The sequence below is a fragment of the Nocardia sputi genome (assembly GCF_023501985.1).
In genome coordinates this window covers 229,170-286,840 of record NZ_JAMFLC010000010.1, presented here as the reverse complement: position 1 = coordinate 286,840, position 57,671 = coordinate 229,170, and the positions used below count along the sequence as shown (strand labels likewise).

At 67.5% G+C, this 57,671-nt stretch carries 48 protein-coding genes and 1 tRNA gene (2 of these 49 cut by a window edge); 22 read left to right on the top strand and 27 right to left on the bottom strand.

What is annotated here, in order from left to right; genetic code table 11:
- The 3 genes from M8859_RS16965 to M8859_RS16955 all read right to left on the bottom strand — a co-directional run.
- Positions 1-903 carry the 5' portion of a tyrosine-type recombinase/integrase gene (locus M8859_RS16965; protein WP_249644504.1) on the bottom strand. It extends 399 nt beyond the left edge of the window, so the window shows 903 of its 1,302 coding nt (coding positions 1-903); it begins with the start codon at positions 901-903; its stop codon lies beyond the left edge, outside the window.
- A 119-nt stretch (positions 904-1,022) separates the two neighbouring features.
- Positions 1,023-1,096: transfer RNA gene (locus tag M8859_RS16960), tRNA-Ile, on the bottom strand.
- A 225-nt stretch (positions 1,097-1,321) separates the two neighbouring features.
- Complete coding sequence (locus M8859_RS16955) at positions 1,322-2,230, bottom strand: DUF3566 domain-containing protein (protein ID WP_159922196.1); 909 nt, start codon at positions 2,228-2,230, stop codon at positions 1,322-1,324.
- A 21-nt stretch (positions 2,231-2,251) separates the two neighbouring features.
- Here M8859_RS16955 and M8859_RS37275 point away from each other — a divergent pair, with 21 nt between their 5' ends.
- Complete coding sequence (locus tag M8859_RS37275; protein WP_159922194.1) at positions 2,252-2,533, top strand: hypothetical protein; 282 nt, start codon at positions 2,252-2,254, stop codon at positions 2,531-2,533.
- A gap of 108 nt (positions 2,534-2,641) precedes the next feature.
- Here M8859_RS37275 and gyrA read toward each other — a convergent pair whose 3' ends face one another.
- The 7 genes from gyrA to dnaA all read right to left on the bottom strand — a co-directional run bounded on the left by gyrA (position 2,642) and on the right by dnaA (position 15,102).
- On the bottom strand, positions 2,642-5,155 hold the full coding sequence (gene gyrA, locus M8859_RS16950; RefSeq protein WP_159922192.1) for a DNA gyrase subunit A: 2,514 nt from the start codon (positions 5,153-5,155) through the stop codon (positions 2,642-2,644).
- A gap of 109 nt (positions 5,156-5,264) precedes the next feature.
- Positions 5,265-7,310, bottom strand: a complete 2,046-nt coding sequence (gene gyrB, locus M8859_RS16945) for a DNA topoisomerase (ATP-hydrolyzing) subunit B (RefSeq protein WP_159922190.1) — start codon at positions 7,308-7,310, stop codon at positions 5,265-5,267.
- Between the two features lie 313 nt (positions 7,311-7,623).
- On the bottom strand, positions 7,624-8,535 hold the full coding sequence (locus tag M8859_RS16940) for an alpha/beta fold hydrolase (protein ID WP_195069884.1): 912 nt from the start codon (positions 8,533-8,535) through the stop codon (positions 7,624-7,626).
- A 133-nt stretch (positions 8,536-8,668) separates the two neighbouring features.
- Entirely contained in the window at positions 8,669-9,229 is a 561-nt protein-coding gene (locus M8859_RS16935; RefSeq protein ID WP_195069885.1) for a DUF721 family protein, read from the bottom strand.
- A 354-nt stretch (positions 9,230-9,583) separates the two neighbouring features.
- Positions 9,584-10,864 carry a DNA replication/repair protein RecF gene (recF, locus tag M8859_RS16930; protein WP_249644503.1) on the bottom strand — a complete coding sequence of 427 codons (1,281 nt, stop codon included), beginning with the start codon at positions 10,862-10,864 and terminating at the stop codon, positions 9,584-9,586.
- Between the two features lie 243 nt (positions 10,865-11,107).
- Complete coding sequence (dnaN, locus tag M8859_RS16925; RefSeq protein WP_159922182.1) at positions 11,108-12,283, bottom strand: DNA polymerase III subunit beta; 1,176 nt, start codon at positions 12,281-12,283, stop codon at positions 11,108-11,110.
- Positions 12,284-13,164: 881 nt separating this feature from the next.
- A complete protein-coding gene (gene dnaA / locus M8859_RS16920) occupies positions 13,165-15,102 on the bottom strand; it encodes a chromosomal replication initiator protein DnaA (protein WP_159922180.1) in 1,938 nt (645 codons plus the stop codon).
- 633 nt (positions 15,103-15,735) lie between these two features.
- Between dnaA and rpmH the strand changes: the two genes are divergently transcribed.
- The 9 genes from rpmH (at position 15,736) to M8859_RS16875 (ending at position 24,423) form a co-directional block, all read left to right on the top strand.
- Complete coding sequence (gene rpmH, locus M8859_RS16915; protein WP_006550910.1) at positions 15,736-15,879, top strand: 50S ribosomal protein L34; 144 nt, start codon at positions 15,736-15,738, stop codon at positions 15,877-15,879.
- A gap of 21 nt (positions 15,880-15,900) precedes the next feature.
- Entirely contained in the window at positions 15,901-16,332 is a 432-nt protein-coding gene (gene rnpA, locus M8859_RS16910; protein ID WP_159922178.1) for a ribonuclease P protein component, read from the top strand.
- Complete coding sequence (gene yidD / locus M8859_RS16905; RefSeq protein WP_195069887.1) at positions 16,329-16,727, top strand: membrane protein insertion efficiency factor YidD; 399 nt, start codon at positions 16,329-16,331, stop codon at positions 16,725-16,727. The genes rnpA and yidD overlap by 4 nt, the downstream gene beginning before the upstream one ends.
- A gap of 4 nt (positions 16,728-16,731) precedes the next feature.
- Positions 16,732-17,814, top strand: coding sequence for a membrane protein insertase YidC (gene yidC, locus M8859_RS16900; protein WP_159922174.1), 1,083 nt, complete (start codon positions 16,732-16,734; stop codon positions 17,812-17,814).
- Between the two features lie 160 nt (positions 17,815-17,974).
- Entirely contained in the window at positions 17,975-18,481 is a 507-nt protein-coding gene (locus M8859_RS16895) for a Jag family protein (protein WP_159922520.1), read from the top strand.
- A 139-nt stretch (positions 18,482-18,620) separates the two neighbouring features.
- Positions 18,621-19,418, top strand: coding sequence for a 16S rRNA (guanine(527)-N(7))-methyltransferase RsmG (rsmG, locus tag M8859_RS16890; protein WP_195139575.1), 798 nt, complete (start codon positions 18,621-18,623; stop codon positions 19,416-19,418).
- A gap of 1,989 nt (positions 19,419-21,407) precedes the next feature.
- Positions 21,408-22,364 (top strand): ParA family protein, encoded by a 957-nt coding sequence (locus M8859_RS16885; protein WP_223521673.1) that lies wholly within the window; start codon positions 21,408-21,410, stop codon positions 22,362-22,364.
- 67 nt (positions 22,365-22,431) lie between these two features.
- Positions 22,432-23,454, top strand: a complete 1,023-nt coding sequence (locus M8859_RS16880) for a ParB/RepB/Spo0J family partition protein (protein WP_249644502.1) — start codon at positions 22,432-22,434, stop codon at positions 23,452-23,454.
- Positions 23,455-23,697: 243 nt separating this feature from the next.
- Entirely contained in the window at positions 23,698-24,423 is a 726-nt protein-coding gene (locus M8859_RS16875) for a GNAT family N-acetyltransferase (RefSeq protein WP_159922518.1), read from the top strand.
- Between the two features lie 71 nt (positions 24,424-24,494).
- Here M8859_RS16875 and M8859_RS16870 read toward each other — a convergent pair whose 3' ends face one another.
- The 8 genes from M8859_RS16870 to M8859_RS16835 form a co-directional block, all read right to left on the bottom strand.
- A complete protein-coding gene (locus tag M8859_RS16870; RefSeq protein ID WP_159923574.1) occupies positions 24,495-25,688 on the bottom strand; it encodes an N-acetylmuramoyl-L-alanine amidase in 1,194 nt (397 codons plus the stop codon).
- 159 nt (positions 25,689-25,847) lie between these two features.
- Positions 25,848-26,180, bottom strand: a complete 333-nt coding sequence (gene trxA / locus M8859_RS16865; RefSeq protein ID WP_159923572.1) for a thioredoxin — start codon at positions 26,178-26,180, stop codon at positions 25,848-25,850.
- Between the two features lie 58 nt (positions 26,181-26,238).
- The gene (trxB, locus tag M8859_RS16860) at positions 26,239-27,255 is read right to left on the bottom strand and encodes a thioredoxin-disulfide reductase (RefSeq protein WP_159923570.1); all 1,017 of its coding nucleotides are present in this window, start codon (positions 27,253-27,255) and stop codon (positions 26,239-26,241) included.
- Positions 27,256-27,374: 119 nt separating this feature from the next.
- Complete coding sequence (locus M8859_RS16855; protein ID WP_159923568.1) at positions 27,375-28,163, bottom strand: RsmA family anti-sigma factor; 789 nt, start codon at positions 28,161-28,163, stop codon at positions 27,375-27,377.
- Between the two features lie 102 nt (positions 28,164-28,265).
- Positions 28,266-28,850 carry an RNA polymerase sigma factor SigM gene (gene sigM / locus M8859_RS16850; RefSeq protein ID WP_159923650.1) on the bottom strand — a complete coding sequence of 195 codons (585 nt, stop codon included), beginning with the start codon at positions 28,848-28,850 and terminating at the stop codon, positions 28,266-28,268.
- A gap of 296 nt (positions 28,851-29,146) precedes the next feature.
- Complete coding sequence (locus M8859_RS16845; RefSeq protein ID WP_249644501.1) at positions 29,147-33,595, bottom strand: lipid II flippase MurJ; 4,449 nt, start codon at positions 33,593-33,595, stop codon at positions 29,147-29,149.
- A gap of 226 nt (positions 33,596-33,821) precedes the next feature.
- A complete protein-coding gene (locus M8859_RS16840) occupies positions 33,822-36,410 on the bottom strand; it encodes a DUF6049 family protein (RefSeq protein WP_159923566.1) in 2,589 nt (862 codons plus the stop codon).
- Positions 36,407-36,943, bottom strand: a complete 537-nt coding sequence (locus M8859_RS16835) for an NUDIX hydrolase (RefSeq protein ID WP_159923564.1) — start codon at positions 36,941-36,943, stop codon at positions 36,407-36,409. Before M8859_RS16835 ends, M8859_RS16840 begins: the two co-directional genes overlap by 4 nt.
- Positions 36,944-37,170: 227 nt before the next feature.
- Between M8859_RS16835 and M8859_RS16830 the strand changes: the two genes are divergently transcribed.
- Positions 37,171-38,631, top strand: a complete 1,461-nt coding sequence (locus M8859_RS16830; protein WP_159923562.1) for a CCA tRNA nucleotidyltransferase — start codon at positions 37,171-37,173, stop codon at positions 38,629-38,631.
- Positions 38,632-38,636: 5 nt separating this feature from the next.
- Here the strand turns inward: M8859_RS16830 and M8859_RS16825 are convergent, their stop codons facing one another.
- Complete coding sequence (locus M8859_RS16825; protein ID WP_159923560.1) at positions 38,637-39,452, bottom strand: hypothetical protein; 816 nt, start codon at positions 39,450-39,452, stop codon at positions 38,637-38,639.
- A 142-nt stretch (positions 39,453-39,594) separates the two neighbouring features.
- On the opposite strand from M8859_RS16825, the gene M8859_RS16820 reads away from it, so the two are divergent.
- Genes M8859_RS16820 through M8859_RS16810 form a run of 3 tightly spaced genes read left to right on the top strand, consistent with a single transcriptional unit; the run spans position 39,595 to position 41,935 of the window.
- Positions 39,595-40,350, top strand: coding sequence for a LamB/YcsF family protein (locus M8859_RS16820; RefSeq protein ID WP_249644500.1), 756 nt, complete (start codon positions 39,595-39,597; stop codon positions 40,348-40,350).
- A 23-nt stretch (positions 40,351-40,373) separates the two neighbouring features.
- A complete protein-coding gene (locus M8859_RS16815; RefSeq protein WP_159923556.1) occupies positions 40,374-41,081 on the top strand; it encodes a 5-oxoprolinase subunit B family protein in 708 nt (235 codons plus the stop codon).
- A complete protein-coding gene (locus M8859_RS16810) occupies positions 41,078-41,935 on the top strand; it encodes a 5-oxoprolinase subunit C family protein (RefSeq protein ID WP_159923554.1) in 858 nt (285 codons plus the stop codon). Before M8859_RS16815 ends, M8859_RS16810 begins: the two co-directional genes overlap by 4 nt.
- On the opposite strand, the gene M8859_RS16805 is transcribed toward M8859_RS16810, so the two are convergent.
- The gene (locus M8859_RS16805) at positions 41,905-43,584 is read right to left on the bottom strand and encodes a glycoside hydrolase family 183 protein (protein ID WP_249644499.1); all 1,680 of its coding nucleotides are present in this window, start codon (positions 43,582-43,584) and stop codon (positions 41,905-41,907) included. The two genes, M8859_RS16810 and M8859_RS16805, sit on opposite strands and share 31 nt — an antisense overlap.
- Positions 43,585-43,826: 242 nt before the next feature.
- Between M8859_RS16805 and M8859_RS16800 the strand changes: the two genes are divergently transcribed.
- Positions 43,827-44,312 (top strand): hypothetical protein, encoded by a 486-nt coding sequence (locus tag M8859_RS16800; RefSeq protein WP_159923550.1) that lies wholly within the window; start codon positions 43,827-43,829, stop codon positions 44,310-44,312.
- Here the strand turns inward: M8859_RS16800 and M8859_RS16795 are convergent.
- Both M8859_RS16795 and M8859_RS16790 read right to left on the bottom strand, forming a co-directional pair.
- Positions 44,305-45,654 (bottom strand): MFS transporter, encoded by a 1,350-nt coding sequence (locus M8859_RS16795; protein ID WP_321212409.1) that lies wholly within the window; start codon positions 45,652-45,654, stop codon positions 44,305-44,307. The two genes, M8859_RS16800 and M8859_RS16795, sit on opposite strands and share 8 nt — an antisense overlap.
- A 73-nt stretch (positions 45,655-45,727) precedes the next feature.
- A complete protein-coding gene (locus M8859_RS16790; RefSeq protein ID WP_236565416.1) occupies positions 45,728-46,192 on the bottom strand; it encodes an NUDIX hydrolase in 465 nt (154 codons plus the stop codon).
- Positions 46,193-46,427: 235 nt separating this feature from the next.
- On the opposite strand from M8859_RS16790, the gene M8859_RS16785 reads away from it, so the two are divergent.
- Together M8859_RS16785 and M8859_RS16780 are read left to right on the top strand one after the other, a co-directional pair.
- On the top strand, positions 46,428-47,213 hold the full coding sequence (locus M8859_RS16785) for a pirin family protein (RefSeq protein ID WP_159923644.1): 786 nt from the start codon (positions 46,428-46,430) through the stop codon (positions 47,211-47,213).
- A gap of 114 nt (positions 47,214-47,327) precedes the next feature.
- On the top strand, positions 47,328-47,831 hold the full coding sequence (locus tag M8859_RS16780) for a DUF4190 domain-containing protein (RefSeq protein ID WP_159923546.1): 504 nt from the start codon (positions 47,328-47,330) through the stop codon (positions 47,829-47,831).
- Here the strand turns inward: M8859_RS16780 and M8859_RS16775 are convergent.
- Positions 47,800-48,324 (bottom strand): hypothetical protein, encoded by a 525-nt coding sequence (locus tag M8859_RS16775; RefSeq protein ID WP_159923544.1) that lies wholly within the window; start codon positions 48,322-48,324, stop codon positions 47,800-47,802. The two genes, M8859_RS16780 and M8859_RS16775, sit on opposite strands and share 32 nt — an antisense overlap.
- 135 nt (positions 48,325-48,459) lie before the next feature.
- Here M8859_RS16775 and M8859_RS16770 point away from each other — a divergent pair, with 135 nt between their 5' ends.
- The 3 genes from M8859_RS16770 to M8859_RS16760 all read left to right on the top strand — a co-directional run bounded on the left by M8859_RS16770 (position 48,460) and on the right by M8859_RS16760 (position 51,788).
- Positions 48,460-49,311: a Scr1 family TA system antitoxin-like transcriptional regulator gene (locus M8859_RS16770; RefSeq protein WP_159923542.1), complete on the top strand. Its 852-nt coding sequence runs from the start codon at positions 48,460-48,462 to the stop codon at positions 49,309-49,311.
- Between the two features lie 10 nt (positions 49,312-49,321).
- Positions 49,322-49,696: a DUF397 domain-containing protein gene (locus M8859_RS16765; protein WP_249644498.1), complete on the top strand. Its 375-nt coding sequence runs from the start codon at positions 49,322-49,324 to the stop codon at positions 49,694-49,696.
- Positions 49,697-49,769: 73 nt separating this feature from the next.
- On the top strand, positions 49,770-51,788 hold the full coding sequence (locus tag M8859_RS16760) for a M13 family metallopeptidase (RefSeq protein WP_159923538.1): 2,019 nt from the start codon (positions 49,770-49,772) through the stop codon (positions 51,786-51,788).
- A 111-nt stretch (positions 51,789-51,899) separates the two neighbouring features.
- On the opposite strand, the gene M8859_RS16755 is transcribed toward M8859_RS16760, so the two are convergent.
- The 3 genes from M8859_RS16755 to M8859_RS16745 all read right to left on the bottom strand — a co-directional run bounded on the left by M8859_RS16755 (position 51,900) and on the right by M8859_RS16745 (position 55,103).
- Positions 51,900-52,799 (bottom strand): L,D-transpeptidase, encoded by a 900-nt coding sequence (locus tag M8859_RS16755; RefSeq protein WP_159923536.1) that lies wholly within the window; start codon positions 52,797-52,799, stop codon positions 51,900-51,902.
- 437 nt (positions 52,800-53,236) lie between these two features.
- Complete coding sequence (locus tag M8859_RS16750) at positions 53,237-54,523, bottom strand: serine hydrolase domain-containing protein (RefSeq protein WP_195069966.1); 1,287 nt, start codon at positions 54,521-54,523, stop codon at positions 53,237-53,239.
- A 64-nt stretch (positions 54,524-54,587) separates the two neighbouring features.
- Positions 54,588-55,103, bottom strand: coding sequence for a DUF6764 family protein (locus tag M8859_RS16745; RefSeq protein WP_159923532.1), 516 nt, complete (start codon positions 55,101-55,103; stop codon positions 54,588-54,590).
- Positions 55,104-55,292: 189 nt separating this feature from the next.
- Here M8859_RS16745 and lppU point away from each other — a divergent pair, with 189 nt between their 5' ends.
- Both lppU and M8859_RS16735 read left to right on the top strand, forming a co-directional pair.
- Entirely contained in the window at positions 55,293-55,919 is a 627-nt protein-coding gene (lppU, locus tag M8859_RS16740; RefSeq protein WP_195069890.1) for an LppU family putative lipoprotein, read from the top strand.
- A gap of 40 nt (positions 55,920-55,959) precedes the next feature.
- Positions 55,960-57,411, top strand: coding sequence for an MFS transporter (locus M8859_RS16735; protein ID WP_159923528.1), 1,452 nt, complete (start codon positions 55,960-55,962; stop codon positions 57,409-57,411).
- Between the two features lie 76 nt (positions 57,412-57,487).
- Here M8859_RS16735 and M8859_RS16730 read toward each other — a convergent pair whose 3' ends face one another.
- On the bottom strand, positions 57,488-57,671 hold the end of the coding sequence (locus tag M8859_RS16730; RefSeq protein WP_159923526.1) for a S1 family peptidase. 491 nt of this gene lie beyond the right edge of the window; the window shows 184 of its 675 coding nt (coding positions 492-675); its start codon lies off the right edge, out of view — the gene reads right to left on this strand; the stop codon is at positions 57,488-57,490.

The following is a 57,671-nucleotide window of genomic DNA, read 5'->3' as shown; positions in this document are numbered from 1 at the left end:
CCATGCCGCCTCGTAGAAGTATGCGGCCGTGATCGGAGTGTCGTTGATGGTGTGGAACAGCAGTTCGTCACCGTCGCGGGACAGATCGAGCCGTTCCAGGGTTTCCACCGGCACGTTCACCGTCCGGATACCCCGCTCGGTCTTCGGATCGCCGAGGGTGAGGCGGGAACCGCCGTCCTTCCACGCCTTGTTGATGCGTACCGCGCCGGTGACCGGGTTGACGTCGCGGACCAGCAGAGCCGCGATCTCACTCGGCCGTGCCATCGACACCAGACCGAATTCGGCTTGGGGACGCCACCGATCAGCTATGAGCTGCTCGAACAGTTCCCATTCGTCGTTGTCGAAGATGTCGATCTCGGCCTGGGTGTGGCGCGGCAGCCGCATACCCGCGCAGGGGTTGAACGGAAGAAGCGGGTTCGGGCGCTGCTGCACGGCCGCGCGCAGGCCGCCGGAGAGGAATCCGTGTTTGTTGGCGATGGTCTTGGGTTTGTTGCCTTTGTCCTGTTCGAGGTAGACGATCCAGGCGGCATCGGTGTCCTGGGTGACCGCATCGATCGTCGCGCGCTCGCCGAAGAACGGGGTGATGTCGTTGCGGATATAGCCGAGGTACTTGCGGTGAACCGGGCCGGAGATGCTGCGGATGCTCAGCAGCCGGTCGGCGTAGCGATTGAGCCAGTCGCCGAGCAAGACCGCGTCGGTGCCGGTGCCGCGCTTGGCTTCCAGGACCCGGAGCGCTTCGTCGGTGCCGACGCGTTCGACCAGTGCGGCCCACCATTCGGCTTCGTTGTAGTCGTCGAAGGTCTCCGAGGACTGCCGGCGCTTGCCGTCGGCGTCGTAGAAGTAGAAGTAGACCTGCCAGGCGACGGTGCCGTCTCTGCGGGGCCGCGGGCGGGGTGTGATCATGCGTTGCCTCCCGATGGTCGGAAGACGCGCCGCCTGAGAAACGGCAGTTGATGACCGCGGTGATGACGCGGGACCGGCTCAAGAGTACCGAAATGGTACCTGACCTGGTATTACCTGAGTGGGCCTAGGAGGACTTGAACCTCCGACCTCTTCGTTATCAGCGAAGCGCTCTAACCGCCTGAGCTATAGGCCCGTACCGATGTCGTCGCGTGAACAACAACGTGTAGAGACTACACAACACCTCTTCACTCAACCAAAACGGCTGGTAGAGGCCATGCTGCCCGTCGCTCGCGGCAGTCGGGGCAGCGTCGGTCGAGGCGCGCCCGGCGGCAGCGTCGGCCGCACTGGCCAGCACCAACGGAAACGGCCGGTACCCGCGCCGTGAGAGCGGGTACCGGCCGTCCAGAACGATCTGTGATCAGTCGGGGTCGGCCAAGGTGACCTGGATGCCGCCGACGAGATCGCAGCACTGGTTGTAGATGAAGGTGCCGACAGTGCCGAGCGCGGTGAACAGCACAACGTTGATCAGGCCGATCACGCCCGCGTAGCCGAAGACCGTGCCCGCGTCGATCAGCCCCACCGAGCCGCTGTCCTGGGACACCATGTCGGTGAACGTGTTGTTCAGGCGCTCCCATACGCCCATGCCCTCGAGCACGATGTACAGCAGGCCGACCGCCAGCATCCATACGAAGAACATCGCCACGCTGATGACCAGCGAGATCTTCAGTGTCGACCAGGGATCGATGCGGCGGATCTGCACCGTGGCCCGCAGGGGCTCGCCGGAGGCGACGGCGGCGACCGCGACCGGAACCGCGGGCGAAACCGGCCCGGACTGCGGACCGGGGGCTTCGCTCGGCGGCAGCGGATGCCGGATCTCGGACAGGTCGGGCATGTCCTTGATCAGCTCCGGCCGCGCGATGCTGCGGGTGGGCCCGTCGATGCCGACGGACTTCACCATCGCCGCTTCCTTGCGTGCCGCCTTGGCCGCCAGGTCGGCGGTGGTGCGGGCGTTGGACGCCCCGCCACCGAGACCGACCGATCCGCCGCCCGCCGAGTTCGGGCGTCCGGTTACCGGCGCCTGACCAGGGCGGTACAGGTTGGACTGCGGCTCCCGCTGCGGCAGCTGCGACCACCCGTCCTGGTACGGCGACTGCTGCCCGCCGTTCGCGGCACCGACCGGTTGCTTGTCCTCGCTCTCGGGCGCGGACTGCGGGGCTTGATTGTTGATCCGCGCCGTCTTCTGGTCGAAACGGTCCTGGCCGTCACCACCGGGCCCCTGGTCCGGCGCACCTTGCTGCGGCGCGAAATCGCCCTGCTGATCACGCATCTCGGGCGGCTGGGTGTTCGGTTGGTTGCCACCGGGCTGGTTGGCCGGCTGCCCACCCGGGTGCCCGCCGGGCTGCGGCCCACCCGGGTGCCCGCCGGACTGCGGCCCGTTCGGGTGCCCGCCGGACTGCGGCCCATTCGGCTGGCCCTGGAGCCCACCCGGCTGCGGGCCGCCCGGATGGCCGCCGGGCTGCCCGGCGCCAGGGTGCCCGCCAGGCTGACCGCCGCTTTGCGGGCCGCCGCCGGGCTGACCGTTCTCGGCCGAGGCGACCGGCCGTGGGATCGGCCGCGGCGGGATCGGTGACGGTGCGATCCGCTCGGTCACACCGTTCGTCTGGTGCCGCTCGTCATTCGGCTGATTCGGAGTGGTCAATGGGAATCCTTAGATCCGTTCGTTGCCGCCGCTGTTGGGTTACTTCTCGGAGGAGCCGGTGTCGCCGCCGCCGACGATTTGATCGGGATCGGGCTCATCGGCATTGCGCGCGATCGCAAGCAAGGTATCGCCCTCCGCGAGGTTCATCAATCGCACGCCCTTGGTCTGTCGTCCAGCCTTACGAACCTGCTTGGCCGCCGTCCGGATGACGCCGCCACCGGAGGTGATCGCGTACAACTCATCTTCGTCGTCGACGATGAGCGCCCCGACCAGGGTGCCACGTTTCGCGTCGAACTGGATGGTCAATACGCCTTTACCACCGCGGCCCTGCGGAGTGTATTCCTCGATGGCGGTCCGCTTGGCGTAACCGCCGGACGTGGCGACCAGCAGATATGTGCCGTCTCGAACCACATTGAGCGACAACAGTTCATCGCTGTCGTTGAACCGCATGCCCTGCACGCCGGAGGTGGCGCGCCCCATCGGACGCAGCGCTTCGTCGGTGGCCGAGAAGCGGATCGACTGGCCCAGCGCGGAAACCAGGAGCAGGTCCTCTTCGGCCGAGCAGAGCACGGCGCCGACCAATTCGTCCTCGTCGCGCAGGTTCACCGCGACGATGCCGCCGCTGCGGTTGGAGTCGAAATCGGTCAGCTTCGACTTCTTCACCAGGCCGTTCTTGGTGGCGAGCACCAGATACGGCGCGTCGTTGTAGGACTTGATCTGGATGATCTGGGCGATCTTCTCGTCCGGCTGGAAGGCCAGCAGGTTCGCCACGTGCTGGCCGCGGGCGGTGCGGTTGGCCTCGGGCAGCTCGTAGGCCTTGGCACGGTAGACCCGTCCCTTGTTCGTGAAGAACAGCAGCCAGTCGTGCGTCGAGGAGACGAAGAAGTGCTTGACGATGTCGTCCTGCTTGAGGCCGGCGCCCTGTACGCCCTTGCCGCCGCGCTTCTGGCTGCGGTAGAGATCGGTCTTGGTGCGCTTGGCGTAGCCGGTCTCGGTGATCGTGACGACCACGTCCTCGCGCGCGATCAGATCCTCGTCGGCCACGTCGCCGTCCGCCGCGATGATCTTCGTGCGCCGATCGTCGCCGTACTTGTCGACGATCTCCCGCAGCTCGTCGCGGACGATCGCGCGCTGGCGCTCCGGCTTGTCCAGAATGTCCTTGAGGTCGGCGATCTCGAGCTCGATCTTGGCGAGCTCGTCGACGATCTTCTGCCGCTCCAACGCCGAAAGGCGCCGCAGCTGCATGTCGAGGATCGCGGTCGCCTGGATCTCGTCGATGTCCAGCAACCGCATGAGGCCGGTGCGCGCGGTCTCGGTGTCGGCCGAACGGCGGATCAGCGCGATGACCTCGTCCAACGCGTCCAGCGCCTTGACCAGGCCGCGCAGGATGTGGGCCCGTTCCTCGGCCTTGCGCAGCAAGTAGCGGGTGCGCCGCACGATCACGTCGAGCTGGTGGTTGACGTAGTGCCGGATCATCTGGTCCAGCCGCAGGGTGCGCGGCACCCCGTCGACGATGGACAGCATGTTCGCACCGAAGCTGGTCTGCAGCTGGGTGTGCTTGTAGAGGTTGTTCAGCACCACCTTGGCCACGGCATCGCGCTTGACGGTGACCACGATGCGCAGACCGGCGCGGTCGGAGGACTCGTCGTGGATGTCGGAGATGCCCGCGATCTTGCCGTCGCGCACCTGCTCGGCGATCGAGGAGATGAGGTTGTCCGGGTTGACCTGGTAGGGCAGCTCGGTGATCACGATCGTGGTGCGGCCCTTGTTGTCCTCCTCGATCTCGACCACGCCGCGCATGCGGATCGAGCCGCGGCCGGTGGAGTAGGCGTCGTGGATGCCCTGGCTGCCCACGATCAAGCCGTCGGTCGGGAAGTCGGGGCCCTTGACCCGCTCCATACACGCGGCCAGCGTGGCTTCCTCGTCGGCGTCGTAATGCTCCAGCGCCCAGTAGATCGCCTCGGCGACTTCCCTGAGGTTGTGCGGCGGAATGTTGGTCGCCATGCCGACCGCGATACCGCCCGAGCCGTTGATCAGGAGGTTGGGCACCCGGGACGGCAGAACCACCGGTTCCTGCGAGCGGCCGTCGTAGTTCGGCACGAAATCGACCGTCTCGTGGTCGATCTCGCGCAACATCTCCATCGCGATGGGCGTGAGCCTGCACTCGGTGTACCGCATGGCCGCCGGGCCGTCGTTGCCACGAGAACCGAAGTTTCCCTGCGGATCCACCAGCGGGTAACGCAGCGACCACGGCTGCGCCATGCGCACCAGGGTGTCGTAGATCGGTACGTCGCCGTGCGGGTGGTAGTTACCCATGGTCTCGGCCACCGGGCGCGCGGACTTCACGTAACCGCGGTCGGGCCGGTACCCGTTGTCGTGCATCGCGTAGAGGATGCGCCGGTGCACCGGCTTCAGGCCGTCGCGCACATCGGGCAGCGCGCGGCCGACGATCACGCTCATCGCGTAATCGATGTAGCTGTTCTGCATCTCCTGCTGGATATCGACCGGCTCGATGCGCTCGCCGCCGGTCGGGGGCAGGGTGGTGTCGGTCATGAGGTCTCCTGTGTCTTGCGGCTGCTCGGGCGTCCGCCGGGCGTCATGAGCGCCGCAAGATGGTGTAGTGCGGGATCGTGGGTTCGCGCGTCACGAGACGTGCACGGGCTCACAGATCGAGGAAGCGGACATCCTTGGCGTTGCGGGTGATGAAGCTGCGCCGCGCCTCGACGTCCTCGCCCATCAGGACGCTGAACAGTTCGTCGGCCGCGGCCGCGTCGTCCAACGTCACTTGACGCAACAGCCGCACCGCCGGATCCATGGTGGTCTCCCACAGCTCCTTCGGGTTCATCTCGCCGAGACCCTTGTAGCGCTGCACACCGTCGTCCTTGTTGATCTTCTTGCCCGCCGCGAGCCCGGCTTCCAGCAGACCGTCGCGCTCGCGGTCGGAGTAGGCGAACTCCGGCTCGGTGCGCTGCCACTTCAGCTTGTACAGCGGCGGCTGCGCCAGGTAGACGTGACCGTGTTCGACCAGCGGGCGCATGAACCGGAACAGCAGCGTGAGCAGCAGCGTCGAGATGTGCTGACCGTCGACGTCGGCGTCGGCCATCAGCACGATCTTGTGATACCGCAGCTTGCTGATGTCGAACTCGTCGTGGATACCGGTGCCGAAGGCGGTGATGATCGACTGGACCTCGTTGTTCTTGAGGACCTTGTCGATCCGCGCCTTCTCGACGTTGATGATCTTGCCGCGGATCGGCAGGATCGCCTGGTACATCGAGTCACGACCGGACTTCGCCGAGCCGCCGGCGGAGTCACCCTCGACGATGTAGATCTCGGACTTGCTCGGGTCCTTGGACCGGCAGTCGGCCAGCTTGCCGGGCAGACCGCCCAGGTCGGTCGCGGACTTGCGCCGCACCAGTTCGCGAGCCTTCCGCGCGGCGACGCGGGCCTGCGCCGAGGAGACCGCCTTGTTCACGATGGTCTTCGCGTCGGCCGGGTTGGCCTCGAACCAGTGGGTGAGGTGCTCGTTGCAGGTGCGCTGCACGAACGACTTCACCTCGGTGTTGCCGAGCTTGGTCTTGGTCTGGCCCTCGAACTGCGGCTCGCCGACCTTGACGCTCACGATGGCGGCCAAGCCCTCACGGATGTCGTCACCGGTGAGGTTGCCGTCCTTCTCCTTGATGAGCTTCTTGTCCTTGGCGTACTTGTTGACCACCGTGGTCAACGCCGCGCGGAAACCCTCTTCGTGCGTGCCGCCCTCATGGGTGTTGATGGTGTTGGCGAAGGTGTGCACCGACTCCGAGTAACCGGAGTTCCACTGCATCGCCACCTCGAGTTCGTGGCCGGTGCCTTTACCGGTGAACCCGACGACCGAATTGTGGATCGGCTGCTTGGTCCGATTGATGTGACGGACGAAGTCCTCCAGACCACCCGGGTAGTGGTAGGTCCTGGTCTTCACCTTGTGCTCGACGGGCGCACCGCTCTCCGCGGCGTGCTTGGGCGCATCGGCGGTTTCGCTGACCACCTCGTCGATGACCTCGGAGTCACTGACGCGTTCGTCGGTGAGCTTGATGGTCAGCCCCTTGTTCAGGAACGCCATCTCCTGCAGCCTGCGGGCCACCGTCTCGAAGTTGAAGGTCGTGGTCTCGAAGATCTCGGGATCCGCCCAGAAACGGATGGTCGTGCCGGTCTGCTTGGTCGGCTCACCCTGGGTCAGCTTGCCGGGGATGGCGTCCTTGTAGGTCTGGCTCCAGTGGTACCCGTCCCGGTCGATCTCCGCTTCCAAGCGGGTCGACAGCGCGTTGACCACGGAGATACCGACGCCGTGCAGACCACCGGATACCGCGTAGGAATCCGAGTCGAACTTGCCACCCGCGTGCAGTTGGGTCATGACGACCTCGATGGTCGGGACACCCTGGGCGTGCATCGCCACGGGGATGCCACGACCGTCGTCGACCACTTCGACGCCGCCGTCGGCCAGCAGGGTGACCTCGACCTTCGTCGCGTACCCGGCCATCGCCTCATCGACGGAGTTGTCGACGACCTCCCAGATCAGGTGGTGCAGACCACGCTCGCCGGTGGAGCCGATGTACATGCCCGGACGCTTGCGGACCGCCTCGAGCCCCTCGAGAACCGTAATGGAGGAGGCACCGTAGTCCTGCTTCCCGGTCGCTCTGGTCGAACCCGATGCGTTGGAGTCTTTGGCAGCCACTGGTCGGTAGCTCTCCTTACTTGCTGATCCCGGCATAGAGCGATCGGACAGCGCACGTGAGCCCTGATCATGTCTGCTCGAGAGATAGGGTCCACGCGCGGACTGTGCGGAACGCGCCGAAGGTATCGCCGCTAGTTACGTCACCATCCTACTGGTACACCCAACTTACAACCCACCTCCGACACCCCTCACAGCGCCGTGGATGCGAGAAATCGGATTCCGGCGACTCGGTTCCGCCTTCCGGCGGTTTTGATCCATCAGAATTGGGCTGAGAGATGCGTTGGCGGGGTCCCCTGTCGGCGGCCGTCGCGGATCAGCGCGCGGCGTCGATCCGATCGATGAAGGCGGCGGTGCGGCGCGCCAGCTCCGCCGGGTGCGAGATCGGCGACCAGTGCCGCGCCGGAATCTCGACCCGGGTCAAACGTCGTACCCAGCGGTCGGCTTCGGCGTTCGCCACCGGCCGCACGGCACGGTCACCGGTGGCGACGATCAGCTGGACGGGCACTTCGATCGGACGCGGCCGCGGATGACGCAGGTGGGGCCATATATTCGCGCGGTAGAGCTTCAGGCTGTTGATCATATCGGTGCGCAGCGTCGGCGCCGTCTCCACCAGCGCGGGATCCAGGCCGTCGAAGAATGCGAGGAAGCGCGGCCAGCGGCCGGACAGCAGCCGCAGCACCGGATCCGGCACTCTCGGGATCTGGAACGCAACGGTGTATGCAGAGGCAGCGGCTTGGGCGAGAGCGCCACGCAGCCGCGCCGGGGTGAGCGGGCCACGCAGATAAGCGCCGAGGAAGTCCAGATTCGGCCCGGAGACCGAGGTGAACGACGCGATCACGGAAGCGGCGTCAGCGGCGGCGGCCGCCTCCCATCCGATCACCGAGCCCCAGTCGTGTCCGAGTACGTGCACTCGCTCGCCCGGCGCGACCGCGTCGATGACCGCACGAACATCCGCCGCGAGCTCTTCGATCCGATACGCCTCGACCGCTGTCGGCGCCGAACTGTCACCTACACCCCGGTTGTCGAAGGCGATCACGCGGTGCCGACCGCCGAGCAGGGCCGCGACCCGGCTCCACAACAGATGAGTGTCGGGCCAACCATGGATCAGCAGCACCGGCACACCCTCGGGATTGCCGCACTCGTAGACCGCGAGTTCGACGTCGCCCCGGCGAACCGACCGGGTCGCGGCAGCCGAAAATGGTCCGACCGATGTGGTGATCGCCATGGAAACCCTTCCGCCCGGACGATTCGGCCCCGGTGCCGCGAGCCCGGAGGCGCGACGTCGTGCCGAAACGTTCCACGTGAAACGCCGATTTCGGATAAACGTAACACCAGGTATCAGATACTTCTCGGATAGGTCATCCGTAGGTGTCGCGCGGTCCTCGGCCTCTGATATGCCGCTCGCCCTTGCGCCAGCTCGGCGCGGCGGGCCCCGAGATCTTCAGAGACGTCACCACGCCCTGTCCGACCGCGGCGTTGATCTTCGCGAGGATCTGGCCCTGCAGCATCCGCAGCTGGGTCGCCCACGCGGTCGACTCGGCGGAGATGCTCAGGACGCCCTCCTTCAAGGTGACGGGTGTGGCGTGCGCGGCGATGTCCTCACCGACCACCTTCGACCAGCGACCGAAGACCATGCCCTCGGCCACCTTGTTCGACCATCCACGGTTCTTGGCGATGGAGCCGGCCAGCTTGGACAACGGCTGTGGATCGCGGTCGTCCGGGCCCGCGCCCGACCATCCGGTGCGCCTGCGCGCGCCGGGCCGCAACCTACGCTGGGGTGAGGAACGACCCTGACCGACAGCTTTACCACTCGCCCGTGCCGCGGCGCGCGCTTCCTCCAGGGCACGCCGCGCCAGGTCGATTCCGCGCAATTCGGGTTCCGAACCTGCGGATTCGGACTCCACGGGCTGATCGCTCATCGCCCCTCTCCCTTCGCGGCAGTACCTTGTCCCCAGCTTCGATCAAGTTGTCCCCAGCCTGCGCCGAAGGTTGCCGGGGGCGAGAAATCTCTGCACGAAGCGCCGAGATGGCTGACGAGACCACCTTCTCGCCGCCCAGAAGGGCGAATTCCTCCACTAGATCGGCTACTTGCTTGACAGTTGCTGAATCGAGTGCGGCGGCATCGCCCACCAGGGTCGGACAAGTTTTCCACAGGTGTTGGGGAATCGGTTTCAGCTGTTGAGAACTCGTCGTTCCCGACGAGTGGTCACTGTAGTGGACCTGGGCGGCGGATGCGGAGGCGCGGATCGCCTGTCCATTCCGCCTGTGGATAGCTACGGCGGCCAGGATTCGGTCGAGCCGGTGACCGGATCATCTTGCCTTTCGGATGTCGGCCACGCGGCCTCGTCGTTCGGCTGTTCGCCACCGAGATCGCCGCTGCCGGGCGAGTCTTGCGCGAGTATCCGGGACACACGGCCTTCGGGAGCGCCGGCGGTTTCGACTCGCAGCGGCACGGCGGCCAGCTCGGCCGGCACGTCCTCCGGTACGGCCGCCGTGATCAGCACTTGCTCCGCGCCCGCGGCGACGGCCGCCAGGGCAGCGCGGCGACGACGATCGAGCTCGGCGAACACGTCATCGAGCAGCAGCACCGGTTCGGCGCCGGTCGCGCGCAGCAGTTCGAACGCACTCAACCGCAGGGCCAGCGCGAACGACCAGGACTCGCCGTGACTGGCGAACCCCTTCGCGGGGGAATCCCCGAGCAGGAGGTCCAATTCGTCGCGATGCGGGCCGACCAGGCACACCCCGCGGTCGAGTTCCCTCGGCCGGGCGGCGGCGAGTTCGCGCAGCAGGATCGCCTCCAGTTCCCCAGCGTCCTCCGAGCCCGGTGGTCTGGCCGGATCCAGGAACTCCGGGGGCAGCGCTGCGCTGCGATAGGCGATCGAGGCGGGCCGCGACTCGGGAGCGATCGAAGCATAGGAATGGGTGAGATACGGCGCGAGATCGTGCACCAGGCGCAGCCGCTGGGCAAGTAGAACGGAGGCATGTGCGGCGAGGTGTCCGTCCCACACGTCGAGGGTGCTCAGATCCGTCTTCGACCTGGCTTGCCGACCGGCGGTTTTCAGCAGCGCCGAGCGTTGGCGCAGTACCCGGTCGTAGTCGCCGCGGACGGCGGCCAGTCTGGGCAGGCGGGTTGTGCACAACTCGTCCATGAACCGGCGGCGCTCTCCGGGATCACCGCGGACCAGTGCGAGATCCTCGGGCGCGAACAGCACCGTTTGCAGGATCCCCAGTATTTCCCTGGTCCGGCGGACCGGCGAGCGGTTGATCTGTGCGCGATTGGCGCTGCCCTGATTCAGCTCGATGTCGATGCGCAGTTCGCGGCCGGTGTTGACCACCGTGGCGCCGATCCGAGCCCGCGCGGTACCGGTCCGGATCAGCGGCGCCTCCGTGGCGACACGATGTGACCCGAGGGTGGCCAGGTAGCCGATCGCTTCCAGCAGGTTTGTCTTACCGTTGCCATTCGATCCCAAGAAGACGGTGCGACCTGGGGATAATTCGAGTTCCGCATGCTCCCACGAGCGGAAGTCACGCAGCGACAGAGCCCGGACGAACATCCGCTATCGCGCCCCTGCCTGGGCCGAAGCGGACATTTCCGCCGATCGGTGCATCGCGACCGCGCCGGTCACTGTTCGTGCGGCGTGCGGTCTCCTTGTGGAACACCTGTGGATAAAGCGTGACCCCAGCTGCGCGGGAACAGAACTCCGCGACGTCGCTGGGGATTTTCCGGCGGCATGGTCGCGCACCCGCGCCGGACCACGCGGCGCGGATCCGCACGATATCCGATCATGCACAGGCGATCAGCCCGGCAGCCGGACCGGCATCAGCAGATAGATGTACGGGCTCGACAGCGCCGCGAACGTCCCGGAGTCGAGCACCTCGGGCTCGTCTTCGGACGCAGGCAGCAGCACGGCGGGCCTGCTCGGCGTGGTGAATCCGAAGGTGACCCGGTCGGCATGCAGTGCGGACAAGCCGTCGACGAGATAACCGGGGTTGAACGCGATGGTGAGCGATTCACCGCGGAAATCGGCCTCCAACCACTCTTCGGCCCGGCCCGCGTCGTCTCCGCCCGCGGACAACAGCAGGCCGTCGGAAGAGAACTCCAGCCGCACCTGAGCGCCCCGTTCGGCGACCAGCGCGACGCGCTTGATCGCGTCGGTCAGCGTGGCGACGGCGAGGGTGGCGATCGAGGTGTGTTCCTTGGGAAGCAACTGGCGGAACTTGGGGAATTCCGCATCGAGCAGCCGGGTGGTGGTCCGGCGGCCCGCGTTCACGATGCCGAGCAGGCCGTCCGCCCCCGCACCGGTGCCCAGGGACAGCTGGACGGGCGCGTCGGAGGGTCCGAGCGTCTTGGCGGCTTCCGAGAGCGTCCTGGCCGGTATGAGCACCGAAGTCTCGATGTCGGCGCGCGCGGGCTGCCATTCGATGTGCCGGACGGCGAGGCGGAACCGGTCGGTGGCCGCGAGCACGACCTGCGATCCCTCGATCTCCACCCGGATACCGGTCAGCATGGGGAGGGTGTCGTCGCGGCCCGCTGCGACGGCGACCTGGCCGACGGCTTCGGCGAAGACATCCACACTCAGCTCACCGGTCTGCTGCGGCACCTCGGGCAGCTGGGGATAGTCCTCGACCGGCATGGTCGGCAGCGAGAACTTCGCGCTGCCACAGGCGATCAGTACGCGGGTGCCGTCCACCGAGACGTCGACGGGCTTGTTGGACAGCGCCTTGGTGATGTCGGCAAGCAGGCGACCGGAGACGAGCACCTTGCCGGGCCCCGCGACCTCGGCCGCGACCCGCACCTGCGCAGAGACCTCGTAGTCGAAGCCGGAGACGGTCAGACCGTCCTCATCGGCGACCAGCAGCACACCGCCGAGCACCGGAACCGGAGGCCTGGACGGAAGACTGCGCGCCACCCAGGCGACGGACTCGGCGAAATCCTCGCGGGCGACCCGAAACTTCATGCTTGCAAGCTCCATCGCCCGATCTGTCCTCTCCCGGTTCCGTGATCTGTTGTCGGCTCGTCAGTGTCGGTGCTCGAAAGGGTCCTGCCGAATCGGCCGCCTTCGCAGTCTGGCACAGGCGACCGACATCAAACCGTACCCGCGCGCGGGGCGTGCACCTAGCCCGACCCTCCGGCGCCACGAATGGCCGCGTCCTGAGCACCGCCGGAGAGGCCGGTGACAGCGGGAGGCGGCGGGTATCTCGCGAAGTGGCGGGTATACCCCGATCGCCCTGTGGGACAGACAGGACCGAGTCTCGTGCCGCTGTCGTCCTTGCGGGAATCCGGGGTGGTTCGGAAGGTGCGTCGCTCGATCGACTTTCCACACACCCTGTTTTGAAGAGAGATCTCTAATGAGAAGAACTGAAGTAGTAGTAGGCACTGTGGATTCTGTGGACTGCGGCCGAATCCGCTGCTCAGGGGGCGTGGTGCCGTGGGGATGGCCAGGGGGTGTCTCGAGGATGAACACCCGGCGTCTGTGGAGGCTTCTCGGTTGTCCTCGAGTCATCCTCGAGCGCTCCTCGAGTTGTTCCACCGGATTCACCCAGTTGTTCACACATGTGCACGAAACCGTGGACAGCTCGAGGAATCCTCGAGGACTCCACACGGACTCCTCGAGGATTCCACAAGGCCAGATCCGGACACCCTGCTGGTCAGCGGGTGTGTGCAAACCAGCCTGGGGAAACTGTTCATAACGGGCTGTGAGGAAACTCGAGCACGCGCTCGCCCCGGCCTGTGAGCGAATCGGTGGACAAACCAGCGTTTCCTCGAGGACTCCACAAGGATTCCTCGAGGAATCCACAGCCCACAAAAAAGCACCGCCCCAGGTCAGGGGCGGCGCTGGGGTGTGGATACCGCTCAGCGGGAGCGCTGTTTGATTCGGGCTGTGAGTTCCTGCACCTGGTCGTAGACGCGGCGTCGCTCGGTCATCTCCTTGCGCACCTTCTTCTCCGCGTACATCACCGTGGTGTGGTCGCGGCCGAACGCCTGCCCGATCTTCGGCAGCGACAGGTCGGTGAGTTCGCGGCACAGGTACATGGCGATCTGCCTGGCCTGGGCCAGCGGCCGCGCTTTGCCGGGACCGGTGAGTTCTTCCAGCGTGGTGTTGAAGTACTCCGCCGTGACCGCCATGATCGTGGCGGCATTGATCTCCAGCGCCGCGGTATCCGGCATCAGATCGCGTAGCACCACCTCGGCCAGCGGAAGATCCAGCGGCTGACCGTTCAACGAGGCGAACGCGGTCACCCGGATCAGCGCGCCCTCCAACTCCCTGATGTTGCGCTCCACCCGGCTGGCGATCAGCTCCAGCACGTCGTGCGGCACATCGAGCCGGTCCATCCGCGCCTTCTTGCGCAGGATGGCGATGCGTGTCTCCAGCTCCGGCGGCTGTACGTCGGTGATCAGTCCCCATTCGAACCGCGTCCGCAGCCGCTCCTCCAGCGTGGCCAACTGTTTGGGCGGACGATCCGAGGAGACGACGATCTGTTTGTTCGCGTTGTGCAGGGTGTTGAAGGTGTGGAAGAACTCCTCTTGGATGCCTTCCTTGCCTTCGATGAACTGGATGTCGTCGACCAGCAGGATGTCGGTCTCGCGGTAACGCCGCTTGAACGCGACCTTCCGGTCGTCGCGCAGGCTGTTGATGAAGTCGTTGGTGAACTCTTCGGTCGAAACGTACTTGACCCGCATACCCGGGAAGAGCCGCTGTGCGTAGTGGCCGGCCGCGTGCAGCAGGTGCGTCTTGCCCAAGCCAGAGGCCCCCCAGACGAACAGCGGGTTGTACGCGCGGGCAGGTGCTTCGGCGATGGCGACGGCCGCTGCGTGCGCGAAGCGATTGGACGCGCCGATGACGAACGTTTCGAAGGTGTACTTCGCGTTCAAGCTGGCCGAGGACGTCGACGGAGCGGGCGACTCCTGCGACTTGGCGAAGTAGGTGGGCCAGGAGTTGCGCACGTTCACCACGGGCTCGTCGTCGTGATCGCCGCGCTGGTGGTCACCGACCGGCTCGCGCACCGAATCGTGTGCCAGGCCGGTGTCGTCGTCGAGGGTTTCGCGCACAGGGGCACGATGGGGGCCGCGCATAGCGCCCGGGGACGGTTCGGGATTGAACAGCGACTCCTGCCCCGGCGGGGTGGCAGGCTCTCGTCGCGGCGGAAGTCCGGGTTCTCGGCGCGGTGCTACGTCCGGCGGGGACATCGTGGGCAACTCGCCGGTCTGGGAATACTCGCCGCGCGGAGGGTAGTCGGCACGGGCGTACTCCGACTGGCGGTACTCCTCCGGCGGCGCGAAGTCCTGCCCGTAGTCGGCGCTCGGGTAATCCGAGCCGTCGTTATACGCGGATGCGGGCGTGAAGTCGGCGGGCTGTGCATAACGCGGCCCCGGGTAGGCGTCGCGGCCGGGGAAGTCCGAACCCGGGTAGGCGGCGGGCGCCCGGCCTTCGCGTGGGCGCTCGGGCCTGCTCGTCATCCGCGCGTGCCGGGGAGTGTTGCTCTGCCGGTCGACGGTGGGGGTGGTCGGGGCGGCGATGCGGACGCCGAGTCCTTCCACCTGGGGGCCGAGCCGACGAGCCAGGGAACGGAGGATGGGCTCGCGCAGATCGCGTTCGATGGCCTCTTGGGCCAACGACGAGGGTACCGAGAGCAGGGCGAACCCCTGTGCGACTGTCAGCGGCTTGACCAGCTTCAGCCAAGCCTGCTGTGCTCGGGTCACCGGCGGAATGGCACCGTCCGATGAGCCGGTGGTCAGCTCGGTGACAACCTCGGGCCATACGGTGGCCAGCACGTTCTGCTCGTCGTCCATGCAGTTTCCTCCCCGGAGTAGGTCGATAGGAGCAGACGGCCGGGGCACGCATGAAGTGTGATTCTCGGGGGTCGGTCCCGTGATCCTGCGTACGTCCGTAACCGGTTCGGACGCTGCCCGGGTCCCCCATCTGGACAGCGGCTCGGCACCGTCGGCCCTACGAATATGCCACTCCAGGGGTCTTTCCACACAATTATCCACAGATGTGGAGAACCCTGGGGAACTGGAGAACGCGTATACGCGGGAGGGCGGCAACGCCGCGACCTGCGCTTCTGTAGCAATCGTCTGGCTACGTCCCCTGGTGGCCGAGGTGTGCGATGGCTAGGGGTGTGGACGAACTCACGGTCATGGGAGTACGCCTGACCGGACCGCGCCGATTCTGCCTGGTCATCGGCTCCGGCGCGAAAGGTGGGGCGAGTTTGACCCGTCACGGGCCGATCAGTACCCTCGTACAGTCACCCCTTGGTGCGGTGGCGGTCCTGTGCTGACCGCGTTTAGGTCGTGATCGACCGACTGTGCGCCAGGACCGACACGCGCCGATGATGACCAGACTTGCGATTCATTGCGCAATACACGTATCACCGACAAGCTTCGGGCACTACCTGGTGCCCGCCTACTCGAGGAGTGTTGACCGTGGCCAAGGGCAAGCGGACGTTCCAGCCGAACAACCGTCGTCGGGCGCGGGTTCACGGCTTCCGCCTCCGGATGCGTACCCGTGCGGGTCGCGCCATCGTCTCGGCGCGTCGCCGCAAGGGCCGCGCTTCCCTCACTGCCTGATCCTCGCTCTCGGACGCTCGGGTGTTGCCTGAGCCGTATCGGTTGCATCATCGTGCCGACTTCTCCCGGACGGTGCGCCGCGGCCAGCGAATCGGGAGGCGTGATCTGGTCGTGCATGCGCTCGCACACGGGTATGACGGAGTCGTGGGCGCGAATGGACGACATGATCAGGTCCCGGACGATGTGCTGGTCCGCGTAGGTGGACCCCGTTTCGGGTTGATCGTCAGCAAGGCGGTGGGCAACGCGGTGATTCGACACCGCGTGGCCCGCCGCCTGCGTCATATGTGCGCCCAGGTGGTGGACGAAGTGCCACCCGGAACCGATGTTGTGATCCGGGCGCTCCCTGGCGCCGCTACGGCGTCGTCGGAGGACCTGCTGCGCCAGCTGCGCACCGCACTGCGCAAGCTCCGCGTCGGCGCCGAGGCGGGCGTGCCGACGGGTGGTCCGGCATGAGCCTCTCGGCGAAGCTCGCCCGACTGCCCGCGAACGCGCTGATCTTTTTGATCGAGCTGTATCGGACCTACGTCTCCCCCACCCGCATGCCGGTGTGCCGATTCACCCCGACCTGTAGCGAGTACGCCGTTACCGCCTTGCGCAGTCGGGGCCTGTTCATCGGGCTGGTATTGACGGTCGTGCGCTTGGCGAAATGCGCGCCCTGGCACCCTGGTGGGTGGGACCCCGTCCCGGAGCGGAAGCGGAGCACACTGCGCGCCGAGCCGGCGGACGGGGCAGCGACCGATGTGGCGGCGCAGGAATCGAGCCTGCCCGCCGGACCACGGTCGGAGCCGAACGCTTGTAAAGGATCGCCGCACGCGGTGATCGGCGACACGAACGACGGGAGTGCATAGAGCCGTGCTCGACTTCATTTATTACCCGGTGTCCTGGATCCTCTGGTTCTGGCATCGAGTCTTCGGGTTCGCGTTCGGCGCGGACAACGGTCTCACCTGGGCGCTGGCCGTGGTGTTCCTGGTGTTCACCCTGCGTCTGGTGCTCTACAAGCCGTTCGTCAAGCAGGTGCGCACCACCAGGCAGATGCAGGAGCTGCAGCCGCAGATCAAAGAGCTGCAGAAGAAGTACAAGAACGACCGCCAGAAGATGGCGCTCGAGATGCAGAAGCTGCAGAAGGAGAACGGCTTCAACCCGCTCATGGGTTGCTTGCCGATCCTTGCGCAGGTACCGGTCTTCCTCGGACTCTTCCACGTGCTGCGGTCGTTCAACCGGACCGGCCACGGCTTCGGACAGCTGGGCCTGACGCCCGAGCAGAACGCGAACACCGCGAACTATGTGTTCAGCGCCGCCGACGTCCAGTCTTTCCTGAGCGCCCGCATCTTCGGCGCGCCGATCTCGGCGTTCATCACCACACCGGTCGCCGAGTTGCAGGCCTTCGCCGACTACGGCGGTGTGCCGAGCCGGTTGAGCATCGCGCTCGTCGCGATCCCCTTGATGGTCATCGCCGGTCTGGCCACCCACTTCAACGCACGCGCTTCCGTGGCGCGGCAGACGCCGGAAGCGGCGGCCAACCCGCAGGCTGCGATGATGAACAAGCTCGCGCTGTGGGTGTTCCCGCTCGGCGTGCTCGTCGGTGGTCCGTTCCTGCCGATCGCCATCCTGCTCTACTGGGTCGCCAACAACATCTGGACTTACGGGCAGCAGCACCTCGTCTTCGGGCGCATGGAGAAGGAAGACGAAGCCAAGAAGCAGGCGAAGCTGGAGCAGCGCGCGCAGAACGCGCCGAAGCCCGGCGCCAAACCCGTCAACGTGAAGAAGAAGCCCGCTCCTACCGCCGCTGCTGACACCGCGTCGGACGACGACAGTGCCGCCCCGTCGACGAATGGCACCGCTAAGCCGTCCAAGCAGGCCGCAGGCCCACGCCGTCCGGCAGGCCAGAAACGACCGGGCAACCGGGGCAGGGCGAATCAGAAGCGCAGGCGCTGACCACACGATGGGTGGCTCGAGCCGCCCACCTCGATCGCTGAGCAACCCCCTTGATCGCGAGTACCGCCCGGCGGCGATTGCCCGGCGCGCGCGATGAGCAGATGAAGGAAATCAAATGACTGTTGAGACCGACGGAGGGGACGCCACCGTGGCGACGACGATGGCGAATGACGGAGCGGACACCGGCGATGTCGTGAGTGATACCGAGGAGGCGCTGATCGAGGAAGGCGAGATCGCCGGCGACTACCTCGAGCAATTGCTCGACGTCCTCGACTTCGACGGTGACATCGATCTCGACGTGGAAGGCGACCGCGCTGTCGTGAGCATCGACGGCGGGCGCGACTTGACGAAACTCGTCGGACGCGATGGCGAGGTGCTCGACGCCTTGCAGGAGCTGACTCGCCTCGCCGTCCAGCAGGCGACCGGAGTGCGCAGCCGGCTGATGCTGGACGTGGCGGGCTGGCGGGCCAAGCGGCGATCGGAGCTGAGCGAACTCGGCGCGGCTGCGGCGCAGCGCGTGCTCGAATCCGGTGAGCCGGAGTCGCTGGCGCCCATGACCCCCTTCGAACGCAAGATCGTGCACGACGCGGTGGCCGCCGTGGCGGGCGTGAGTAGCGAGAGCGAAGGCGTGGAACCGAATCGGCACGTGGTGGTCGTTCCCGGCTGAGCGTCTGCTCGAAGCGGACGGTGTGTTTCGCTGCCCGGATGGGTAGTGGTTGGATAGGGCCTCTGGTCTTTCGGACCGGGGGCCTTGTTCGTGTCCGAAGCCCGATTGCTCGCTCGTAGATCGACCCGAGTTCGGAAGGATGTTTCACGTGGAACGAGATCTCGGTGGAACGGCCGCGGTGCCCGCGGAACCGGAGCCACCCGCGTCGGCGGCCACCGTTTTCGGCGACCGACTCGATCTCGCGCGTCGATATTGCACGGCGCTCGCGACCGCGGGCGTAGAGCGGGGACTCATCGGCCCACGTGAGGTGCCTCGCCTCTGGGACCGCCACATCCTCAACTGCGCGGTTCTCGGAGAGTTGATCGCCGAGGGCGCCTCCGTGGTGGATATCGGCAGTGGCGCGGGCTTGCCCGGTATCCCGCTTGCGATCGCGCGACCGGACCTCCGGATCACCCTGGTGGAACCACTGCTGCGCCGAACCATCTTCTTGAGCGAGTTCATCGAGTCGATCGGATTGGACGTGACCGTCGTGCGCGGGCGCGCCGAACAATCCGGGGTGATGAAGGAAGCTGGTGGATCGGACGTGGTCACGTCGCGCGCGGTGGCCCCACTCGGGAAGCTAGCCCAGTGGTCGCTCCCCCTCCTCCGCGACCACGGGCACATGCTCGCGCTCAAGGGCGCCAGCGCGACAGAGGAATTGGAACGCGATGGCGACGCACTGGCGAAAGCCGGAGCGGGCAATGCGGTGGTATTGGAATGTGGCGTCGGGCTGGTGTCCCCGCCCACCATGGTGATCAGCGCCGAGCGGCTCCCTCGCGCCGAGCGGACTTCCCGTCGGCGCGCCGAGCGAGCGGTAGAGCGCGGAGCGAAGACGACGGGTGAAACCGCGGCGACGGAGCGTGGGCGTACCAAGCGTGCCACTCGTAAGTCCAAATAGCAGCTCGTCCGAGCAGGCTCGAGGATTGGACCTTGGGACCCGTAGTCGTTTCGTCACCCTGACGGAATGGTGAGCGGGACGCGGTGGAACGGTAATCGCCGAGCGCTGACGAATCCGGTTTCCAACCCACGTCGGTGATGAATGTTGGTCGAATCCTGTCGCGAGATGGTTGCCGCCGCTGTGGAGCTGAACTAGCGAGGGTAGGTGATGCGCCCCGCCGAGCATTCCGAGCATTCCGCGCATTCCGCTTCAGGACCACTGCGGCGCAGCGGAGCTCACATCCGGGGACATCCGGGGGACATCCCGGGTGCGGTAGCGACGGTTCCCCGCAGCGTCTTGTTTCACGTGAATCGGTTCAGCGTCTATCTGCCGCGACTTTCAGTCGAACTCAGAAACTCAGCCTATCTACTTCTCCGCGCACTCTCGCCTGGAGTCGGAGCGCGGCGCACCCATCTTTTCCTGCGCGTCGCCCCCTGACCCCCGCGCTGCGGACGTGCCGCACAGTGACGCGCACTGCACCGGCGAGGTCGCTCGCCGTGCCGTCAATCACCTTTGATTGAGGAAATCTCGATCTGCTGCCCGCGCGGGCCTCACGCGGTACTGAAGATGCCGTACAAGCCACTCGGGTGACGAGGAGATTCGGCAGCGGGTTGAGGCGTGCGGAAGCGCCGCTTGCTTGGTTCTGGTGCGGAGCGAAGGGGCTCGCCCCTGCGGCCGCGGCACCGCTGCCATTCAACGTTTCACGTGAATCAACGCCCCCGGCTTACGTGGGCAGCAGCGAGCACTCAGAGCTCTATCTCGGGATGCGCCGCGCGCGCGGACTGAGACCATCGTCGGCAGAGAGGCACTTCTGGATGTGCGCGCCTACCTGCCGGGAATGCCGCATGCTTCACGTGATCAAGCTCCCGTCGTGGGTGTCGAATCACCGTTCTGCTTGACAACGAACGATGGGCACCGGGCTAGGAAGTAGGTCGGTAGTCTCGTCGGCCCCACGGCCCCCACGGCCCCACGGACGCCAGCACACGAGCTGCGAGCAGGCCGGATAGGGGCAGATTGGTGATTGTGTGCGCCGCAGCTGTAAAGCGTGGGGTGCAAAGTGAAGCCGCGCCCGGCGATGCACGCGGCGATGTAGGCGTGCGGCGATATAGGTGTTCGGGCCGCGCGTGACTGTGTAAGCAGGGCCGGGAAGGCGAGCGCCGCTGGGCTGGGAGCCAGTTCGCGCATTGCATGATTCACGTGAAACATCCCTGGGCCGTGTTCCTGATCAAAGGCCGCCACACCTCAACCTCTGCCCTGACGCTCGGCAGCTGCCGTGCCACGGACGAGCTCTCGGTGTCCCCGCGCGTCGGATACCGGATAGCTACGGGGAATGGCGGTTTGGTCGGCAGTCATATGCACCTCCGGTTCACGCTTTCCGTCATTGCTCGTGGGCACCGGACTCGGTCGCGTCGCAGATGACGAACAGGAGTCGCGTCCGGCGCAGTACAGCTCACGCGGTGGCTGACGGCAAGACAGCCAAGAGAATCACGAACGTCGCCTTCTACGTTCGGGAACCGCCGCACGCCCGGAAACCGTGCAGGCCTGTGTAATCAACCGGCCCGGACTGTCGGTTCCTGTCGGGTCAGGGCGATGTTTCATGTGAAACAACGGGCGCGGCGAGGTGAATTCATGCGGATTTGCGTGTCGCTCTGCGCCTCGCCGCGATTCGGCTTTCTTAAAGCGCTCAGTGCTGGCAAGCTAGTGTGCGTCGGGCGTGAGCGTAGATGCCACGGAGGAATCTGGTTGTCACAGCGGCGAGGAGCTCCGCTCGGTCGATCGGGCGCTGCGAACCCGGTTGTGCATCGTGTTCGATCCGACAAAGGCTGTTGCAGACACGGCGCCGACCCGTCCCTCGCGCGCACGTGTTCTGAAAGTTTCTCGGGTTAGGAGCTGTCTATGTCGAGCGGTCCGGCGAATGTTTCACGGGAAACGGCGTCGCGCGTGCCGGGGATGCTGGACTCCAGCAATTTCGACACGGAGGCATTCGGAAGCACACCGTTCGGGCACATCTCGCCTAGTGAGACCCCGATAGCCGCCGAAGCCCAGCGTGCAAGTCAAGTCCTCCATCCAGGAAAGGTGACTGTGCCGAAACCGCACGAGCAACGCATCATCACGATCGCCAATCAGAAAGGCGGCGTCGGCAAGACAACCACCGCCGTGAATCTGGCGGCCGCCCTGGCGCATCAGGGGATGACGGTTCTCGTGATCGATCTCGATCCGCAGGGCAACGCCAGTACCGCTCTGGGGATCGAACACCATTCTGGCGTCCCCTCCAGTTACGAGTTGCTCATCGGCGAGGTCTCGGTCAAGGACGCGATCAAGACGAGTCCGCACAGCGAGCGACTCCTGTGCATCCCCGCGACCATCGACCTGGCAGGCGCCGAGATCGAACTGGTGTCGATGGTGGCCAGGGAAGGGCGGCTGAAAGCCGCGATCCAAGAGGCGAATATCGCCGGATACGACATCGATTACGTGATGATCGATTGCCCACCTTCGTTGGGGCTGCTGACGGTCAACGCACTCGTCGCGGCGAAGGAGGTGCTGATTCCGATCCAGTGCGAGTACTACGCGCTGGAAGGCGTCGGGCAGTTGCTTCGCAACATCGGCTTGGTGCAGGCGCACTTGAATCCGGAACTCCATGTCTCGACCGTGATCCTCACGATGTACGACGGGCGCACCAAGCTGGCTGACCAGGTTGCCGAGGAAGTCCGCGGACACTTCGGTGACGTCGTGTTGCGGTCGGTGATTCCGCGCAGCGTCAAGGTGTCCGAGGCGCCGGGTTACGGCATGACGGTGCTCGATTATGATCCAGGCTCCCGGGGCGCGATGAGCTACCTGGATGCCGGACGCGAGATGGCGGCCCGTGCGGTGGCCCCGCACGCCGCCGCTACGAAGTCGGCGGAGTGACTCGGCCGGCCGAGTCGATGCTCGGCACAGTCCGGTTTGGCGGAACGAGGAAGGGGTCGGTAGACCGATGAGTCAGGCGAAGAAGGGTGGGCTCGGGCGCGGACTCGCCGCGCTGATCCCGACGGCACCGACGGCATCACCGGGCCTCAGCAGTGCTGCCGCGAGTGTCATCGGTTTGGATCCGGTCGGGCCGCAGCCCCCCTCCACCTACCTGCATCGGGTACCCGATCCCGCCGAGAATGCCGAACTCGAGGCAGGCGGCGCGGTCTACCGGGAGATCCCGCCGGACCTGATAGAGCCGAATCCGAAGCAGCCACGGACGATCTTCGAAGAGGAAGCACTGGCCGAGCTGGTGCATTCGATCCGCGAATTCGGTCTGATGCAGCCGATCGTGGTACGACGCACCGAACCGGGCGTGGACCGATATCAACTGGTAATGGGAGAGCGGCGCTGGCGGGCCTGTCAGGAGGCCGGCCTGGCGACCATTCCCGCGATCGTCCGGGAGACCGCGGACGAATCGATGCTGCGCGACGCCCTGCTGGAGAACATCCACCGGGTGCAGCTGAATCCGCTCGAAGAGGCGGCAGCCTACCAGCAGCTGCTGGAAGAATTCGATGTCACGCACGAGGAATTGGCAGCCCGAATCGGTCGCTCTCGCCCGGTTGTGACGAATATGATCCGTCTACTGAAGTTGCCGATCCTGGTGCAGCGCCGGGTCGCGGCGGGCGTACTGTCCGCCGGGCACGCGCGAGCACTGCTCGGTCTCGAGGCAGGTGCGGAGGCTCAAGAGGCGCTCGCCACCCGAATCGTCGCCGAGGGTCTCTCGGTCCGGGCTACCGAGGAAGCCGTCATGCTGGCGAACCGAGAGCAGGCCGCGGCCGCGCCCTCCCCCGTCGCCCGTCGTAAGCCGATCGAGATGCCGGGTCTGAAGGCCGTGGCCGATCGGTTGTCCGGCTCCTTCGACACCCGGGTACTCGTGAGCATGGGTAAGCGCAAAGGCAAGATCGTCGTCGAGTTCGGGTCGGTCGAAGACCTCGAACGAATCGTCGCCCTGATGGAGCAGAACACACCCGATGTGCGACAGAAGTGACGAATTGTAACTTGTGGTTCCAATAGGTGCGGCTTCCCGGCCGAAACGTCACTGTGACGGCTTGGGTTCGCGCGGCCGTGGAGCGTGAGCCGCTCCCCGGCGCAGCAACACAAGTTCTTCTGACCAACAGCACAGCGACATGGAATGAGGCGGGTTTCCCTTGATCGCTTATTCTTGCTGGCGAGCAAACTTTGATGCGACGTGAGCGTGGATGAATCGGACAGCTGGAGGCTGAGCAGAGCGGTGTCGACCAGCGTCACAGCACTAACCCTCGGCGGACTGGAAAAACTTCCCGCGCATGCGCGCCGCTGTGTCTTCTGGGAGATGGACCCCGCGGTGGCGGAGGACTCGCGTAACTTCAGCGACCCGGTCTTCGAGAAAGAAGCCTGGCTGTCCACGGTCATGCTGGAGTGGGGTTCGTGCGGACAGGTAGCGAATGTCGACGGCAACGTCGCCGGCTGTGCCCTCTACGCACCCCCGAGCGCGGTACCGCGGGCCACGCTCTTCCCCACCTCCCCCGTAAGCCCGGACGCGGTCCTGCTGACCACGCTGCGGACCGAATCTCCCTATCAGGATGCCGATGTGGCCCATCTCCTGATACAGGCTGTGGTAGCCGATCTGGTGCGCCGCGGTGTGCGCGCACTGGAGGCGTTCGGCATCCGCACCGAACCGTCGTCGCAGGCGCTGTCGGAGCGTTTCGGCTCGATGACTCTGCTGGAGCGAATCGTCGCTCCGATCAAGGGAGCGAGCGCGAGCGCGGCGACCGAATGCTCACCCGAGGGGTGCATGATCGAAGCCGACTTCTTGGAGGATGTCGGCTTCGAGGTGGTGGCCCCGCATCACCGCTTCCCGCGTCTGCGGTTGGAGCTCGACTCCGACCACGGCTGGAAGGAAGACGTCGAACGGGCGCTGGATCAGCTGCTCGCGGCGGCATCGATGACCGCGCCGACCCGCATCGGGGCACGCTGAGACAGACGTAGCAGCGCCCCCTGTCGGATTCGAAAGGACAGGGGGCGCTTCGCGTTACGGAGAGTACGGGGCTACATGCGATCCGCGGCGGCAAGTTCTTCGGCCAGCAACTCCGCGAAAGTATAGGTGCCCGTGGGCTGATCGTCCTGGCCGAGCAGGTACAGCCGCTTCACTGAGATCAGAATGGCTTCGGCGATCACGTCGCGCATGCGCGGGTTGGTGAGCACCGAGGCGTCGTATCCGTTTGTCAGGTAACCGATGTCGACCTGCACGGTCGGCATCTTGGTGAGGCGCAGCAGGTCCCAGGTACGCGCATGAGTACGGCAGTCCTGCAACGAGGTTCGTGCGACGACTTCCCGCTGGATGAAGCCCGCCAGGACCTGTCCGATCATGGAGACCGAGCCGTGCGAGTTGCCGAAGTAGAACCCGGCGACGCCGTTGGCCAGCGGGCTGGGGTTGGTGGCGCAGCGCAGCGAGATCATCAGATCCGCGTCGAAGGCGTTGGAGGTGTCCGCGCGTTCGGCGTCGGTGGGGTTGGCGCCCCACGGACGCGACAGGAAGGTCTCCATACCCGTGGCCGCCATCCGCCCCTCCAGACGGCTTGCCAGGTCCCAGAGGATTTCCGACTCGTAGACGTCGCCGTACTCGGTCGGTACCGCCCAGCCCTTGTCCGGACCGCCGAGACCCGGATCGATGACGATCCGCTTGCCGGTCAGCTGCGGACCCGCTCGGTGCACCACCTCTTCTTCGGCGATCCGGTGGGGATTGCCGCCGGTCACGCGCGCGCCGAGCAGGTCGAGCGAGCGCAGCGTGTCGGGACCGCAGATGCCGTCGGCCGACAGCCCGATCTCCCGCTGGAACGCGGTCAGCGCGTCATGGGTGTGTGGACCGAAGTAGCCGTCGACGCGGTGCACGTAGAAACCGAGGTCCTGCAACCTGCGCTGGAGCGTGGCCACGTCATCGCCGTACAGCGGCGCGGACAGCTGATAGATCAGCGTGCGCGCGCCGAGCCGGTAGGACGCTTCCTTCAGTGCCCGGTAGGTCGCCGGGCCGACCACTCCGTCGACGAGCAAGCCGCGATGCTGCTGGAACGCGCGTACCGCGGAGTCGAGGTGGTGGTCGAAGTACACCTCGGTGTCCTTCCAGTACTCGCGTGCGTCCGCGTTACCGGTACCGACGTGCGCGTGTAGGAACCCGAGGCTTGCCAGGGTGCTCCGAACCTCTGCTACGGCTGGACCGGAATCGCCGTGACGAAGTCGGTGCATGCGTGAGAGCCCTTTCCTTCCGTCAACCCGCGGGTACCCACTCATGCGATGGGATACACCTTCGCACGACCGGAGCGTCGGTCGATTGTCTCAGACCTGGACCGGGTTTCGACAATCCCCGGGTCCAGGCATCCTACGGCGAGTCGTCGGATCGTGTCGTCAGATGACGTCTTCGAGTTCGCGCAGAAGGGCCGCTTTGCCCTTCGCTCCGACGATCTGCTTGACCGGCTTACCACCGCGGAACAGCATCATAGTGGGCAGCGAAAGGATCTGATAATCGCGGGCGGTGCTCGGGTTGGCGTCCACGTCCAGCTTCGCGATGGTCAGCTTGTCCGCGTGGGTGCCCGCGATCTCCTCCAGGACGGGCGCGACCATCTTGCACGGCCCGCACCAGTCGGCCCAGAAATCGACGAGGACGGGCTTCTCACTCAACAGCACATCGTCGGCGAAGGACGCGTCGGTGACGACGACCGTGTTGACGGACTTGGACATGAATATTCTCCTTGCGATACAGCGAGACGAAAGCTGGGCGGGCTCGATGGACTCGAGCTCAGTTGGCGGGGACGCTCACCGACCCGCCCGCGTGGGCGAGGGTGTTCGAGGTGATGTCGCCCTGCTCGGCCAACCAGCGCTCGGCGTCGATGGCTGCTCGGCAGCCGGTGCCCGCGGCGGTGATCGCCTGACGGTAGGTGTGGTCGACGAGATCGCCCGCGGCGAAGACGCCCGCGATGTCGGTCGCGGTCGTCGGGTGCTGCACCAGCACGTATCCCTCCTCGTCCAGTGCGACCTGGCCTTTGACGAGTTCGCTGCGCGGGTCGTGACCGATCGCGACGAACAGGCCGGTGGCGGGCAAGTCGGAGGTCTCACCGGTTCGGGTGTCGCGCAAGGTCAGATGGGTGACGCTGTTGTCACCGTGCACCTCGACCACTTCCGCGTTGAGCACGAACTTGATCTTCTCGTTCGCCTTCGCGCGCTCCAGCATGATGCGGGAGGCACGGAATTCCTCGCGGCGGTGCACGATGGTGACGCTGGAGGCGAACTTGGTCAGGAAGGTCGCCTCTTCCATCGCGGAGTCGCCGCCGCCGGCCACCACGATGTCCTGGCCCTTGAAGAAGAAGCCGTCGCAGGTGGCGCAGGCGCTGACACCGCGGCCGAGCAACCGCTGCTCACCCGGGACGTTCAGGTACCGCGCGGCCGACCCCATGGCGAGGATGACGGCGTAGGCCTCGAAAGTCTCCCCGCCGACGACGACCTTCTTGATCGGGCCGGTCAGGTCGACGGCATCCACGTCTTCGGTGCGGATGTCCGCGCCGAATCGTTTGGCTTGCTCGCGCATCTCCTCCATGAGATCAGGGCCCATGATGCCCCCGCGGAAGCCGGGGAAGTTCTCGACTTCGGTGGTGGTCATCAGCGCACCGCCGAACTGGGTCCCCTCGAACTGCAGCGGCTGGAGCTCGGCGCGACCCGCGTAGACGGCGGCGGTGTAGCCGGCAGGTCCGGAGCCGATGATGATCAGGTCGCGAACTGGCGCGCCGGTGTCGCTTGTTCGCTCGCTACGCTCGCTCATGGGGCCCTTCCGGGAGGATTCGTTGGGACGTGTCGGTCAACAACAGGGTAATGGCTGTTGTTCCCGCGTCACCGGGGTCACACCGTGCACGTGGTCCAGATCGCAGGAGCCGGATCGCCTCAGCCGATGTCCTGCAAAGCTCTGCGCTGTGGATCGCCTGTAGCGCAACCGGTCCCGACGACCAGCGCGGTGATCTTGGGCGGGTGGGGGCCGTTGAGCAGGATGAGCACCGCGTTGCCGCCGCGGAACCTGATGTCCGTGGAACCGAGTACCGTGCGGTCGAGCCCGTTCGCCTGGATACAACGCTCGAGTGCGCCCGGCCGGGCCAGCGATCCGGTGACGTTGTTGCGGCCGAGCGCGCTGAGGGCGACCGTGGCGGTGAGGTCGTCGCCCACATCCTCGTTGCCGGTGGTGGGCTGCGCGGTGGGTGCGGGGGCGTCGCCGTCGCGCATCGTCGTAACGAAGACACTCGCGCACGCCACGGTGACGATGGCCGCGGCGGCCGCGGCGAACCAGCGCAGCCTGCTACGGCGCCGGTCGTCGAGAGCGACCGGTGCGGAATCGGAAGCCCTTGACGAGTCGGGGATCTCATCCGCCGACGGGCGCGGCAGCTCATGAACCGTGGCGGCCCGCGCCGGCGCATCCTCGGGCGGTTCCAGCTCGTCGGCGAACAGCGCGAGCCGGGCCGCCACGTCCTCGGGCATCCGATGGATGACGCGCTCGTCCCGGCCGAGGGCACGCAACTCGGCGCTGACGTTGTCGAGGGAGCGCAGGTAGCGCATCGCTTCCGGATCTCGCGAGACCATCGGCCACAACTGCTCGCGCTGTGCCGGTGACACATTGCCGGCATGCAGGTCGGCCAGCAATTCGGACGTGAACGGGGGCTGCGGTACGGACCGGGTCGCCATCGCACCTCCGTTGTTCGCATCTGACATCGCGGGGATCCCCTCATCATCGGGGACGGCCTCTGGATCGTTCAGTGGTTCGTCACTGTTAATGACGCATCCCAACTACCTCCGGTTCCCCGGATCACGCAGAAAATCCAATCGCTCTTTCAAACGCTGCCGTGCGCGGGCGCACCGGCTTTTGATCGTTCCTTCGGGCACACCGAGCAACGCGGCTGCCTCGGCCACGCTATACCCCTCCACATCGACCGCGACGAGCGCGGTCCGCTGGTCCGGCGGCAACGAGAACAGAGCGCGATCGATGACCATGGACATCTCCACCTCGGCCATCTCGTCGCGGGTGTCCTTGGGCTCGGGCATCGTTTCCGGCGACAGCGACAACGCGTACCTGGTCTTGTTGCGGCGGATCCGGTCCAGGCAGGCGTTCACCACGATGGCGTGCAACCAGCTGCGGACCTCCGCTTCCGCGCGGAAGGAGGCAGCCGTGCGATGTGCCGACAACAGCGCGTCCTGAAGCGAATCCGCCGCGTCCTCACGTGTGTAGGACGTGCGTAGCGCGGTCTGCCACAGATGATCGTTGTGCCGGCGCAGCAGCTCGGCGAACGCGTGCCGCTGACCACGAACATGCGCCCGCAACAACTCCACATCGGTGCATTCACCGGGTACGAAGGAACGTTCGTGACATACCACCGGTCGCGACGACCCCCCGCCGAACTCCTCGTTCACTTCGGACGACAATGCCAACCCCTTGGACGGCCCTCACGGCGGCAACGGGCAGTGTTGACCATCACCAAGATTCGCAGCATCCAGGATCGAAACTCGGAACCTGGGAAGCTCCCCTGCTGAGAGCGCCCGAAGATCATATCGTCCGTAACGATTCGGCAGCAACCAAGTGATCGAGCCGGGTACGGAGGAAGACGCCACGCTCTGCGTTGCGCTACGAATGGCCTGCACGAACGAGTGTGTGCGGCGGAAGCGGAGCCGGGCTAGGGTGCGGCGTCGAGACGAATATCGGCGATCGCGGTCTGGAACTGTCCTCCGGAGTTGCCGAGTCCGGTGATCCAGACGAGAACGTAGCGAGCGGCTTGGTCGGCCCGCACCGGGATGTCGGTGACGCCGTCGTCGAGCCGGGCGGAACCGATCAGCTGGGTCTGATCCAGCGTCGGCGAACCGGTGGGCGAGGTGCGGATCTCCACCGACGTGCCCGCGCTGGGCGAGTTGATCGAGACGTTCGTGAGCTTGGCGGGAGCGGGGAGCGTCGCCAGCAGCCCGACCCCCTTCTTGAGCGCCGGGAACTGCTGGAAGTACTGATCGGTGCGCCACTGGGTGGCCGGGTCGTCGTCCAGCACCGCCTGCACGTTGGCGACGCCGTCGGCGGTGCCCTCCGGCGAGAACACCGACACGCCGGTCACCGGGACCGGCACACCGTTCGAATTGAGGTTCGGGCCCGCGGCAGCGGGCGTCGGCACGGGCTGGTTGTTGGTCGTCAGACCGATGTTGCGTTGTTCGTTCAGCGGCGCATCGGAAGCGCCCGGCGCGAACACGCTGACCATCCACCAGATCACGATGCCGACGACCAGCGCGGCGAGGATGCCGAGGCCGACCATGATCCACATCATGCGCTGCGAGCGTTCGCGTTCGGCCGCGAGCAGTTCCGGATCGGCGAGCGAGTCGTCCATGTTCGCCGGCGCGCGCTGCCCGAGCCGCAGCACCGGAATGAAATCGGTCTTCTGATCGACCACCGACGCCTGCTCCAGCACGTGCTGAACCGTCGCGGCGGTGCGCACGCCCTTGTTCGACTCCAGCGAGCGCACGGCGACCGCGGAGATCTCGAACGGTACCTCGGGACGGATCTGTCGCGGTTCCACCGGCGTGCCATCCGGGCCGAGGTCGGCCAGCCGGAGCCCGCCGACCGTTGCGGCGGCGCCCGTGACACCCCCGGAGCGGATCGGCCAGCGCGCCGTGATCAGCGCGTAGAGCATCGCGCCGAGACCGCGCACGTCGGATTGCGCGTCGGAGTCGGACAAGGTGCCGGGGAAGGCGAGCACCGCGTCACCGGAGGCGCTGATACGCACCCGGTCGGGATGATCGATGGACAGCGACCCACCGCCGCGGTGAGCCAGCTCGGCCGCCGAAGCGAGGGCGCGGATGGCACGCGCCGCGCCGATCGGCGAGGGCACCGTCTCGGCCATCTCGCGCAGCGAGCGGCCCGGTGTCCACTCCGCCACCACGATGCCGCCGGAGCTGCCGCGCACGACGTCCAAGACGCGGGCCAGACCCGGCGAGTTGATCCGGCCGAGGCGCAGCGTCCGCGACAGGATCGCCTGGGGGCCGTCCTGGCCGGAGTTCTCGGTCGCCTTCTGGTCGGCGTCGACGAAGGTCAGCGCGACCTCGCGATCGAGTTTGATGTCCAGCGCCTGCCAGAACTTCAAGCCGCGGGCGCCGCCGTGACTGGCCAGCAGGCGATAGCGCCCGCCGGCCACCGAAGCGCCCGGAATCAGCTTGGGGCCGCGCGGGACTCGCCGCGCGCCCAGGTTCTCGCCACCCATCGGCGGCATTTCCGGCGATCCGATCGGGATCATCCCGGTGTCGTACATCGGATCGCGCGCAGGCAATTGGTTCTCCTGCGATCTCGGCGCGTCCTGATCCGGCGGAGCCGTGCCCGGCTCCTTGCTCGCGTACGCGGGATCCAACGGCTCCCCCGCGGTCGGCGGTACATCGGTGGACAGTCCGCCGGGCGTGGTCGCAGAAGAATCGGCGGCTGGGACGCCGCCCACCGCGTCGTCGCTCACCCTCGGTCCTCCTTCGCCCTGATATGTCGAGGTTCCGGCGAATTCGCCACTTGTGCTTGTCTGCCGAACAGGGTACGGGAACTCACCCATGCCGGTGCGGTCAACGGCGTCGGGTCTGATCACAGGCAGCACCATGGTCTGGGCGTCCATGTACGGATCGAACCGCGGGTACGCCAAGTAGGGGTCCGGCCTGCGGAGTACCTGTGTGACGTACGGGTCTTCGGCCGGGCTCTCCAGATCCAGCTCCGGCGCGGGCGGCGTCCAGCCGAGACGCCGGGAGATGGACACGGTTATGGCGACGATCTCCGGGATACCGGCCAGTCGCATCAAGCCGAAGGCCACCGCGAACATGACGATCGCGGTGATCGCCACCCGGATCAGCGAACCCGGTCCGTGGAATGCCGCGGTCAGCCGATCCAGACCGAGTACCCGGTCCACGATCCACATCACCGCCCCGCCCGCGAGTGACGCGAGCACGACACGTGTCACTGTGCGGCCGACGTTGGCCATCCGAAGATCCCCGAGACTGCGGTGCAAGAGGTAACCGCCCACCACGGCGCCCACCGCGAAGCCGAGGCCGTTCGCGACGCCGAGCGCGATCACCACGTGCTCGGCGTCGGTGAGCACCGGAGCCAGCGCCGAGAAGACGATCTTGGCGGCGGTGATGCCGAGGATGATCCAGGTCGGAATCCATGCCTGCTCCCTGGCGTAGAACACGCGCAGGTGGATCAGCACGAGCGAGTACGGGATCAGCGCGAACGCCGACCAGCTGACCGCGAGCCCGAGTCGTTCGGCGTCGGATCCGAAGTTGCCGTAGCCGTAGAGCGCCTGCCCGACCTGCGGACCGGCCAGCGTGAGGAAGGTGACCACCGGGACCAGCGCGATCATGGTCAACCGGGTGGCGGCGGAAAGATCGTCGACCACCGCGGGCGTGTCGTCGGCGGCGGCATTGCGGCTCAGCCGAGGCATGATCGCGGTGAGCACCGTCACACCGAGTACGCCGTACGGCAGTTGCAGCAGCAGCCAGGCGTTGTTGTAGATCGCCGGGCCCGCCGCGTCGGCATGCGAGGAGATCCGCGTGGCGAACACGAAGCCCGCCTGGCTGATCAGGACGTACAGGATGATGGCCGCGCCCATGCCGCCGAACTGCTTGAGGCGGTCGTCGATGCCCCAGAGGGGGCGCAGGTCGATGCCTGCCCTGCGGATCGCCGGGATGAGACTGACCGCCTGTACCACCACGCCGATCGTGACGCCGACGCCGAGCACCAGCAGCTTCGGGTCGCTCATGCGGACCGGGTCCAGCGTGATCTCTCCCGGCATCAGGACGTACAAGCCCAGCACGGTGAGCACCACGAGGTTGTTCAACACCGGGGCCCATGCGCCGGGCTTGAACATCTGCTGGGTGTTGAGGATCGCCGTGAGCAGCGCCGACATGCCGTAGAACAAGATCGCTGGCAACAGCAGGAAGGCCAGCGCCGTAGTGAGCGCGGTGTTGACCTTGCCGTCGTCGGAAAGGAAGACGTGGGTGGTCAGTACCGGCGCCGCGGCCGTCGCCAACAGCGCGGCGGTGGCCAGAACCACGAAAGCGGCGGTCACCAGACGCCGGACGAACGCGGCTCCGCGATCCGGATCCTCCTGCTCCGCGCGCACCAGTGTCGGCACCACGATCGCCGTGAGCACCGCGCCGAGCACCAGTTCCGCGATCATGTTCGGGATCTGGCTGGCGACGGTGAACGCACTGGCGATGGCGGGGCCGAGCACGGTCAGCAGCAGCAGTTGCTTGCCGAACCCGGTGATCCTGCTGATCAACGTCGCGAAGGCGATCGATCCCGAATCGCTGAGCAGCCGGGAACTCGAGCTCTGCTTCGAATCGTCCGCCTTCGGCTCCGCGGTGGCGGTGGCGGTGGCGGCGGGCCACTCCCTGGTCCGCGGGCGACCCGGTTCGGCGGGCTCGCGCCGGACCGGGGCAGCCGGTCGTGGCCGTGGCGGGGGCGGGAACTGCTGCGGCTGCGGCGGGGCGTAGCGGGGCGGCGGCACTCGATCGGATTCCGGCGCGGCGGCCGGGATCGGCCCGGAGTGTGGTGGCCGCTGCGCGGCGGGGATCGGACCCGACTGCGGGGGCCGGGGCACAGCCGGAATGCCACCGGGCCGAGGCGGACGCGGTGCGACCGGAATCCCGCCGGACCGCGGCGCGCGTGGCGGCACGGGCGGCGGCGCTTGCCTCGGGGCGCCGGCTGATGGGCCGGCGGGCGCTGGACGAGCGGGGGCAGGCGGTACCGGTCGCGGTTGTGCGGGACCCCCGGCCGGGCCCGCCGGCGGGGCAGGATATTGCCGTTGGTTCGGGTGTGGCGCGGGGCCGGGGCGCGGCGGTGGCGGCACGGGCGGCCGCGGCTGGGCGGCAGGCGGTGGCGGCGGTGGCATGCGCTGACCAGGCCGCGGCTGCGGCGCGGCCGGAGGACGACTCACCTGCGGTACCCGAGGCGGCGGTCCGTCGTGGTACGGGCCGCCGTTCACGCCGGGATTCTCCGCATCGGGCTGTGCCGGGCCGCGTTCCCACGGAGCGGCGGGAGCTCGGCGAACCGGCGGCCCGTCGAGGCGCTCGCCTGGTCGAGGGCGATGAGCCGATATGTCATCGTCGCTCATCATGCCTCCTGTACCCGCCGGGATATCCGCACCCCCATCGGTGCGGTGAGCCGCGGCCCGCCGCAACGGTCCGCCGTGATCGGCGAACATTCTGTCAGTGGTTCCCTCCCGGACCGGGCGGGCCCGGGAACACCGTAATTGTCCTCCACCGTGCCACACCCCACCGCGGTACACCACATCGACGCAGGTAGACGCAATGTGCGCGGCCCCGTCGAAGCGGGATCGGTCACCGCGTCTCCTGAAGCTGCTCCTGCTCCTGCTCCCGCAGCATCCGCCTGCGCGCGCGCCGGTACCGGTTGACCCGGCGTCTGGTGCCCGGATCGAAGCCCTCGTCCGCCGGATCGGGCTGCCCGCGGAACCGGCGCCACAAACGGCGACCGGCCAGCAGAAGCAGCAGGAGTGCGGCGCATCCCGTAATTATCGCCAAGGCCTGACCATAGGCGTTCGAACGCACCGAGACCTGCGTGGGATTGCCGAGCGCGACACCCTCCGGTGTGGTGAGCGAGATCGGAATGACCAGGTTCCGGCTGTCGCTGACCTCCGTCGGAATCTGGAACGACCGCGATCCGTTCGCCGGGAGCTGCTGTTCGCCGGGATCGGTGATCTCCGTCTCCGCAGGCGCCTCGATCCGGAACCTGACGCGGATGGCCACCGGCAGATCATTGCGTGCGACCAGCAGCAAAGGACTCTGCTCGGAAGCGAGGGTGTACACCCCGCCCGGTGGAAGCACGGTGACCGAGCGATAGAGCTTGTCCATCGTCCGCGTGTTCTGGTCCAGTCGGCGCTGAGCGAACGTGTCCGCCGGCGCGGCGTCGCCCGTACGCCGATCCGAGAGGCTCAGCACGCGCAACAGGTCGTCGCGCAGCGGCGTCAGGAAATCGTGTGGCGTCGGCTCGGCCTCCGGCACGTCCACCAGCGCGCGCATCATCTCGGTGATCCCACGGCCCTGGTCGCGCACGGGCAGCACGAACCGGTCCGGGACCGCGTCCTGCGCCGCCTGCGGGAGGTAGTCCAGCTCGTAGGGCTGTGAGTCCGGCGGCAGCGCCACCAGCTCAGGGAACGGACGTGCGGTGGCGAGGTTGCCGCGCAGCAGCAGGTCGACTTGGCGCAGCAAAGCGGTCGCCTCGTCCTTGTTCGCACCCCACTGCTGTGGCGGGACGAGTAACAGCGAACGCGGCCGGTTCGTCTCCGGATGCAGCGCGCTCCACGAGATCGCCCCGAGCGCGTCCTGCAAGCGTGCCGCGCGCGAGTCGTTGGTGACGTCGTAGCGGACCCGGGACGGGGTGAACGGCGGGGTGGGCGGATTCGAGCCCAGCGCGGCGAGCGCCGTCGCGGACCAGATGTCGAACGTCACCGCGCGCAGCGCGGGGTCGGCGGGCGGGATGGGTGGACTCGCGGCAGGTGGTGCGGGGTTGCCCGCGACCGGCGGCGTCGGCGGCGCGGGTGCGGGCGGCCGACTCGCGGTGATTTCGGGCAGCCGAACCACTTCCGGGATGGCCGGGTCCGGGGTCGTCACGTCCTCGCTCGAACCGCTTGTGGTGTGTCCGCTGTCACTGCTGGACTGCGCCCAGTCCATGCTTCCCTGTGGAACGGCCGCCGTCGAGGCGAGCACAGCGGTGTCGAAACCATGGTCGCGCAACAGCTGGCCCGCCCCCGCGTCGATGCTGCCGGAATCCGGCAGGCTGACCCCGCGCACCGAGCGGGTGGCCAGGATCGAGTCGACGACCTCGGCCGGTTCGTTGATCGCGCGCGCGGACAGCGCCGGATCTTCGACCGCGGCGAGCGCGGTGAGATCGACCTGCGCGAACGGCAGCGCCACCGTGCACATCGACCCGGACAGCGCGCGCAACCGGTCCAGCCAGATCTGCGCCTGTTCGGCGCCCGCGCCCGCCCGCGTCGCCCCGTCGGGATCGGACGGGCTGGCGAGCACGCGATAACCGTTGGTCATCGCACGCACCGTGAGCAGCAGGTCGGGATCGATGGCGACGCACACGGCCGAAGCCAGTTCGGCGTCACGGACCGCATCCGGACCGGACATTCCCTCCAGCGCGGCCAACAACTGATCGAGACGGCCGCCCTTGCCGAGCGAAGCGGCCAGTTCGTCGTCGGTCAGCTCCACCTTGCCGTCGACGCTGCCCGGATGGCCCGCGACGAGCCGCGGCCGGTCGGCCAGCGGCCACAGCAATGTCGTCGCCACCGGCGCGTCGGTGGGCGCGGACACCGGCGGGGCGGCGGAGGCGGCGCCGTCGCTGGGCGCGGGCGGCACGCCGAGCACCGGGAGCAAGAACCGGGCGTCGTCGAGCCTGGCCTGTGTGCCGTAGGCCGGTTCACCGTTCACGTTCAGCAGCAGCGGGTAGACACCCGGCTCCGTGATGCGCAGCGACGTGGCGCCGGTCTCGGAGCGCAACGGGATGCTCAGTGTGAACTGCTTGCGTTGCCCGGGATTCAGCCGCTGCGCGACATCCTCGAACTCGCCGTTGACGTCGTAATTGACTTCGTCGAGGCGCAAAGTGGCGCGCAACCCCACCGGCGCCGTGATCGCCGCCGCACGCTGGATGCGGATGCTGACGTCGTCCACCACGCGATCGCCGATATTGGTGACCGTGCCCGCGACCGTGAGCACCGAATCGCTGGTGGTGGTCACCGTGGTCGGCGTCACCGAATCGAGCGACAGCTTCAGGAATCTGGGATTCGACGTGGCGCCGGACCCGGTCGGTTGCGCCACGGCCGACGCGGAATCGAGCAGTGGCAGCGTCGTCACCGGGCCGAGGATGGTCAGGACCGCCACGAAGATCCGGAACAGTCCACGCGTCATCGCTTGCCGGTCTCCATCCGGTCGATCAGCTTGTTCGCCATCTCCGCAAGCCGCCGCTCGTCGGCATAGGCCAGCCGAGAATCCAGTTCAGTCAAGGGAACCCAGGCGACCTGGGTCACTTCCACGTCGGCGTCGGACAGTTCGCCACCGACCGAACGCAGCAGATAATGATGCACCGTTTTGTGTACCCGCCGACCGTCGGTCACGAACCAGTAATCGATGCTGCCGAGTTCGGCGACCACCACGCCGTTGATGCCGGTCTCCTCGGCGACCTCGCGGATCGCGGTCTGCTCGGCGGTCTCACCTTCTTCGATATGTCCTTTCGGCAGCGACCACAGTAACCGCCCGCGGCGATCGGTGCGTCCGATGAGCGCGGCGCTGCGTGATTCCCGAGGACCGTCCAAGCCGTCGACGACCAGCCCGCCCGCCGAGGTCTCCCGGACCGTGCGCATCCGTGGCTTCGCGGCATTGGCGGCCGAACCGCGGCGCCGAGGCTGGCGGCGTCGACTGTTCGCACGATCGGCCGGAGACACCTGGCAATCCTACTGTGTTGAATTTGTCCCGCCTGCGTCGCGGCGTGTTGTGGTCTTCAGCACTGCGGGCTGCGGTGGATCGCGTGAAGCGCGGAATGGCGGGCAGGTGACTCCCTGGGTGTGCGGAGGCTGCTGGCTGGGTAGATGCCGGTGTCCTTATATATCTGGGCTGCTGCGTGGGCCTGCGGCGCGATATCCGTTCGCGCGGCTCGGTAAGCTGCTCATTCGTGGTTTCGCCGAAGTCCAAGGACGCTGCGCTGGATAGACGTACCCGACTGCTGGCCGCCGCGGCGGTGACACTCGGGGGGCTGTCGGATGTGCTGACGCCCCTCGGCGAGATGTTCGCGGCGCGGGGGCACGAGCTGTACTTGGTCGGTGGGAGCGTGCGGGACGCGGTGCTCGGCCGGCTGGGGACGGATCTGGACTTCACCACCGACGCGCGGCCGGAAGTCGTGCAGGACATCCTGCGCGGGTGGGCCGACCATCTGTGGGATACCGGTGGTCTGGCGTTCGGCACGGTCAGCGCGGCCAAGGCCGGTCACCAGCTGGAGATCACCACGTTCCGCGCCGACAGCTACGACCGGGTCTCCCGCAATCCCCAGGTGACCTTCGGTGACTCGCTCGAGGAAGACCTGGTGCGCCGGGACTTCACGGTGAACGCGATGGCCGTGAAGATCGGCGCGGACGGCGCGCTGGAGTTCGTCGACCCGCTCGACGGCATGAACGCCCTGCTCGAGGGTGTGCTGGATACGCCTGCGGCGCCGGAGGATTCGTTCAACGACGACCCGCTGCGCATGCTGCGCGCCGCACGGTTCGTCTCCCAACTGGGCTTCGAGCCGCTTCCCCGGGTGCGGGCCGCGATCACCGCGATGGCCGACCAGATCGATCGCATCACCGCCGAGCGGGTGCGGGTCGAACTGGACAAGCTCATCGCGGGCGCGCACCCGATCGACGGCATCAACGTCATGTGCGAGACCGGGCTTGCGCAGCGGGTGCTGCCCGAGGTGCCCGCGATGAAGCTGGAGATCGACGAACATCACCAGCACAAGGACGTCTACTGGCATTCGCTCACCGTGCTGGAGCAGGCCATCGACCAGGAGGAGGGCGACCCCGATCTGGTGCTGCGCTGGGCCGCGCTGCTGCACGACATCGGCAAGCCAGACACCAAGCGCAACGAGCCGGGCGGCGGCGTCAGCTTCCATCACCACGAGGTGGTCGGTGCGAAGATGGTGCGCAAACGGATGCGGGCGCTGAAATACCCGAAGCAGTTCACCGAGGACGTGGCCCGGCTGGTGTTCCTGCATCTGCGCTTCCACGGTTACGGCAAAGGTCAGTGGACCGATTCCGCGGTGCGCCGCTATGTCACCGACGCCGCCGAGCTGCTCCCCCGCCTGCACAAACTCGTCCGCGCCGACTGCACCACCCGCAACAAGCGCAGGGCCGCCGCGCTGCGGGCCACCTACGACGAGTTGGAGGCGCGGATCGAGCGGTTGCGGGAGCAGGAGGACCTGGCCAAGGTACGTCCGGATCTGGACGGCAACGCGATCATGGAACTGCTCGGTGTGCCGCCGGGCCCCGAAGTCGGCCGGGCTTGGCGCTTCCTGAAGGAGCTTCGCCTCGACCGTGGTCCGCTCAGCCGGGACGAGGCCGAGGCGGCGCTGCTCGAGTGGTGGAAGTCGCAGAGCTGATCGGGTCAGAACACGATCAGGGTGGTACCCGCCAAGATCGCCGAGCGCATCTGGGCCAGGTCGAACGACCCGGTGATCTCCGGCAGTTCGACGCGGAAACGGATCAGGTCGCCCTCCCGATCGGCACGCGCGATCCGCGCGTCCTTGGGCAGGTGCTCGAGCGGAACGGCGGGAACGTCGATCATCCGTCGCGGTATCCGGACGCCGAACCAGCTCGCAGCGCGTACGTCGATGTCCAGTCGGTTGTCCCTGATCGACGCGTCCACCAGGGCGGTCAGCAGCCGTCGGCGGTGCCGGGCTCGGATCAGTCCGCTCGGGTGCACGTCCAGGGCCCAGTCCAGTGGCTGGGTGTTGAGCCATCCGACCAGCGCCGCGGTGCTGACGGTGCCGTCGAGGTCGAGCCGGGCGGTACGGATCTTTGTCGGCACGCCCGGAATCAGGCGGACGCCGTGTGCGATGACGGTCACGGCCTCGATCGGGTGATCGTCCCAGCGCAGCCGCGACAGCACCGTCTTGGTCTGGAAGTGCGCGCCGCGGCGACGCACCTTCAGCACTTGCAAGGTGGCGTGCAGATCGTGACCCAGCAGGGTCGCGCTGACCTCCTGCCCGCCGAACCGGCTCAGGATGCCCTCGCTGAGCATGGTCATCAGCACGTCCGGCAGCAGCGCCGTGACGGTGCCCGCGCCGAGGTCGGCGACCGGATCCACCCAGGCGGTGCTGAGCGCGACCCACTGCTCCAGCCAGGATTGATCGAACAGGCGCTTTCCGAGGTCGACGGCCCGCATGGGCGACCAGGACTTCGGATCGAAATACGTGGCCATGATTGGACTGAGCGTACTTGGCGCGGCGGTCCGGACCCGCGCGTTGTGATCCACCTCGCGCGGACCGGACGTCCTTGCCGAGGGCCACGCTCGGGCACGAGAATCGGAAGGCCGCCTGCGACACACTGCTGGGAGGACGCACATGGCGCTGGACCTGAACAGTGATCTCGGCGAGGGCTTCGGTCCGTGGACGATGGGCGACGACGCCGCCATGCTCGACATCGTCACCAGTGCGAACATCGCCTGCGGATTCCACGCGGGCGACCCTGCGATCATGCGCAGGACCTGCGCTCTCGCGGTCGAGAAGGGTGTTCGGATCGGCGCCCACGTCGGTTATCGCGACCTGGCCGGTTTCGGGCGGCGAGAGATCGCGGTCGCGCCCGGTGAGCTGCGCGACGAGGTGCTGTATCAGATCGGCGGCCTGGACGCTTTCGCGAAGGCCGCGGGCGACCGGGTCCGCTACGTGAAACCGCATGGGGCGCTCTATCACTCGGCCGCGCGAGATCGGCAGCTGGCCGACGCGGTGCTGGCCGCGATCGCGGAGTACGACCCGCGGCTGGCCCTGCTGGGCCCGGCGGGCACCCAGTTGGAGTCGGCGGCCCAGGCAGCCGGAGTGCGATTCGTCGGCGAAGGTTTCGCCGACCGGGCCTACACGCCCGATGGCTCGCTGGCCGCACGCGGTGCGGCCGGGGCGGTGTTGGGTTCGCGGGAGGCCGTCGCCCAGGCGGTCTCGATCGCCAAGTCCGGCGCCGTGCGGACGGCCGATGGCTCCAGCGAGGTCGCGGTGCGTGCCGCGAGCATCTGCGTGCACGGTGATTCGCCCGCCGCCGTGGAGATGGCGCGGCACATCCGCACCGCGCTGGACGAGGTCGGCGTGCCGGTGGAGCCGTTCGGCTGAGGCGTGGATATGACGGCCTGGATATGACGACGAAGGGCGCGGGAACCCACGCGGAGCGGAAGGCGGCGGAGGACGCGATCCGCGCGGCGGGTGATCGGGCGCTGCTGATCACGCCGCAGCGGCGCGAGGTGGTCGCGGCACTCGTCACCGCGCTGCGGGACCGCCCGGTGCCCGGCGTGCAGGACCTGCTCCCCGCCGCGGAAACGGTACTGCTCACGCTCGATTCACCCCGTGACGCCGAAGCCGTCCGCAGGGTGTTGACAACGCTGCTGGTCGCGCTGCACGCCGAGCAGTCGCCCGGTGTTTCCCGTGGAACATTGCCGGACCTGGCATTCGGTGCCGACCCGGTGTCGATTCCGGTGCGCTACGACGGCGCCGACCTCGATGACGTCGCCCGGGCATTGGAACTCACGACCGCGGAAGTGGTGGCCGCGCACACCGGCACGGTGTGGCGGTGTGCTTTCGTCGGATTCGCGCCGGGCTTCGGCTACCTGGAATCGCCCGACGGCAGGCTGTCGGTTCCGCGCAGAGCCCAGGCGCGTACGTCGATTCCGGCGGGTGCGGTAGCACTCGCCGGTGGATACAGCGCCGTGTATCCACGCAGCACACCCGGCGGGTGGCAGCTGATCGGGACCACCGACCTCAGGATGTGGGATGCCGAGCGCGACCCGCCCGCGTTGATTCGCGCGGGCGCCACGGTCCGATTCCTCGACGCGGGGGGTGGCGGATGATCGTCGTCGAGCAGGTGGGTCCGTTCGCGACCATCCAAGATCTCGGGCGGCCGGGCTGGTTCGATTCCGGTGTCGGTCCCGCTGGGGCGGCCGATCGCGGGTCGTTGCGGTTGGCCAATCGGCTGGTCGGCAATCCGGAGGGTCACGCGGCCATCGAGGTGCTGCTCGGCGGGCTCGCCCTGCACGCCGAGGAGCACGTCATGCTGGCCGTCACCGGCGCGCCCGCGCCCGCTACCGTCGACGGCAGGCCCGTCGGCCACGCGAGCGTGCTGGAACTCGAGCCCGGGCAGGCGCTGCGGCTCGGTTACGCGTCCACCGGACTGCGCAGCTACATCGCGGTGCGTGGCGGCATCGATGTGCCGAAGACGCTCGGGTCTCGCAGCCGCGACACCCTGTCCGGACTGGGGCCGGAGCCTCTGGCGAAGGGCGATCGTCTGCCGGTCGGGCCTTCTCCGCGCACCATTCCGGTGGTGGACCTCGCCCCTGTCGCCGATTTGCCCGCTGACGTCCTCACCGTGCGCGCCGTACTCGGTCCGCGCGACGACTGGTTCACCGACGCCACCGCCTTGTTCCACGGCGAATGGGAGGTATCCGCCGATACCGACCGGGTCGGCGCACGGTTGGATCGCCGGGCCGGGCAGCCGCTGACCCGCGCTGTCACTCGCGAACTGCCGACCGAAGGCATGGCCCTCGGCTCGATCCAGGTGCCGCCGAGCGGACAGCCGGTCGTCTTCCTCGCCGATCATCCGGTCACGGGCGGGTATCCGGTGATCGCGGTGGTCGTCGACGCCGACGTGGACGCGGTCGCGCAGGCGCGCCCGGGTCAGCCCGTGCGGTTCGAGCGTGCCGGCTGAATCCGGCTCGCGCTCGGATTCAGCCGGGCGTGCATGAGATATACGTTGTAGCTGTCCCACTCCGAGAGGAGAAAGTACAGGTCCTCGCTGGTCGACCACGGATGGATGAACCCGCCGTAGGACTTCGGATAGTCGGCGGTGGACACCAGCGCGATCGCGTCCGTCCAGGCCCCCTGCGGGCTTGCCGCGGTACGCAGAACGATCGCGCCCCGCGCCGAATCCAGGTAGACCATCTGCCACTGCTCGGTCTCCTGGTCGTAGCGCACCGACAGCTCACTGGCCATGCCGAGCACCAATGGGGTGGCCTGGTTCTCGGCGGCGGGAGCCCAACTGCCACCTACCCAGTACTGATAGGCGGACTTGTTCAGGATGTGGCGCTTGGGCACGCGGGCCAAGCCGATCACGCCGATGCGTCCGTTGGGCGTGCCGAACATGTAGACGTGCTCGCCGTGGGGCACCATCGCCGCGACCTGGAACCTGCCCAGACCGAAGAAGTTCTCCCACTTGGCATGCTGGTCTTTCTTCCAGGTGCGCCCACGATCGTCGGAGTAGGCGATGCCGCCGTAGTTGGTCCACCACAGGCCGGGGATACGGCTCCACCTGTTCACCGACATGTAGCTGAGGTACTGCCGGTTCCCGACGGCGAAACCGGAGGTGGGGATGGTGGTGGTCTCCCAGTTCTTGATCTTGCGGCTGCCCAGGATCTCCGCGGCGTGGCACCGGCTGTCCTGCGCGAAGGTATCGAGCGTCAAGCCGTCGGACAGATCGCTGTCGGTGCTGAAACCGATGACGTTGCTGCGCCAATCCTGGTCGTCGTTGCCCGCGCCGCCACCGCCCCAGCCTTTACCGAAGGTGTCGCCGAAGACCACGGCGACCTCGCCGGGCTCCGTCTCCCACATCAGCCCCAGGTCGGTTCCGTCGACCTGCCAGCGCATGTCGGTGCGGTTCTGCGAGCCGTGCCCGGTCACCTGCTCGACCAGCCGCACCGACTCGACCATCGGCGCGGCCACCGGGGCCGCGAGCGGGCCCGGTTCGGCCGGATGCACCACATGCGGTGGAGCGGGCTGGGGCTCCTCGCCGGGACCGCCGGGCACCGGGACCGGGATCGGCTCGACCTCCGGCTCGAATTCGATGCGCGGCAGTTTGACCGGCTCGCCGGAACCCGAGCTGGAACCGGTGCCTGGACCACTGCTCGAACCGGATCCCGACGCGGAGCCGGAGGAGCCGGAACTCGAACCGGTCCCCTCGTCGGCCCCGGTCTCGGGCGTCGGGCTCGGCTCGGGATCCGGCTCGGGGTGCTTCGGGTTGTCCCTGATGTCCGGGCACGGGTTGTCGCACGGATTCGCGGGCAACGGGTCGGGCACGATCCGTGTGTTGTCCTGCGGCGGATCGGGCACGGGAACCGGCGTGAGTTCCGGAATCGGCACCGGGATGTTGATCTGCGGGGGCAGCGGCGGCGGCGGGGGTTGCGCGGGATCCGGCTCGCGGTTGAGCGGGTCGAATCCGATCTCGCCGCAGCTGTTCACCGGCGGGGGCGCCCAGGGGAACGGTGCGGCCTGCGCGGCGGGCATCGGCACGGTGAGGGCGCCGACGAGCAGTGCGCCGAACAGGGCCGGTGCACAGGGGGATTTGATTCCGGATTCGCGCATCAGGTCCGCCCGGCCGCGGCTATCCGGTGGTCGGACGCCCGGTGGCGGACCGAGTCTTCCACGCGCCCAGCAGTTGTCGTACCGCGTCGGGGTCGTGCACCGGAAAACCCATGTCGTGTGGACTCCTGTCGGTCGGCCGCTGACAGGTCAACTTACCGGAACAAGGCCCGCGAACGGGGGACGGCGAATCGAAAAAGCCCACGTGATGGAACCGGCGTCGCGGCGGGCGCGTCCAAAGACATATGAACGAGATCGAGTACGTGTTCGGTACTGGTGACGGACCCGTGCATGTCTGGACCAGCGAGGCCGATCTGGAACTCGGCAATACGGGCGCGGCCGACGCGGTGCGGCTGGATTTCGACGGCGACGGCATCGCCGACGACGCGCTGTGGGACACGGCAGGCTCGGGCCGCGCCGACATCGCGGCGCTGGATCTCGACGACGACGGTGTGCTCGACCATTTCTTCACCGATCCCACCGGCCTCGGCACGTGGAACCACGAGATCACGGGTCTGCCCGGCGATGCGGACAGCGAGCCGCTCGACTGGATCGTCCGCACCGACGCGGACGTGCCGGATCGTCTGCTCGGCGACACTCGACTACCGGATTCCGATCGTGCGGCCGCACGGCCCGGCGGCGCGGTGCCAGACGCGCTGCCCGAGCACCTCGCGCACTGGCTGAGCCGCGAAGACGAGCGAAAATCCGGCGACGAACCGTCTTTCAGCTGATCGCGCCGCGTCGCGTGTTCAACGCGATGGCCACGATGCCCGCGGCGTAGATCGCGGCGCCGGCCAGCACCACCCCCGCCGATCGGCCGTCGGCCGGAACGATCAGGGCCGCGGCCGCGATCGCCAGCACGAACGCGACGTTGAAGACGGTGTCCTGCAGCGCGAACACCTGACCGCGGCGGGCGTCGTCGATATCGATCTGGATGGTCGCGTCACCGGTCAGCTTGATCGTCTGTCCGGCGAGTCCGAGGAGGAAGGCGCCGGCCAGGAGAAGTTGGTGCGCACGCTCCACCGCGGCGCCCGAGTCTGCGAACGCGATCGGCGTGACCAGCGTCAGTTGCACCAGCATCGCGGTGATCAGGCCGACGACCACGGTGCGCGCCCGTCCCAGCCGGGGGATGAGCAGTGGCGCGACGCCGGCGGCCACCAGCATGCCCGCCGCGGTGGCGGCGATCGCGACGCCGAAGCCGACCAAGCCCCCGCTGAGTCCGGAGCCGTCGATCGGAGTCTGGCGTAACACCAGCACCATGATCAGCGTATTGACGCCAAAGACGATCCGATGCGTGCCGATGCCCAGCATCGCGGTCGTGACCGCTCTGGACTCCCACACCGCCGTCGCGCCGGTACGCAGACCGGTGGCGATCGCGTGCACGGTGTTGTCCCCCTTCGCCGCGTCCGGCGCGGGACCGAGCGCCCGCGGCCGGAACCCCGCCGCCAAGGCCGCACCGAGCACCGACCCGGCGCCGCTGATGGTGACCGCGACCGCCGAGGCCCAGTCTCCCGCCCCGATCAGCCCGATGATTCCCACCGCCACGGCCGCGCCCAATCCGGCGCATCCGGACGCGACCGTGGCCAGCACCGAGTTCATCGGCACCAGCCACTCCTGCGGCAGTATCCGCGGCAGCGCCGCCGAGACCCCCGCCAGGACGAAACGGCTGACGCCGACCACAGCCAAAGCCAGCAGCAGCAGCGGCGTCTCGCCGACCCCGGCCAGCAGGCCCGCGCTCACCAGCGCGATCAGAACGGCGCGCAGTACGTTGGCCACCAGCAGCACGGTGCGCCGGTCCCAACGATCCAGCAGCGCGCCCGCGTACGGGCCGATCAGCGAATACGGCAGCAGAAGTACCGCGAAGCCCGCCGCGATGGCCGTCGGATCGGTCTGCCGCTCCGGATTGAACAGGATCGCGCCCGACAGCGCCGCCTGGAACATCCCGTCGCCGAACTGCCCGGCGAAACGCACAACGGCCAGCCGCGACACGCCCGGGCTTGCCCGAAGTGTGGCGCGCAGTCCACCCGGCCGTTGCTCCGCGGGAGTGAGGCCTTCGGCGGGACCAGTCGACACGTCCGCGAGCGTACTGCGTTCGCCGACGTCGCCGCACGCTCGCGCGTCGGGCGCGAAGGACGCGGCGCGCGAGTCAGACCCGGTCGACCAGCATGCTCACCATCCGCCGCATATCCGGCGCCATCGGCAGCTCGTCGAGCGCGGTAGCGTCGATCCACGCGAACGCGTCGTGCTCCCCTGGCGCGAGGGCGACATCGCCTGGCTCCGCCTCCACGACGAAGCAATATTTCCGCACTTTCGACTTGGTCCGGGTCGCGTAATCGAATCCGTCGAGGAAGTCGGTGACGGCGCGCATCCGCAACCCCGTTTCCTCCAGCAATTCCCGCTCGACGCACTCGGCGAATGTCTCCCCCGATTCGACACCTCCTCCGGGCAGTTCGTACATACCGCCGTGATAGTCGTCCGCGACTCGGCGCACCACCAGGAGCAGGTTTTCGCGGAACACGGCGACGCCGACCACGAAATGCGCGATGCCATCGCGACGCGCTTCGCTGCGGAGTTGCTGCTCGATCCGGGCGAGGTCATCGGGCTGGAGCACGTCGTTACCTCCGGGCGGCGTTGCGGCGCTTGGCAATCGGGACCGGACCGCGATATCCGATGAGGTGGCCCGACGTTTCGACGTACCGGTTGGTTCTGCTCGCCTCCCGTTCACCTTCCGGTCGCTCGCGTAAAATGCCGAGTGCGGCACAATTTACTAGGAATGTGGAGTACCGCGGTGGAAGTGCTCCTACCCTGAATGGCGATCGGTGCACGGTCCCGAGAGGAGGACCATGATGTCCACACTCACGACACCACACATCGATGTCCACCGTGGCGGCGACCGCATGAAGACGCGGGTCTCCTGGCTGGATTCGAAGCATTCGTTCTCCTTCGGGGAGCACTACGATCCCGACAACACCCACCACGGCCTGCTGCTGGTCAACAACGAAGACGTCGTCTCCCCGGGCCAGGGTTTCGACACCCACCCGCATCGGGACATGGAGATCGTCACCTGGGTGCTAGGGGGCAGTCTGGTGCACCAGGATTCCCTGGGCCACAGCGGCGTCATCTATCCGGGGCTGGCCCAGCGTATGAGCGCGGGCACCGGCATCCTGCATTCGGAGAAGAACGACGCGTGGCGGTTGGACGGCCGAGCCCCCGAACACGACGAGCCCGTGCATTTCGTGCAGATGTGGGTCGTGCCCGACGAACCGGGTCTCACCCCCGGCTACGAGCAGCTCGAAATCGATGACGAACTGGCAGGCGGTGGCCTGGTGACGGTCGCCTCGGGACTGCCCCGGTACCGCGATCGGACTGCCATCGCCATCAACAGCAGCCATTCGGCGCTGCATGTGGCGCGGATGGCCGGCGCGGAGTCGGGCGAGCAGGTGATCGATCTGCCCGATGCGCCGTACTTGCATTTGTTCGTGGCGCGCGGGGAGGTGGACATGGAGGGTGTCGGCCCGCTCTACGAGGGGGACGCGGTGCGTTTGACCAGGTCGGGAGGCCAACGTGTGGTGGCGCGCAGGCCTTCGGAAATCTTGGTTTGGGAGATGCACGCGAGGCTGGGCGCCCAGTAGCCGTTTCGCATTAACATCCGTCCGCGGGGAGCGCGATCAGTAGGCGACCGCCGCGCACCTCCGGACCACCTCGTCCGGACCGAGCATCGCGAGGCACCGACGGAGAGGAAGTCCATGTCGCAATATCCGCCCCCGCCGCCCGGCCAGTACCCGCCGCCCGGGCAATATCCGCAGCCGCCGGGCGGCCAGTACCCGGGCGGCCCCGCCTACTGGCAGGAATCGCCGAAAGGCAGGGGCCTGGCGATCACCGCGCTGGTGCTCGGCATCCTCGCGCTGCTGTTCTTCTGGACGGTCGTCGGCGGCTACCTCTTCGGCATCTTGGCCGTCATCCTCGGGATCGTCGCGGTGTTCAAGGCCCGTGCGGGCACCGCCGGAGGCATGGGGATGGCGATCACCGGTGTGGTCCTCGGCGCGCTGGGCATCGTCGGCGCCATCCTGCTCACCATCGTGGGTTACAGCTTCTTCGTCGACTCGGGCGGAAAAGACTTCGTGGACTGTGTGAACAAGGCGGGCAACGACCAGGCCGAGATCGAGCGGTGCGAGCGCGAGTGGAATCAGAAGCTGGAGGACAAGTTCAGCATCACGCTCACTCCACCGCCCGCGCCGACGCCCCGGTAGCCGCCGCGCACGCCCGGGTCGTGGCGATCACCTCGGCGAAATCACGGCGGAAGTCGCCGTCGGGCGCCGCGACCCAGGTTCGGTAGCCGCTGTGCTCGTCGGTCGGTGAGGGCAGCACGATATGGCTGCCCGGCAACCCGATCGAGGCGCAGACCCGGAAAAGGTCGGTGAACAGTCCGGTATCCAGGTACGAGTTGTCTGTAGGCCCGGTCAGGAAAGTCCAGCGATCCGCGCGCGGATGCGCGATGATCGGCCCCGGCCGGGCCTCGGGCCCCGCGGCCAGCCGCTCGCGCACCTGTCGGCCGAACCCGCTCGGCATCACGACCGCGCCGACCGAGCCCACTTCCAGCATGATGCGACCGAGGAGCGGGTCAACGAGACCGTAGAGCCCGTTGTCATCGCGGTAGCGACGGCAGCGAGCGAACGCGTCCTGGATCGACGGGAAATCCGTGGACGCCAGATGCCTGCCCGATTGGATGCGCGATGTACTCATGACGAACAACCTCGCCTCGCTGTGGTGGACGCGTGCTCGGAAGAATCGATCGCTGGACCCGACCCTAGTCCTGGGCAAGTCACTTGACAATAGTCACCACGACCGCGCGGCGGAGTGGGCGTAGCATCCCCACACATGGCACCCGTCTCGCCCACCGTTGCCCGCTGGGAACTGGTGCTTCGGCTGCGGGAACTGCGTGAACAGCGCGGGTTCGACTCCGCGGGCTTCGCCAGGCGGGTGGGCTTCACGCCGGCCAACTGGTCGCACGTGGAGAAAGGCAGGCGCGTACTGACCACCGAGACCATCGGCCCGGTGCTCGAACTGCTGGAGGTGGAAGCCGAGGAGCGCGCGGAGCTGCTCGCCTTGCTCGAGGCCAGCAAGCAGCGCGGATGGTGGGCGAGGTCCTCGGCGTTGATCGGACCGGAGCTGCAGCGGCTCTACGGCATGGAATACGGTGCGCAGAGCATCCGCAGCTACGACAGCCTCGTCGTTCCGGGGCTGCTGCAGACCGAGGACTACGCTCGCGCGTTGATCAGCGCCGACGTGATGATCCGGCCTGTCCAGGTCGAGCAGCTGGTGGCGATCCGGATGCGGCGCCAAGAGCGGCTGCGCGGCGCGGACCCGGTCGAGTTGACCGCGGTGTTCGGTGAGGGCACTCTGCTCCAGCAGACCGGCGGCCCGGACGTATTGCGGGGACAGTTGCGCTACCTGGCCGATCTGATCGAAGAACTGGACACCGTCGAGGTGCGCGTGATCCCGTTCGCGGCCACCGCGGGCGCGGTACTCGGCGGGTCCAGCTTCCACCTCATCGACTTCGCCGGCGAGCAACTGCCCACCTTCGGCTGGGTGGAGAGCGCGGTGTTCGGCGGGGCCGTCGAGGACCCGGATCTGGTCCGCGATCTACGCTTCGCCTACCTGCGCGCGGTGGACCAATCGTTGTCACGGTTGGACTCATTGGCCCTGATCAGACGCTATTCCGGCGTGTAAAATCCTGCCCATGGCCATCACCGCGCGGCCGGTACGTACCGGCTGGTTCACATCGACCAGATCGAACAATGGCAACCAATGCGTCGAGGTCCGGTTCGATGGTGATGCGGTGCTCATCCGTGACAGCAAATATCGCCGCGACCCGGCGAACCGCCCCGCCGAAGAGCCCGTCATCACCGTCACCGCAGCCGAATGGACCGCGTTCCTCGATACCCTGCGCACCCGCGGGCGATCGAGTGGCGAACTGCGCGCACACACCGCCGCCAACGGTCACACCACTCTGCGTCACGGCGGAATCACCCTCGTCTACACCCCCGAGGAGTGGGACGCCTTCCTGCTCGGCGCCTACGACGGCGAATTCGATTGCATCGTCTTGCCTGCCTGATTTCCCTGTTCGACGCCCCCGGTCGGCTGCGGCCGGGGGCCGACTCATCCCCCACATCGGCATACTGGAGACCGTGACTTCCGAACCGACCCGTCCTTCCGGTATCGATCTGTCCTACCTCGACCAGGGCGTGCGGGTGCAGGATGACTTGTTCGCGCACGTAAACGGCAAATGGCTGGCCGAGCACAAGATCCCGGCCGACCGGGCCGTGGACGGCGCCTTCCGCGCGCTGTACGACCAGGCGGAGCTGGACGTCAAGGCAATCATCCAGAATGCCGCGGACGCCGGCGCCGAGCCGGGCAGCGACGCCCGCAAGATCGGTGACCTGTACTCCAGCTTCATGGACACCGACGCGGTGGCCGCCGCCGGGCTCGCGCCGATCGCCGCCGAACTCGCCGCGATCGCCGAGGTCGGCGACAAGGTGGCTTTCGCGTCGCTGCTCGGCTGGTTGCAGCGCACCGGCGTCGGTGGCGCCGTCGCCGTGTTCGTCGACACCGACGACAAGGACTCCGACCGCTATCTGGTGCACGCCACCCAGTCCGGCATCGGCCTGCCCGACGAGTCGTATTACCGGCAGGACGAGTTCGCCGAGATCCGCGCGAAGTACATCGCGCACATCAACCGCATGTTCGCCCTGGCTGCCGCCGACCCGCAGGTCGCCGGGCTGCTGCCGGACGAACTCGACACCGTGGGCGAGCGCGTCTTCGCGCTGGAGCGGAAACTGGCCGCCGGGCACTGGGACGTGGTACGCCGCCGTGACGCCGAACTCAGGTACAACCTGACCACCTTCGACGCGTTGGCCGCCGAAAACCCCGAGTTCGACTGGGCCGCGTGGACTTCCGCGCTGGCCGAAGGCGTCGAGGGGGCAGGGTCCGAGCTGTTCGCCGAGGTGGTCGTCCGCCAGCCGGATTATCTGCGCACGTTCGCCCGGCTCTGGGCCGACGAGCCGCTCGCGAACTGGCGGGCATGGGCGGCGTGGCGGGTGCTGCGCTCGCGTGCACCGTATCTGACCGACGAGGTGGTCGAGGAGAACTTCGACTTCTACGGCCGCACGCTCACCGGCGCGGAGGAGAATCGGGAGCGCTGGAAGCGCGGCGTCACGCTGGTGCAGGACCTGCTGGGCGAGGCGGTCGGCAAACTGTATGTGGCCGAACATTTCCCGCCGCAGGCCAAGGCACGGATGGTCGAGTTGGTGGCCAATCTGCAGGAGGCCTACCGCCGCAACATCGCCGAGCTGGAGTGGATGGGCCAGGGCACCAGGATCGCCGCGCTGGAGAAACTGGAGAAGTTCACCCCGAAGATCGGCTATCCGGACAAGTGGCGGGACTACTCGGGCGTGGTGATCGACCCGGCCGACCTGGTCGGCAACTACCGCAGAGGCTACGCCGCCGAGCACGATCGGGAGTTGAGCAAGCTCGGCGGTCCGGTCGACCGGGACGAGTGGTTCATGACGCCCCAGACGGTGAACGCCTACTACAACCCGGGTATGAACGAGATCGTCTTCCCGGCCGCCATTCTCCAGCCGCCGTTTTTCGACATGAACGCCGACGACGCGGCCAACTACGGCGGCATCGGCGCGGTGATCGGTCACGAGATCGGGCACGGCTTCGACGACCAGGGCGCGAAGTACGACGGCGACGGCAACATGGTCGACTGGTGGACCGACGAGGACCGCGCCGAATTCGGCAAGCGGACAAAGGCGTTGATCGATCAGTACGACGTGCTCTCCCCCAAGGATCTGCCGGACGAGCACACCGTGAACGGCCAGTTCACCATCGGCGAGAACATCGGTGACCTCGGCGGCCTCTCCATCGCGCTGGAGGCGTACAAGATCTCGCTCGGCGGCGCCGACGCGCCGGAGATCGACGGGCTCACCGGCCTGCAACGGGTGTTCTACGGCTGGGCGCAAGTGTGGCGCACGAAAGCCCGCACAGAGGAAGCCATTCGGCGCCTGGCCACCGATCCGCACTCGCCGCCGGAGTTCCGCTGCAATGCCGTCGTGCGCAATATCGACCGCTTCCACGAGGCGTTCGGCGTCGAACCCGGCGATGCGCTGTACCTGGAACCCGCTGAGCGCGTGAAGATCTGGTGATTGCCGGGCCCGAGCGGTCTTGAAGAAAGCAAAAGCCGAACACTACGACCGATCGCCTCGAGCAATCGTTCGTAGTGTTCGGCTTCAGGTGGACCCGGGGTTGCCGGACCCTCAGTTCCAGTCGCCCAATCCGTCGCTCGCGCTGAGCGTGCCGCCCTGGGTGTTCTGCACGATCACCGGGTCGCCCCGCCGCGCGTTCTCGAAGAACCACTTGCCGTCTTCGGTGCTGACGTTCAGGCAGCCGTGGCTGGCGTTGGAGACGCCCTGCTGCGCGACCGACCAGGGAGCCGCGTGCACGAAGATGCCGCTGTTGGAGATGCGGGTGGCGTACTCGACCTCGAGCTTGTAGCCCTCGGGGTCGGTGATCGGCACGCCGTAGGTCGACGAGTCCATGATCATCTTGCGCTGCTGCTCGCCGACGATGTAGATGCCGTTCGGCGTCTCGTGCTTGGGCTTGCCCATCGAGGTGGGCATTTCCCGCACCACCTCCCCGTTGCGGGTGACGGTGATGGTGTGGGTCTCGTCGTCGGCGGTCGCAACGAACGCGTCACCGATGCGGAACGAGCTGGTGGTGCCGCCCGCCTGCACCTGCACGTCGGTGTTGTCCGGCCAGAAGTCGTTCGGCCGCCAGCGCACCTGCTTGTCGCCGCGCCAGTAGAAGTGGCCGGGAACAGGCTTCGACGAGGTGATCTGAATGGCCTTCTCGGCGGTGGCGTGGTCGGTCACCGGTTCCTTGAAGGTGATGATGATCGGCTGTGCGACGCCGACGACCTCGCCGTCGGCGATGTTGATCGAGGGCGGCGCGAAGTTCGCCTGCGGGGTGGGCTCGGTGGCCGCGGCGGCCGAGCCGGTGCCGATCCCCGGGATCGGTTCGGCGTGCGCGGGCGCGACGAGCAGAACACCGGCCGTCGCGATCGCGGCGGACAGCAGGACGCCCTCGCGCATCCGGCGGGTCAGCCGCGCTCCCCTGCGGCGAGCAGGCAACGACCCGGTGTGCAAAGCGGCATGCATAGGTTAATCGTCCATTCCATCTCTCGCGCGCACGCAGACGCACGCGTAGCGAGATCTTTCATTTCAGCGCGGAGTCAGAAGAGCGGCCCCACTGGTATCGACGGCCCGACCCGTTGTCCATTCCTACCGTCCCGGCGCGTACCGAAGCCAGTTGTATTTCAGAGTTATTCACCACAGCGAGTTGTTGTGGCTCAGGTCACAATTGATTACGTCGGGTATAGATGAGGGGAAACGTCCCGGTCACGCGGGATCGCGCAGCGCCGAGTCGGTAGCCGAGCGGTCGCGAAATATGGTTCGCCACAAACCTGTTAGTGATGAAGCTCACTGAGGATGGCGGACGAAATCGGGCGATACGGACCGGTAGTGATGGTGTGCGGCGCAGAGCCCGCGACCACACCGGTTCGGTGCGCCCGGCAGCCTCGTAGAAGCGGCCGAGCCTAGTGTGCGGCCTGCTTGTGCTTGTGCACCGTGGTCTGCGCCGTTGCCGCCAGTCGCGCCAGCCTGGCGTCGCCGAGCGCGGTCACCATGCTGCCGAGCCCGTTGGTCACGAACGCGATCGACATGCCGAGATCCAGGTCGGCGTACGCGCCCGAGCCGCCCACCCCGTAATGGCCGAACGCATGGTGTGGTTGCTGCTTGGACATCAGCACCGGACGGTGATAGCCGAGCGTGAAGCGAATCGGCACGCCGAGCACGTAGTCGCGGCTCTGGGCGGGCTGCACCCGACCGATCGTCTCGATCGTTTTCGGGTCCAGGAACCGCACGACCCGCTCTGATTCGGCCGCGCCGACACCGTACACGCCCCGATCCGCCCGGCCCGCGTAGACGACGCCGCCGTTGGCCAAGGCCCCGTACATCCGCGCCAGCGCGCGCGCCGAGAACACCCCGTTCCAGCCCGGCATCACCGAGTCGTGCACCCGGGGGTCGCGGACCAGCTCGTCGAAGCTCTCCGGCATGCCGGCCTCGGCCAGCCCGCGCACCGGCCGCACCCAGGACAGCACCGAAGAGGCCGTGTTCCAGCGAATGCCCGGCGGACCGAGGGGGCGGAAGATCTTGGCGATCCGGTGTCGTTCGGATTCCGGGACGCGGAACCAGTACTCATCCAGGCCGAGCGGCTCGGCGATCTCGCTGCGCAGCACATCGGTGAACGACGCGCCCGTCACCCGTTGCACGATTTCGGCGACCAGCCAGCCGAAGGTGATCGCGTGATAGCCGGAGGTGCGGATGCGCCGGGGGTCCGGCGGGCTGTCGGCCAGCGCCCGCACCACGGCGTCGTAGTTCAGGATGCCTTCGCGGCCGGGGACCAGGCCGCGCACCCGGTGCAAGCCGGCGCGGTGACACAGCACGTCACGAACCGTGATGTCGTCTTTGCCGTGCGCGGCGAACTCCGGCCAGTATTCGGCGACCGGTGTGTCGTAGCCGATCAGCCCGCGTTCGGCCAGGCGATGCACCACAGTCGAGGCCACGCCCTTGCCGGTGGAGAAGGTCAGCGCGACGGTTTCGCCGTTCCAGCGGCGCTCCTTGTCCGCCCAGCCGGCCCAGATGTCGACCACGGGGCGGCCGTCGAGGTAGACCGCCAGCGCGCCGCCCCCGCGCGCGGGCTGGGCGAACATGCCGAAGAACTGATCGGCCAGCCGGATGAAACGCGGGTCGACCAGCATTTCGCGCGGTGCCGCCAGTTTCGCGCGCGTGGAATCAGCGGGCTCGAAGCCGTCCGCCGCCATTGCCGAAACCATGGGGTCACCTCCTGACCGCCGTTATCCGGGCTGGTCAACCAGGGTAACTCGTTCAGTCGGTCTGCCAGAGCCCGAAAGGCGTGGCCAGGCATGCGTCGCCGGTACCCGCGTTCCACGCGAAGGCAGCCACGCCCAGGCAGACGACCGCTTGTTCGGCGGTCTCCACCCCCGCTCGCGACCCTTCGAACGCGATCGAGACCGCGAACGTCCGCGCCTCGGGATCGTCGGTGGTCGAGGTCAGCGCGACGGCGTCCGGGCCGAGGCCGACCGCCACCGGAACTCCACCGGCACCCGAGCTCGCGCCGACGCCTCCCGCCGCGCCGATGCCGATGGCCGTCGCGCCGAGGGTCGCGTTGGCGTAGCCGACCCCGTCGATGCCGGTGGCTGTGGCCGTGGCTCGGCCGTGACTGTCGGTCGCCGCTCGGCAGGCCGTCTCCCCGTCGATGACGGTGATGTCGGTCCCGTGTTCGGATCGGCAGTGCACATCGACAGCGGCAGCCGTTCCCGGAAAGACGAGGGAGCCTCCGATCGCGGCGGTGGAACACGCGATTGCGCTGATCAGCTTCACCGGGGACTCCTCTCGCACCAGAAATCCCACCATACCCAGACCTATTGACCGCCGCGCGTTTCCGGCTCCGGCTCGACGTGCGCTCGGTCCATGGTGTATTCATGGCGTGGTATTTCAAGCACAGCCATGGCAACTTCGGATTCCGGGGGCGTGAGTTCGCCAAAGCGTTACAGCTCGGGAGGACTGTACGTGTCTCGTCAACTGACCTGGGGTCGTCTCGCCTTCGCCGGTCTCGCCATCGCGGCCGGGCTGACGTTGGTCGGGTGCAGTTCCACGATCAACGGTACCGCCCAGCCCGCCGTCGACAACGGCACGATCGACGCGGTCTCGGTGACCAACACGCCGAAACCGTCGTCCGGCAAACCCACCCCGAGCACCGGCAAGCCGACGACGAGCAAGCCCAGCGGCGACACCGACTTCCAGGCCGAGGTCGGTGACTGCGTGACACTCGGCGGCACCACCACCAACGCCACCATCGAGAAGGCGTCCTGCGGTAGTCGCGCCTCGAACTACAAGGTGATCGACAAGAAGGCCAAGAGCTCGCAGTGCAGCAGCGACGCCGACAACTACTACGCCGAGACGATCAACGGCATCGAACAAGGCGCGTTCTGCCTGGACATCGACTGGGTGGTCGGTGGCTGCATGGACGTCGGCGGCGATGATCCCAAGCGCATCGACTGCGCTGGTTCGTCGCCCGTGAAGGGTGTGAAGGTGGTCAAGATCCAGCAGGGCGCCGACGACGTCAGCGTCTGCGGCAGCGGCACCGGGTACGTCTACGACAAGCGCCGTTTCGTCGTCTGCGTCCAGGAACTCTGACCGGAACTTCCCATCGCCGGTGGACCGCTAAGTTGAGTTGGTGAGCACCACCGAGCTACCGCGGCTGCGGTCCGGCAGCGGTCGTTGGATTCTGCTGGCCACCATCCTCGGATCGTCGGTGGCCTCGCTCGACGCGACGGTCGTGAACATCGCGCTGCCGCGGATCGGCGAATCGCTGCATACGGATGTGGCCGGGCTGCAATGGACGCTGAACGGGTACACCCTCACCCTCGCCTCGTTCATCCTGCTCGGCGGCTCGCTCGGCGACAAACTCGGCCGCCGCCGGGTCTTCGTGTGGGGAACCGTGGCCTTCGCGATCGCGTCCGTGCTCTGCGGCGCCGCGACGAGCATCGAAATGCTGGTAGGGGCCCGGATCCTGCAGGGCGTCGCGGGCGCGATGCTCACCCCGGGCAGCCTGGCCCTGATCTCCTCATCGATCGATCGGCGCGACCAGGGCGCGGCGATCGGCCTGTGGTCCGGATTCGGTGGTGTGGCGGGCGCGCTCGGGCCGTTTCTCGGTGGCTGGCTCATCGAGGTCGCGGGGTGGCGGTCCATCTTCTTCCTCAACATTCCGCTCGCCCTGGTCGTGGTGCTGGTCGCGCTGAGACATGTGCCGGAAAGCCGCGATCCGAACGCGGCGGGGAAGCTCGACGTGCCCGGCGCGCTGGTGGTGGCGGTCGCGCTCGGTGCGCTGACCCTGGGACTGATCGACACCATGCCCCTGCTCATCGTGGCCGGTGTGGTGCTGCTCGGGGCCTTCGTTCTGATCGAATTGCGCAGTGACCACCCGCTGGTGCCGCCGTCGCTGTTCAGTTCCCGGGTGTTCACCGCCGCGAATCTCGTGACGCTGGCGGTCTACGCCGCACTCGGGGGCGTGTTCTTCCTGCTGGTGCTGGAACTGCAGTTGGTGGCGGGATACTCGCCGCTGATGTCCGGCGTCGCGACCGTGCCGGTCACGTTGATCATGCTCGTGCTCTCGGCTCCGGCCGGGCGCTGGGCGCAAGTGCACGGGCCGCGAATCCCGATGACCGCCGGCCCGCTGCTGGCGGCGGCGGGTCTGGTGCTGTTGCTGCGCATCGGACCCGACACCGGGTACCTGACCGATGTGCTGCCCGGCGTCCTCGTCTTCGGGCTGGGGCTCGCGGTGCTGGTCGCGCCGCTGACCGGGGCGGTGCTCGGCGCGGTCCCGGCCGGTGAGGCGGGCATCGCCTCGGGCGTGAACAATGCCGTGGCGCGGACCGCGCAACTGCTCGCCGTCGCGGCGCTGCCCGGGCTCGTCGGTATCTCGGATGCCCTGGATGATCCGGCAGCCTTCGACGACGGCTTCGCCGCCGCGATGTGGCTGTGCGCCGGACTGCTGGTGACCGGGGCGGTACTCGCAGCGGTGCTGCTACGTCCGGAGCGGCGCGCGCCCACATTGGACAGCGTCGACTGCATGCCGCAGTGCGCGGTCGCCGGTCCGGCGGTGGCGCCGGCCGGAAGCGAGAAATAAGCGGCCCGAACGGATCGCTGTCCGCTCGGGCCGCTCATCGAATGGCGTCGGTGTTCGATTCAGGTCGGTATTCGATTCAGATCGGAATGTAGCCCGCGCCGACGCCGCCGCGTCCGTTGACGTCGGCCATGATCGCGCTCATGTTGGTGCCGACCTCAGGACCGAAGCAAGCCAGAGCCAGGTAGGCGTTCACCATGCCCACCAGCGTCGAGCCGACGACGACCGGAGCACCGGAGTCGCCTTCCACCACGCACATCTGG

What these genes read in the sequence shown, in the direction of transcription:
- M8859_RS16955 (WP_159922196.1), bottom strand. Translation starts at nt 2,230, where the DNA reads ATGCGTGATCAGCAGGGCGATTTCGCGCCGCAGCAAGGTGCGCCGGAC.
- gyrA (WP_159922192.1), bottom strand. Translation starts at nt 5,155, where the DNA reads ATGACCGACACCACCCTGCCCCCGACCGGCGGCGAGCGCATCGAGCCG.
- M8859_RS16940 (WP_195069884.1), bottom strand. Translation starts at nt 8,535, where the DNA reads ATGGCGATCACCACATCGGTCGGACCATTTTCGGCTGCCGCGACCCGG.
- M8859_RS16935 (WP_195069885.1), bottom strand. Translation starts at nt 9,229, where the DNA reads ATGAGCGATCAGCCCGTGGAGTCCGAATCCGCAGGTTCGGAACCCGAA.
- recF (WP_249644503.1), bottom strand. Translation starts at nt 10,864, where the DNA reads ATGTTCGTCCGGGCTCTGTCGCTGCGTGACTTCCGCTCGTGGGAGCAT.
- dnaN (WP_159922182.1), bottom strand. Translation starts at nt 12,283, where the DNA reads ATGGAGCTTGCAAGCATGAAGTTTCGGGTCGCCCGCGAGGATTTCGCC.
- dnaA (WP_159922180.1), bottom strand. Translation starts at nt 15,102, where the DNA reads ATGGACGACGAGCAGAACGTGCTGGCCACCGTATGGCCCGAGGTTGTC.
- yidD (WP_195069887.1), top strand. Translation starts at nt 16,329, where the DNA reads ATGAGCCTCTCGGCGAAGCTCGCCCGACTGCCCGCGAACGCGCTGATC.
- M8859_RS16895 (WP_159922520.1), top strand. Translation starts at nt 17,975, where the DNA reads ATGGCGAATGACGGAGCGGACACCGGCGATGTCGTGAGTGATACCGAG.
- rsmG (WP_195139575.1), top strand. Translation starts at nt 18,621, where the DNA reads ATGTTTCACGTGGAACGAGATCTCGGTGGAACGGCCGCGGTGCCCGCG.
- M8859_RS16885 (WP_223521673.1), top strand. Translation starts at nt 21,408, where the DNA reads ATGCTGGACTCCAGCAATTTCGACACGGAGGCATTCGGAAGCACACCG.
- M8859_RS16880 (WP_249644502.1), top strand. Translation starts at nt 22,432, where the DNA reads ATGAGTCAGGCGAAGAAGGGTGGGCTCGGGCGCGGACTCGCCGCGCTG.
- M8859_RS16870 (WP_159923574.1), bottom strand. Translation starts at nt 25,688, where the DNA reads ATGCACCGACTTCGTCACGGCGATTCCGGTCCAGCCGTAGCAGAGGTT.
- trxA (WP_159923572.1), bottom strand. Translation starts at nt 26,180, where the DNA reads ATGTCCAAGTCCGTCAACACGGTCGTCGTCACCGACGCGTCCTTCGCC.
- trxB (WP_159923570.1), bottom strand. Translation starts at nt 27,255, where the DNA reads ATGAGCGAGCGTAGCGAGCGAACAAGCGACACCGGCGCGCCAGTTCGC.
- M8859_RS16855 (WP_159923568.1), bottom strand. Translation starts at nt 28,163, where the DNA reads ATGGCGACCCGGTCCGTACCGCAGCCCCCGTTCACGTCCGAATTGCTG.
- M8859_RS16845 (WP_249644501.1), bottom strand. Translation starts at nt 33,595, where the DNA reads ATGAGCGACGATGACATATCGGCTCATCGCCCTCGACCAGGCGAGCGC.
- M8859_RS16840 (WP_159923566.1), bottom strand. Translation starts at nt 36,410, where the DNA reads ATGACGCGTGGACTGTTCCGGATCTTCGTGGCGGTCCTGACCATCCTC.
- M8859_RS16825 (WP_159923560.1), bottom strand. Translation starts at nt 39,452, where the DNA reads ATGGCCACGTATTTCGATCCGAAGTCCTGGTCGCCCATGCGGGCCGTC.
- M8859_RS16820 (WP_249644500.1), top strand. Translation starts at nt 39,595, where the DNA reads ATGGCGCTGGACCTGAACAGTGATCTCGGCGAGGGCTTCGGTCCGTGG.
- M8859_RS16815 (WP_159923556.1), top strand. Translation starts at nt 40,374, where the DNA reads ATGACGACGAAGGGCGCGGGAACCCACGCGGAGCGGAAGGCGGCGGAG.
- M8859_RS16810 (WP_159923554.1), top strand. Translation starts at nt 41,078, where the DNA reads ATGATCGTCGTCGAGCAGGTGGGTCCGTTCGCGACCATCCAAGATCTC.
- M8859_RS16805 (WP_249644499.1), bottom strand. Translation starts at nt 43,584, where the DNA reads ATGCGCGAATCCGGAATCAAATCCCCCTGTGCACCGGCCCTGTTCGGC.
- M8859_RS16800 (WP_159923550.1), top strand. Translation starts at nt 43,827, where the DNA reads ATGAACGAGATCGAGTACGTGTTCGGTACTGGTGACGGACCCGTGCAT.
- M8859_RS16785 (WP_159923644.1), top strand. Translation starts at nt 46,428, where the DNA reads ATGTCCACACTCACGACACCACACATCGATGTCCACCGTGGCGGCGAC.
- M8859_RS16780 (WP_159923546.1), top strand. Translation starts at nt 47,328, where the DNA reads ATGTCGCAATATCCGCCCCCGCCGCCCGGCCAGTACCCGCCGCCCGGG.
- M8859_RS16775 (WP_159923544.1), bottom strand. Translation starts at nt 48,324, where the DNA reads ATGAGTACATCGCGCATCCAATCGGGCAGGCATCTGGCGTCCACGGAT.
- M8859_RS16770 (WP_159923542.1), top strand. Translation starts at nt 48,460, where the DNA reads ATGGCACCCGTCTCGCCCACCGTTGCCCGCTGGGAACTGGTGCTTCGG.
- M8859_RS16765 (WP_249644498.1), top strand. Translation starts at nt 49,322, where the DNA reads ATGGCCATCACCGCGCGGCCGGTACGTACCGGCTGGTTCACATCGACC.
- M8859_RS16755 (WP_159923536.1), bottom strand. Translation starts at nt 52,799, where the DNA reads ATGCATGCCGCTTTGCACACCGGGTCGTTGCCTGCTCGCCGCAGGGGA.
- M8859_RS16750 (WP_195069966.1), bottom strand. Translation starts at nt 54,523, where the DNA reads ATGGCGGCGGACGGCTTCGAGCCCGCTGATTCCACGCGCGCGAAACTG.